Annotated in this window: 44 protein-coding genes and 1 pseudogene (1 of these 45 running past the window's edge); 20 read left to right on the forward strand and 25 right to left on the reverse strand. The window is 69.2% G+C overall.

Annotated features, from left to right (window positions below; all coding sequences use genetic code 11):
- Positions 1-2,172, reverse strand: the start of a protein-coding gene (locus tag E3O23_RS16040; RefSeq protein ID WP_134492753.1) for an NAD-glutamate dehydrogenase. Its footprint begins 2,685 nt before the window's first position; the window shows 2,172 of its 4,857 coding nt (coding positions 1-2,172); its start codon is at positions 2,170-2,172; its stop codon lies beyond the left edge, outside the window.
- A 243-nt stretch (positions 2,173-2,415) separates the two neighbouring features.
- Entirely contained in the window at positions 2,416-2,607 is a 192-nt protein-coding gene (locus tag E3O23_RS16045; RefSeq protein WP_134492755.1) for a hypothetical protein, read from the reverse strand.
- A gap of 100 nt (positions 2,608-2,707) precedes the next feature.
- Here E3O23_RS16045 and E3O23_RS16050 point away from each other — a divergent pair, with 100 nt between their 5' ends.
- The 5 genes from E3O23_RS16050 (at position 2,708) to E3O23_RS16070 (ending at position 8,212) form a co-directional block, all read left to right on the forward strand.
- A complete protein-coding gene (locus tag E3O23_RS16050) occupies positions 2,708-3,652 on the forward strand; it encodes a YDG/SRA domain-containing protein (protein WP_134492757.1) in 945 nt (314 codons plus the stop codon).
- A 136-nt stretch (positions 3,653-3,788) separates the two neighbouring features.
- Complete coding sequence (locus tag E3O23_RS16055) at positions 3,789-4,250, forward strand: DUF2510 domain-containing protein (RefSeq protein ID WP_134492759.1); 462 nt, start codon at positions 3,789-3,791, stop codon at positions 4,248-4,250.
- Positions 4,251-5,104: 854 nt separating this feature from the next.
- Positions 5,105-6,385, forward strand: a complete 1,281-nt coding sequence (locus E3O23_RS16060; RefSeq protein WP_166790551.1) for an ABC transporter substrate-binding protein — start codon at positions 5,105-5,107, stop codon at positions 6,383-6,385.
- A 37-nt stretch (positions 6,386-6,422) separates the two neighbouring features.
- A complete protein-coding gene (locus E3O23_RS16065; protein ID WP_134492763.1) occupies positions 6,423-7,376 on the forward strand; it encodes a carbohydrate ABC transporter permease in 954 nt (317 codons plus the stop codon).
- Positions 7,376-8,212: a carbohydrate ABC transporter permease gene (locus E3O23_RS16070; protein WP_092321101.1), complete on the forward strand. Its 837-nt coding sequence runs from the start codon at positions 7,376-7,378 to the stop codon at positions 8,210-8,212. Before E3O23_RS16065 ends, E3O23_RS16070 begins: the two co-directional genes overlap by 1 nt.
- 121 nt (positions 8,213-8,333) lie before the next feature.
- Here E3O23_RS16070 and E3O23_RS16075 read toward each other — a convergent pair whose 3' ends face one another.
- Positions 8,334-9,200, reverse strand: a complete 867-nt coding sequence (locus E3O23_RS16075; protein WP_134492765.1) for a DeoR/GlpR family DNA-binding transcription regulator — start codon at positions 9,198-9,200, stop codon at positions 8,334-8,336.
- Positions 9,201-9,336: 136 nt separating this feature from the next.
- Between E3O23_RS16075 and E3O23_RS16080 the strand changes: the two genes are divergently transcribed.
- From E3O23_RS16080 to E3O23_RS16105, 6 genes are all read left to right on the forward strand, one after another.
- Positions 9,337-10,209: a class II fructose-bisphosphate aldolase gene (locus tag E3O23_RS16080; protein WP_134492767.1), complete on the forward strand. Its 873-nt coding sequence runs from the start codon at positions 9,337-9,339 to the stop codon at positions 10,207-10,209.
- Positions 10,210-10,238: 29 nt separating this feature from the next.
- Positions 10,239-11,606, forward strand: a complete 1,368-nt coding sequence (locus E3O23_RS16085; protein ID WP_134492769.1) for a D-tagatose-bisphosphate aldolase, class II, non-catalytic subunit — start codon at positions 10,239-10,241, stop codon at positions 11,604-11,606.
- Entirely contained in the window at positions 11,599-12,789 is a 1,191-nt protein-coding gene (locus E3O23_RS16090) for an SIS domain-containing protein (RefSeq protein WP_134492771.1), read from the forward strand. The genes E3O23_RS16085 and E3O23_RS16090 overlap by 8 nt, the downstream gene beginning before the upstream one ends.
- A complete protein-coding gene (locus tag E3O23_RS16095; protein ID WP_198415201.1) occupies positions 12,786-13,751 on the forward strand; it encodes an N-acetylglucosamine kinase in 966 nt (321 codons plus the stop codon). Before E3O23_RS16090 ends, E3O23_RS16095 begins: the two co-directional genes overlap by 4 nt.
- A gap of 64 nt (positions 13,752-13,815) precedes the next feature.
- Positions 13,816-14,793, forward strand: a complete 978-nt coding sequence (locus E3O23_RS16100) for an NAD(P)H-quinone oxidoreductase (RefSeq protein WP_134492773.1) — start codon at positions 13,816-13,818, stop codon at positions 14,791-14,793.
- Positions 14,794-14,922: 129 nt separating this feature from the next.
- Entirely contained in the window at positions 14,923-16,386 is a 1,464-nt protein-coding gene (locus E3O23_RS16105) for an HNH endonuclease signature motif containing protein (protein ID WP_134492775.1), read from the forward strand.
- Positions 16,387-16,560: 174 nt separating this feature from the next.
- On the opposite strand, the gene E3O23_RS16110 is transcribed toward E3O23_RS16105, so the two are convergent.
- The gene (locus E3O23_RS16110; RefSeq protein ID WP_134492777.1) at positions 16,561-16,941 is read right to left on the reverse strand and encodes a DUF7670 domain-containing protein; all 381 of its coding nucleotides are present in this window, start codon (positions 16,939-16,941) and stop codon (positions 16,561-16,563) included.
- Positions 16,942-17,098: 157 nt separating this feature from the next.
- Here E3O23_RS16110 and E3O23_RS16115 point away from each other — a divergent pair, with 157 nt between their 5' ends.
- Entirely contained in the window at positions 17,099-17,764 is a 666-nt protein-coding gene (locus E3O23_RS16115; RefSeq protein ID WP_134492779.1) for a nucleoside/nucleotide kinase family protein, read from the forward strand.
- Between the two features lie 28 nt (positions 17,765-17,792).
- On the opposite strand, the gene E3O23_RS18215 is transcribed toward E3O23_RS16115, so the two are convergent.
- Positions 17,793-17,957 carry a hypothetical protein gene (locus E3O23_RS18215; protein ID WP_166790552.1) on the reverse strand — a complete coding sequence of 55 codons (165 nt, stop codon included), beginning with the start codon at positions 17,955-17,957 and terminating at the stop codon, positions 17,793-17,795.
- A 59-nt stretch (positions 17,958-18,016) separates the two neighbouring features.
- Between E3O23_RS18215 and E3O23_RS18220 the strand changes: the two genes are divergently transcribed.
- Entirely contained in the window at positions 18,017-18,175 is a 159-nt protein-coding gene (locus E3O23_RS18220) for a hypothetical protein (protein WP_166790553.1), read from the forward strand.
- Here E3O23_RS18220 and E3O23_RS16120 read toward each other — a convergent pair.
- The 5 genes from E3O23_RS16120 to E3O23_RS16140 form a co-directional block, all read right to left on the reverse strand.
- Complete coding sequence (locus E3O23_RS16120; RefSeq protein WP_134492781.1) at positions 18,172-20,139, reverse strand: hypothetical protein; 1,968 nt, start codon at positions 20,137-20,139, stop codon at positions 18,172-18,174. The two genes, E3O23_RS18220 and E3O23_RS16120, sit on opposite strands and share 4 nt — an antisense overlap.
- A 219-nt stretch (positions 20,140-20,358) precedes the next feature.
- Positions 20,359-21,657, reverse strand: coding sequence for a glycosyltransferase (locus tag E3O23_RS16125; protein ID WP_134492783.1), 1,299 nt, complete (start codon positions 21,655-21,657; stop codon positions 20,359-20,361).
- A 190-nt stretch (positions 21,658-21,847) separates the two neighbouring features.
- Positions 21,848-22,228: a hypothetical protein gene (locus E3O23_RS16130; RefSeq protein WP_134492785.1), complete on the reverse strand. Its 381-nt coding sequence runs from the start codon at positions 22,226-22,228 to the stop codon at positions 21,848-21,850.
- A 132-nt stretch (positions 22,229-22,360) separates the two neighbouring features.
- Positions 22,361-22,873, reverse strand: coding sequence for a mycothiol transferase (locus E3O23_RS16135; protein ID WP_134492787.1), 513 nt, complete (start codon positions 22,871-22,873; stop codon positions 22,361-22,363).
- 135 nt (positions 22,874-23,008) lie between these two features.
- The gene (locus tag E3O23_RS16140) at positions 23,009-24,562 is read right to left on the reverse strand and encodes a plasmid pRiA4b ORF-3 family protein (RefSeq protein ID WP_166790554.1); all 1,554 of its coding nucleotides are present in this window, start codon (positions 24,560-24,562) and stop codon (positions 23,009-23,011) included.
- A gap of 271 nt (positions 24,563-24,833) precedes the next feature.
- On the opposite strand from E3O23_RS16140, the gene E3O23_RS16145 reads away from it, so the two are divergent.
- Positions 24,834-25,238, forward strand: a complete 405-nt coding sequence (locus E3O23_RS16145) for a hypothetical protein (protein ID WP_174776660.1) — start codon at positions 24,834-24,836, stop codon at positions 25,236-25,238.
- Positions 25,239-25,564: 326 nt separating this feature from the next.
- Here E3O23_RS16145 and E3O23_RS16155 read toward each other — a convergent pair whose 3' ends face one another.
- On the reverse strand, positions 25,565-26,299 hold the full coding sequence (locus tag E3O23_RS16155) for an endonuclease/exonuclease/phosphatase family protein (RefSeq protein WP_134492832.1): 735 nt from the start codon (positions 26,297-26,299) through the stop codon (positions 25,565-25,567).
- A gap of 238 nt (positions 26,300-26,537) precedes the next feature.
- Between E3O23_RS16155 and E3O23_RS16160 the strand changes: the two genes are divergently transcribed.
- Positions 26,538-27,095, forward strand: coding sequence for a DUF2510 domain-containing protein (locus E3O23_RS16160; protein WP_134492793.1), 558 nt, complete (start codon positions 26,538-26,540; stop codon positions 27,093-27,095).
- A 26-nt stretch (positions 27,096-27,121) separates the two neighbouring features.
- The gene (locus tag E3O23_RS16165; RefSeq protein ID WP_134492795.1) at positions 27,122-27,718 is read left to right on the forward strand and encodes a hypothetical protein; all 597 of its coding nucleotides are present in this window, start codon (positions 27,122-27,124) and stop codon (positions 27,716-27,718) included.
- Between the two features lie 149 nt (positions 27,719-27,867).
- Here E3O23_RS16165 and E3O23_RS16170 read toward each other — a convergent pair whose 3' ends face one another.
- From E3O23_RS16170 to E3O23_RS16195, 7 genes and pseudogenes are all read right to left on the reverse strand, one after another.
- Complete coding sequence (locus E3O23_RS16170; RefSeq protein WP_134492797.1) at positions 27,868-28,824, reverse strand: nuclease-related domain-containing protein; 957 nt, start codon at positions 28,822-28,824, stop codon at positions 27,868-27,870.
- Positions 28,825-28,969: 145 nt separating this feature from the next.
- Positions 28,970-29,647 carry an FAD-binding oxidoreductase gene (locus tag E3O23_RS18625; protein WP_241983514.1) on the reverse strand — a complete coding sequence of 226 codons (678 nt, stop codon included), beginning with the start codon at positions 29,645-29,647 and terminating at the stop codon, positions 28,970-28,972.
- Between the two features lie 157 nt (positions 29,648-29,804).
- Positions 29,805-30,260: pseudogene (locus E3O23_RS18630) on the reverse strand (FAD-binding oxidoreductase); the annotation flags it as partial.
- Between the two features lie 267 nt (positions 30,261-30,527).
- Positions 30,528-31,154 (reverse strand): nuclease-related domain-containing protein, encoded by a 627-nt coding sequence (locus E3O23_RS18225; protein WP_166790555.1) that lies wholly within the window; start codon positions 31,152-31,154, stop codon positions 30,528-30,530.
- A 277-nt stretch (positions 31,155-31,431) separates the two neighbouring features.
- On the reverse strand, positions 31,432-33,102 hold the full coding sequence (locus E3O23_RS16185) for a tripartite tricarboxylate transporter permease (RefSeq protein ID WP_134492801.1): 1,671 nt from the start codon (positions 33,100-33,102) through the stop codon (positions 31,432-31,434).
- A complete protein-coding gene (locus E3O23_RS16190) occupies positions 33,102-33,617 on the reverse strand; it encodes a tripartite tricarboxylate transporter TctB family protein (RefSeq protein ID WP_241983515.1) in 516 nt (171 codons plus the stop codon). Before E3O23_RS16190 ends, E3O23_RS16185 begins: the two co-directional genes overlap by 1 nt.
- A complete protein-coding gene (locus E3O23_RS16195) occupies positions 33,614-34,660 on the reverse strand; it encodes a Bug family tripartite tricarboxylate transporter substrate binding protein (RefSeq protein WP_134492802.1) in 1,047 nt (348 codons plus the stop codon). Before E3O23_RS16195 ends, E3O23_RS16190 begins: the two co-directional genes overlap by 4 nt.
- A 215-nt stretch (positions 34,661-34,875) precedes the next feature.
- Between E3O23_RS16195 and E3O23_RS16200 the strand changes: the two genes are divergently transcribed.
- On the forward strand, positions 34,876-36,687 hold the full coding sequence (locus E3O23_RS16200; RefSeq protein ID WP_134492804.1) for a sensor histidine kinase: 1,812 nt from the start codon (positions 34,876-34,878) through the stop codon (positions 36,685-36,687).
- Positions 36,680-37,366, forward strand: a complete 687-nt coding sequence (locus tag E3O23_RS16205; protein WP_134492806.1) for a response regulator — start codon at positions 36,680-36,682, stop codon at positions 37,364-37,366. Before E3O23_RS16200 ends, E3O23_RS16205 begins: the two co-directional genes overlap by 8 nt.
- 105 nt (positions 37,367-37,471) lie before the next feature.
- Here the strand turns inward: E3O23_RS16205 and E3O23_RS16210 are convergent, their stop codons facing one another.
- From E3O23_RS16210 to E3O23_RS16225, 4 genes are all read right to left on the reverse strand, one after another.
- Entirely contained in the window at positions 37,472-38,857 is a 1,386-nt protein-coding gene (locus E3O23_RS16210) for an MFS transporter (RefSeq protein WP_198415202.1), read from the reverse strand.
- A 206-nt stretch (positions 38,858-39,063) separates the two neighbouring features.
- Positions 39,064-40,224, reverse strand: a complete 1,161-nt coding sequence (locus tag E3O23_RS16215) for an acyl-CoA dehydrogenase family protein (RefSeq protein WP_174776661.1) — start codon at positions 40,222-40,224, stop codon at positions 39,064-39,066.
- An 83-nt stretch (positions 40,225-40,307) separates the two neighbouring features.
- Positions 40,308-41,924 carry an aldehyde dehydrogenase family protein gene (locus E3O23_RS16220; protein WP_198415203.1) on the reverse strand — a complete coding sequence of 539 codons (1,617 nt, stop codon included), beginning with the start codon at positions 41,922-41,924 and terminating at the stop codon, positions 40,308-40,310.
- On the reverse strand, positions 41,921-43,372 hold the full coding sequence (locus E3O23_RS16225; RefSeq protein WP_134492810.1) for an aminotransferase class III-fold pyridoxal phosphate-dependent enzyme: 1,452 nt from the start codon (positions 43,370-43,372) through the stop codon (positions 41,921-41,923). The genes E3O23_RS16220 and E3O23_RS16225 overlap by 4 nt, the downstream gene beginning before the upstream one ends.
- Before the next feature lie 112 nt (positions 43,373-43,484).
- Here E3O23_RS16225 and E3O23_RS16230 point away from each other — a divergent pair, with 112 nt between their 5' ends.
- Complete coding sequence (locus E3O23_RS16230; protein WP_134492812.1) at positions 43,485-45,065, forward strand: PucR family transcriptional regulator; 1,581 nt, start codon at positions 43,485-43,487, stop codon at positions 45,063-45,065.
- Between the two features lie 90 nt (positions 45,066-45,155).
- On the opposite strand, the gene E3O23_RS16235 is transcribed toward E3O23_RS16230, so the two are convergent.
- Positions 45,156-46,319: a CaiB/BaiF CoA transferase family protein gene (locus tag E3O23_RS16235; RefSeq protein WP_134492840.1), complete on the reverse strand. Its 1,164-nt coding sequence runs from the start codon at positions 46,317-46,319 to the stop codon at positions 45,156-45,158.
- Between the two features lie 452 nt (positions 46,320-46,771).
- Here E3O23_RS16235 and adhP point away from each other — a divergent pair, with 452 nt between their 5' ends.
- Positions 46,772-47,782, forward strand: coding sequence for an alcohol dehydrogenase AdhP (gene adhP / locus E3O23_RS16240; protein WP_134492842.1), 1,011 nt, complete (start codon positions 46,772-46,774; stop codon positions 47,780-47,782).
- Between the two features lie 493 nt (positions 47,783-48,275).
- Here adhP and rraA read toward each other — a convergent pair whose 3' ends face one another.
- Together rraA and E3O23_RS16250 are read right to left on the reverse strand one after the other, a co-directional pair.
- Positions 48,276-48,743: a ribonuclease E activity regulator RraA gene (gene rraA / locus E3O23_RS16245; protein WP_134492814.1), complete on the reverse strand. Its 468-nt coding sequence runs from the start codon at positions 48,741-48,743 to the stop codon at positions 48,276-48,278.
- A 154-nt stretch (positions 48,744-48,897) separates the two neighbouring features.
- Complete coding sequence (locus E3O23_RS16250) at positions 48,898-49,251, reverse strand: iron chaperone (RefSeq protein ID WP_134492816.1); 354 nt, start codon at positions 49,249-49,251, stop codon at positions 48,898-48,900.
- Positions 49,252-49,375: the final 124 nt, after the last annotated feature.

Consider the following 49,375-nt stretch of genomic DNA (forward strand, 5'->3'; position numbering starts at 1 on the left):
TTCGCCCGCGGCCAGCTCGGGGTCGAACCGCGCCTCGAAGAGCGCGATCAGGCCGCCGGCGACGGCCGGGTTGGCGAGCAGGGTGTCGGCGACGAACTCGTAGGAGTTCGTGTTTCCCATCTGGCGCATGTACTTGGCGTAGCTGCGGAGGATGACGACCCGGTGCCAGGCCATGCCCTCGCGGAGCACCAGTCGGTCGAGGCCGTCGGACTCGACGGCGCCGCGCACGGCGGCGCCGAACGAGTCGGCCAGGAGCCGGTCGGTGGCGACCGGGTCGACGCCGGCCGGGTAGTTCAGGCCCAGGTCGTAGAGGAAGAAGTCGCGCCCGTCGGAGGTGGAGATCTCGAACGGGACCTCGTCGAGCACCTCGAGGCCGAGGTTCTGGAAGTACGGCAGGATCTGGCTGAGGCTCTGCGACTCCATCATGTAGAGCTTGACCCGGGCGTCCTCGGTACGCTCCCCGGTGTCGGCCGGGAGGTAGACGTGCAGTCCTGGGGCCGTGGGGCCCTCGCCGGATGCCTCGGCCACGCTGGCCGCGGCGGCGCACGCCTCGAACCTGCCGATGTCCTCGAGCGCGTCCTCGATCTCGTAGTCGACCCGGTAGCTGTCGGGGAACGCCTCGGCCCAGAGAGCGGACAGGGGCTCCGCCTCGTCGAGCGAGCGGTGTTCGCGGAGTTCCTCGGTGATGCCCTCCGACCAGGAACGCACGGCCATGACCAGGCGGCGCTCGAGCGCGACGGCGTCGACGCCGGCGACCTGGGCATCCTTCGGCAGGCGGATGCGGAAGAACAGGCGGGCCAGGGCCGATTCGGTCATCCGGGCCTCGAAGTCGAGCGACTCCGCGTGGAAGGTCTCGCGAAGTTCCTTCTCGATCCGCAGGCGCACGGCCGTGGTGTACCGGTCGCGGGGCAGGAAGACCATCGCGGACATGAAGCGGCCGTAGATGTCCGGGCGGAGGAAGAGGCGGGTGCGGCGGCGTTCCTGCAGGCGCTGGATGGCGAGGGCCGTGGTGACCAGGGCGTCGACATCCATCTGGAACAGTTCGTCGCGCGGGTAGGTCTCGAGGATGCCGAGGAGGTCCTTGTCGCTGTGCGAGCCGACCGGGAAGCCGATCTTCGCCATCACGGCGTCGACCTTCTCGCGGAGAATCGGGACCGCGCGCACGGAGCTCGTGTACGCGCTGGCGGCGAAGAGGCCGATGAAGCGCTGCTCGCCGTTGACGTTGCCGTTCTCGTCGAAGCTCTTGATGCCGATGTAGTCGAAGTAGGCGGGGCGGTGCACGCTGGAGCGCGAGTTCGCCTTTGTGATCACCAGGGCGCGTCGCTCGCGGGCCATCAGGCGGCCGGCTTCGGTGAGGTGCTGGATCTGGTGGCCGTCTTCGGAAGAGCGCAGCAGGCCGAGGCCGCTGCCGTCGCGGATGGTGAGGACGTCCTCGCCGTTCACCGTGCCCAGGTCGTACTCCCGGTAGCCGAGGAAAGTGAAGTTGTCGCGGTCGAGCCAGCGCAGCAGTTCCTGGGTCTGCTTGAGGTCCTGGATGCCCTCGGCGTGGGCGACCTTGCCGAGCGCGTCGGCGATCAGCACGGACTTGGCGCGCATCGGCTGCCAGTCCTCCACCGCGGCCCGCACGTCGCTGAGCACCCGGGTCAGCCCGGCGACGAGCTTGCCCTGCTGCTCGTCGGTGGCGCGGTCGATCTCGATCGCGATCCAGGACTCGAGGTGCGGGGCGTCGTCTTCGTTGCCCAGCAGGTGGGAGATGTCGGGCATCGCGGAGGTGTCGCCGCTGGAGATGCCGACGCTGGACGGCATCCGGTTGACCTCGATGAGGTCGTTGGTGACCCGGTTGCGCGTGACGGCCAGGAGCGGGTGGACGACCAGGTGGATGGCCGAGTGCTGGCGCACGAGTTCGGCGTTGACCGAGTCGACGAGGAAGGGCATGTCATCGGTGACGATGTAGACGACGCTGCGGCCGGACTCGTTGCGGATCTCGACGTTCGCGGTCTTCGGCCGCCGGTTGCGGGCCACCTGCCAGTGGTAGCCGGCCCGGGCGCGCAGCACGTTCACGTCGTAGGCCTGGGCGTCTTCACCCGCCAGGTGCTCGTAGTAGTCGGCGATGAAGGCCTCGAGCTCGGTACCTGTCGGGGACTGCCCCGTACGGGTCGATTCTGACGACATGAAAAGAAACGCCTCCATTAAATGCTCTGATCTTCGCTGATCGGGCCTGCCTATCCGGCGGTAAACGAGGAGGCCCCTTGCTCAACCCATCGTAGTTTCGTTGAGCAGGATGCGCACATCGAACCACCGCAGGGTCTGCGATCTCGCCGCGGTCGGATGCCGGTCGATGTTTCGCAGCCCTGAGGCCTTCCGCACCCCCAGCAGCGATGGACGGTCGCAGGGCTGGGACTTGTTGCCGCCCGTCTAGTCGAGATCGAGCGGATGCGTCCCGTACTCGGTCATCCAGACCGGTCCAGTCCTGTTCCTTGACTTCCTCGCCGCGACTGCTGCTGCTGCTGCTTTACGACGGCCAGAGCGGATCTTCCAAGCGAGGTAGAACGCCGCAACGACCGCGAAGACTCCAAGGAACAGCAGGAACGTGAGATCAGTCGGCATACGTTGACCGTACCGGTGCGGGTCGCCCGGCCGCCAGCCGTCAGTTCGGGGAGCCCGGCTGCCCCTCGAAGTGGCGCCAGACACGCCATACCCTCCGCCATTGCTGCTCGATAGTCTGGCGGCGGGGGACTACATGGGCAAATTCTTTGGAACGCCTGACGGTGTCAGAGTAGGTCAGCTCTTTGTCGATCGTCGAGAGCTGAGCGACGCATTCGTTCATCGCCCGCGTCAGGCAGGAATTCACGGCACGAAAGCTGACGGCGCGGACTCAATCGTCTTGTCGGGCGGATATGACGACCAGGATAGTGGCGATTACATCATCTACACCGGCCATGGCGGTCGAGCGCCTAATAGTTCGCGACATATCAAGGATCAATCTCCGGACGCTCCCGGCAATGCCGGCCTCATCACGAGCCTCGCCCAAGCGCTGCCTGTGCGAGTAATTCGGGGAAAGCACAAAGAGTCTCCCTTCGCTCCGCCTGCCGGATATCTCTACTCCGGCTTGTACCTCGTTACCCAGTGGTGGATGGATGAGGGGCGGGATGGCTTCCAAATCGTACAGTTCCGTCTCGAGCGGATCGATGAACAGACTCCGCTTGAACCCCAGAGCCTCAACATCCCGGACCCTGAGTTCGCAGACACGATTGTGTCAAGGCGCATTCGGGATTCGCAGCTTGCCCGAGAGGTCAAGCACCTGTACGACTTTCAATGCCAGATTTGTGACATTACGGTGCCCACTGGCAGCGGGAGTCCCTATGCAGAGGGGGCTCACGTTCGTGCACTTGGCCGACCACATCTTGGTCGCGACGACCTCAGCAATATTCTCTGTCTCTGCCCCAACCATCACACGCAGTTCGACTTTGGCGGAATGGTGATTTCCGACCAAATGGTGGCCATGGAGACTCGAACGATGACGCCCGTCGCCGCGCTGACGTTCCGGAAGCGACATTTCATTGACGTGGCGAATGCTCGTTATCACCGATTGCAATGGGCTCGCGCGTCAGAAGTATCGACTGGCGGAGACCCATTGCTCGCGAGCGCGTAACTACCCGAGAGCCATCCGCTCTTGAGTAGTCAGCTGCCCATCACTACGGGCCGTTGACACAGACGGGCCTCGAGCTCATCACCGAATCCCGATCCGCGGTTTTCCATTTCTCTCCACAAACGAAGGATGCTTCCCAATGACTCAGCCCGGCCCCGGATGGTACACAGACCCGCAGGACGAGCAGCAAGTCCGTTGGTGGGACGGCGATGCGTGGTCTGACCAACGGCAGGGTCGAGTGCAACAGCCGGTACCAGTCGGCGCACCTACTCCAGCCCCGGCCTATGTTCCAATGGCCGGCTACGGAGCCACGCGCGTAGTTGAGGCTCCTCCGACGAAGAAGGACAAAGACCGGCAGGTACGAAAGAACAATTCGCTGGCATACACAGGATGTGTTCTCGCGATCCTTTCGTTCCTCTTCAACCCGTTCGCCATCTTGAGCGTGCTTGGGATCGTCTTCGGGGCGATCGGATTGGCGAAGTCACACGAGCTTGAGGGTGCGGGCCACAAGATCACTGGGCGAGGCACGGCGATTGCTGCCATAGTGCTGGGGCTTATCGGAATCGCCTTCGCCGGGTACCGCATGTCGCAACTCGGCTAGATCGATAGCATCCGACCGCGACGGGGTCGGGCGGCGCGACGCCGCCGGCGTCCACCTGCGCACTCGCCGCTTCAGCCTCGTTCTGGAACGGCATCCGCAGGTGCGCGTCGAAGGACTGGGCGGTCAGCAGGGTGGAACGGTTGAGGCATCTGCTCGTCGGCCGCGGCGTTGAGGCCCGCGTAAGGGCCCGCCGGCACGACCGAGCAGGAGAGGGTGTGCGCGGCTGTCCCGCCGAAGTCGGTGCGGACCAGCTCGGGTTCGATCAGGCTGACCTTAATTCCGAGCGGCCCGACCTCGAAGCGGGGCGCGTCGGTGAGTGGCGGTCGGCTCGTCTTCCCGGTCGGCGGCTACTGCATCACTAGCAGGTACGCGGTCGAGGCGGTCGCCTCGGGGGACTGTCGCGCCACGGGGTCAGCGCGAGACCGAGCTTGGCCTGGAGCACGCCGGTCAAGCGTTCGGCGGGGTCGACGGATGCGCCGGCAGCGTCACGCGCCTCGGCCAAGCGCGCGTCGAGCATCCGTTCGGTGAGGCGGCGGAAGGCGCCCTCTTTGTTGCGCGGGTCTCGACAAGCTCGACCACCGACTGGGAGGGCGGGTCTCGACAGGCTCGACCACCGGCCGGGCGAGCGGTCCGACTCCGCTCAACCGTTCATTTTGACCGACCCATGGTTGAAGTGAGCAGTTTTTATGCACATTTCTTGCGTAAGTGCGCAGTGTGTGGCACAGTCATTTCACTTGACAGCATCGTCATGGGTCGGTTACCAGCGGTGAGCGCCTTTCCGCGCTTTCCAGGATCGGAAGGTTGAAATGGCTTCATTGCGCAAACACACACGAACGGGCGCAGTCCTGGCGAGTGTGGCTATCCTGGGCCTCGGCCTCTCCGGCTGCTCGCCAGCCGCGGACACGTCCTCCTCCCAGACCAAGGGCGTGACGATCACCGTCGCCCTGTTCACCGCCCCGCCGCCCAAGGCCGCCCTTGCCGAGTTCACCAAGGACACGGGCATCAAGGTCAAATGGTCGACCATCGACTGGGACAGCCTCCAGACCAAGATCGCTGCCTCATCGGCCGCCAAGACGTACTTCGCCGACGCGACGGACGTGGACTGGTCTCGGGTCGGGCAGCTGGGCACGCTGAAGTGGTTCGAGCCCCTCGAGGACTACCTGGACACGGACTCCTACAAGAAGGACATGCCGCAGCTGGACTCCTTCGTGTCGGACGGGCACGTTGTCGGCATCCCCTTCGACGCCTCTTTCCTCACCACGACGGTGAACACGGAGCTGTTCCAGAAGGCCGGGATCACGACGATGCCGACCACCATCGCGGAATACACCGCGGACCTGGAAAAGCTGAAGTCGAGCGGCGTAGCTGAGCACCCCCTGAACATCCCCTTCGCCGCGGCGGAAGGGCTCTCCACCTACTGGTACCAGACCACGGCCGCCTTCGGTGGGACTGTTCTCGACGGCGACGGCAAGCCTCAGTTCTCTGACCCCGATTCCGCCGGCTACAAGGCGGCCGAGTGGATGGTCAACGGCGTCAAGTCCGGGCTCGTTCCCCCGGGAAACATCAACGTGAGCGACACGCAGGGCCAGCAGACGCTCATGGCCAAGGGAGGCGTCGCATCCACGTTCGCCGACTACTCCGGAAACGTCGGCAGCCTCTACGACATCCCCGACACGTCCAGCGTCGTCGGCAAGGTCGCCTACCTGCCGACCCCCGGCGTCGACGGTGTCGGGCCGAACGTCAGCAACCCGGATGGCATCGGGATTCCCGTCACCGCCAAGTACAAGGAGGCGGCCGCCAAGTTCATCGAGTGGTTCACCTCCCAGAAGGCCCAGTACGGATTCGCGGGCGGCGAAGGCCCCGAGAACGTATTCCCCGGCTACTTCCTGCCCTCTCGCCTGAGCGCCATCGAGCAACTCACCGCGGATGGCAAGCTGGCCGGCGGAGACGTGCTGACCTCGATTCTCAAGGACAGCGCCCGGCCGGTCTTCCCCGAGGGTGCACCCGCCTGGTACCCCGAGTTCTCCCGAGCGGTCAACACCAACCTGCATGCTGCCGCAGCGGGCTCCATGAGCGTCAAGGATGCGATGAAGGCGATCTCCGACACCGCTGACAAGCTCTCAAGCGGCTCGTGACCCGAACCCGACGCGCAACCCGACCTGAAACGCAACGGTGAACACTGATACCCGGATCAAGAACGTCCCAGTCGTAGGCCCTGGGGGACGCGCGAAGCTCGCGTCCCCCAGGGCCAAACGGCGCGGCCGATTCGACATCCTGCCCTACGCCCTCGTCACCCCGCTCGCACTCTTCATCATCAGCCTCGCCCTGATCCCCGCGGTCTTCACGATCGTGGCCTCGTTCTTCAAGGACCAGGCGCTGAATCCGCCCGTGCGGTTCAACGGCTTTGAGAACTTCGTCAACCTGTTCAACGACGCCGGCGTGCTGTCGAGCATGGGCAACACGGTGATCTACGTGCTCGTCGGCGTCATCCTGTCGACGGTCCTCGCGGTGTTCTTCGCGGTCATCCTTCGCAAGAAGTTTCTCGGTCGCTCCCTGCTCATCGCCGTGCTGATTCTGCCCTGGGCCCTCCCGGGCGTCGTCAACGGGATCATCTGGAGCAACATCTGGGACAGCAATACCGGCCTGGTCAACAGCCTGCTGACGTCCATGCACCTGATCGACACCTACCAGGTCTTCCTCGGCCAGAACAAATTCATGACAATCCTGGCCATCGAGATGGTGCAGGTCTGGCAGATCACCCCGCTCTCCACCCTGCTCGTCCTGGCTTCGATGCAGAACATCCCCGATGAACTCTATGAAGCCGCGAGCCTGGACGGCGGTTCGCCGTGGAAGGTGTTCTGGTCGGTCACCCTGCCGCTCACCGCGCCCGGTATCACCATCGCGATGGTGCAGGCGGTGATCGCGACCCTCAACATCTTCGACCAGCCCTACATTCTCAACGGCGCTGCCAGCACCGGAGCATCCCTCACCATGCAGACCTACTTCATCAGCTTCCAAAACCTTGACTTCGGGCAGGGATACGCGCTGTCGCTCATCATCACGATCGTCACGCTGGTGCTGTCGCTCGGAATTCTCAAGCTCGTCTACCGCCCTGTGGAGTACTGATGAATCGCCGTCCGCACTGGTTCCGATGGTTCGGAGTCGCCTTCATCGTGATCTGGTCGCTCGTGCCCGTGTACTGGGCGCTGAACACCAGCCTTCAAACGGACGCCCAGGTGAGCTCGAAGCCCTCGAACTACGTTCCGCCTACTCCGACGTTGTCCAACTACCTAGCGCTGCTCACTGGCGAGGGTGAGACCGCAGCGGCGATTCGCCAGTCCTCCATCAACATCCTGATCGAGTGCACCCTGGCGACAGTGATCACCGTCGTGCTGGCGACGCTCGCAGCGTACGCATTCGCGCGGATGAAGTTCCGGGGCGGGAAGATCCTCTTCTACGCCGTGCTCGCCACGATGGCATTCCCGGCGTACACGACCCTGATCCCGATCTACCGCATCCTGAGCACATTCGGCCTCGTCAACACGTATACGGGCATCGTGCTCGTGTACGTCTCGGGGTTCCTCCCGCTCGCGACCTGGATTCTCTACAACTACATGTCGAGTCTTCCGTTGGCCATTGAGGAAGCCGGCACCATGGATGGCGCCAGCCGGATGAAGATCCTGTGGCACATCGTGATTCCCCTGGCGCTGCCCGGAATCATCTCCACCGCGATCATCACGTTCCTGTTCGCGTGGGGTCAGTTCCTGTTCCCGCTCGTGCTGTCGAGCGACCTGTCGACGCAGCCTTTGACTGTCGTCATCGCTGCGCTGCAGGGCAGGCACGTCGTGCCCTTCTCGCTGCTCAGCGCCGCCGGAATCATCGCCATCGCCGTTCCCGCGGCCATCGCCCTGATCCTGAACAAGTACATCGTCAGCGGGCTGCTCGCCGGAAGCGTGAAGTAGCCGTGCGTGTGGGACCGATGCGCTCGTAGTGCGCCGCTACGCGGGCGATGCGCCACGCGCGCAGCGGCGCACCGCCCGCGCAGCTCAAATTTCCCCGCAATCCGGCTTTGGGAGAAACGTCCTAAGCGTCCGGGGAGGCGGCCTTCGCCTGCCTGGCACGGGACGGCCGCGTCCCGGTGAGGTCGACGACGTGCACCTGGACGCCCGCGTCGGCGATGCGCTGGAGCTCGGCCGGGTCCGCATTCGAGTCGGTGACCAGGTCGCTGATCTGCGAGAGGTCCGCCATTTTCGCGAGGGTCACCCGTCCGACCTTCGAACCGTCGGCGACCACGATCACCCGCTGGGCGCTGGCGACCATCGCGTTGTTCGTGCGCGCCTCGGTGTCGTCGTGGGTCGTGACCCCGCCGCTTGCCGTGATGCCGTCGGTGCCCAGGATGGCCGTGCCCACGTTGATCGCCTTGAAGGTGTTCTCGGACAGCGAGCCGACCGCCTCGAACGAACTCAACCGCACCACTCCGCCGGTGATGATCACCTTGAGCTGCGGCCGCGCCGCGCACTCCAGGGCGGTGGTGAGCGAGTTGGTCACGATCGTCAACTCGGTGCGGTTGCCGAGGGCCCTGGCCACCTCCGCCGTGGTTGTGCCGCCGCTGATCGCCACCGCGTACGGCCCGGAGGGGATCATTTCGACCGCGCGCCGGGCGATACGTTGCTTGGCTTCCCGAAACTGGGTGTCGCGAAGCCGGACCGGAATCTCGCTGTGCGAGTCCAGGGCGCGGGCGCCTCCGTGGGTTCGCACGAGCAGGCCCTGCTCGTCGAGGTCGGCCAGATCTCGGCGGAGAGTAGCGGCCGACACCCCGAGGTCCTCGGCGAGGGAGGCCAGGGACACCGTGTTCTGGTCATGCAGCGCGGACAGGACCGATCGCATCCGGTCGGAGCGCTTGGCCGATACTGCGCGCGGATGGGATTCGAAGTAGCCGTCTGGGGACATGATTCGCTTTCTTGTATCAAGTGCGCATTGTTTGTGCCCACTTTAGCGTCAAAACGCTCGTCATATTGCGTGATCCACGCAGTATGTCGCAGTATTTACTCATGACTAAGGTGACGCTCGTGGCGACGGACGCGCTGTGACGCTCGCCACCACCCGGGACCTTGTCGCCGGGGCCGTGACCGACAAGCGGGCAGTCCTCGCCTTCAACGTGATCACGCTGGAGCACGCCGAAGGCATCGTTGCCGGCGTCGAACGGGCGAACGCGCAGGCTCTCCTGCAGGTGAGCGAGAATGCCGTCCGCTTTCACGGCGGAGCGCCGGCGCCGATCCTGGCCGCCTGCGCCAGGCTCGCCGCGGCATCCACCGCCCCCATCGCCATCCACCTCGACCACTTCCAGGACCTCGAGCTGACCGAGCGCACCCTGGAGCAGGCCGCCGGACTCGGGGTGAGCTCGATCATGGTCGACGCCTCCAATCTCGAATACACCCAGAACGTGCAGCGCACGCTCGAGCTCGCACGGCACGCCCATGACCTGGGCCTCTGGGTCGAAGCCGAACTCGGCGAGATCGGCGGGAAAGACGGCGCCCACGCGCCCGGCGTGCGCACCGACCCCGGCGACGCCCGCGACTTCGTCCGGCAGACAGCGGTGGACGGACTCGCCGTCGCGGTCGGCAGCTCGCACGCGATGACCTCCCAGGATGCCTCGCTCGACCTGGACCTGATCGGCACCCTGGCCGCCCAGCTTCCGGTCCCCCTCGTGCTGCACGGCTCCTCCGGCGTGGCCGATGCGACGCTCACGAACGCGATCCGGGCCGGCATCCGCAAGGTGAACGTGGGAACGGCGTTGAACGTCGCATTCACCCGGGAGATCCGTCGATTCCTGCAGTCGAATCCCGAGACCACCGATCCCCGAAAATACCTCGCGGAAGGGCGCGAGGCCGTTGCCCGCGCCGTCGCCCATCTCTGCGTCGTTGTCGACCCGGAGCGTCAGAACGGGCCGACGCAGTGATGCGTCCGGAACCGAAAACAAGGAGCACGATGCCAAATCACCTGTGGAACACGATCCGTCAGCATAAGAGCGGCGACGCGGTCGGCATCTACTCGGTCTGCTCGGCACACCCGACGGTCCTGGAGGCCGCCATCCGCCAGGCGGCGAGCGACGACACGTACGCCCTGATCGAGGCCACGTCCAACCAGGTCGACCAGTTCGGCGGCTACACGGGCCTGCGTCCGCCCGACTTCCGCGAACTCGTGTACGCGATCGCGGACCGCCTGGACTTCCCCCGGGACCGGCTCGTTCTCGGCGGGGATCACCTCGGACCGAACCGCTGGCAGAAGCTGCCGGCCGAGGAAGCCATGAAGAACGCGGAGACCCTGGTCGCGGCGTACGTCGAGGCGGGCTACACAAAGATTCACCTCGACTGCAGCATGTCGTGCGCGGGCGACCCCGTGCCCGTCGGCGACGACCTGGTGGCGACGCGCACGGCACGGCTCCTGCGGGTCGCGGAGGATGCCGCCCAGCGCGCCGGCATCCCGGGCCAGGTCCTCTACGTCATCGGTACGGAGGTGCCGGTGCCGGGCGGCGCCCACGAGACGCTCGATGAACTGACGGCGACATCGCCGGAGGCCGCGCGCGAGACGCTCGACCGGCACCGCACCGCGTTCGCCGAACTCGATCTTCAGGACGTCTGGCCAAGGATCATCGCGATGGTCGTGCAGCCCGGGGTGGAATTCGACCACCTGCAGGTCATCGCCTACCGCCGAGAAGCGACGGTCGACCTCCGAACCGTGCTGGGCGACGAGCCCGGCCTGGTGTTCGAGGCGCACTCCACGGACTACCAGCTCACCGGCCGGCTCACGGAGCTCGTCGAGGACCACTGGGCGATCCTCAAGGTGGGTCCCGGCCTGACGTTCGCGATGCGCGAGGCGCTCTTCGCCCTGGCCAAGGTCGAGGACGAGCTGGTGCCCGCCGCGGACCGCTCCGACCTGATCAACGTCATCGAACGCCGAATGCTCGCCAACCCGGGCTACTGGGAGGGCTACTACGAGGGCAGCGCCGACGAACAGCGCATCGCCCGGCGTTTCAGCTACAGCGACCGGCTGCGCTACTACTGGCCAGACCCCGAGATCGAGGCCGCGGAGAACCGCCTGTACGAGAACCTGGGCAACCTGCAGATCCCGCTGCCCCTGATCAGCCAGTTCCTGCCCGAGCAGTACGCCCGCGTTCGCGCCGGCATCCTGGCACCGGATCCTCGGGAGCTCGTTGTCGACAAGGTCCGCGACGCACTGCGCCCCTATTCGGCGGCCTGCTTCCCCGTTCTTCCCGAACCGTCCACCACCGCAGCTACTGCACCCACCGCATCCGCTGTCTCCACCGCATCCACCGAGGGAAATCTCAATGACTAGTCCGCTCACCTCACCCGGCGTCCTCACCCCCGGCCCCGGCTCTGAAGCCACGGTCCGCGAGATCATCCAGCAGCCCGCGGTATGGGGCGAGGCGGCATCCGCCATCGCCGCACTGCGCCAGGAGCTGGATGCCTTCCTCGCGCCGCTGCTGGCCCGCCCCGACCTGCGCATCCTGCTGACCGGTGCCGGAACATCCGCCTTCGTCGGGGAGATCGCCGCTCCGGCCCTCTCCCGCCTTCTCGACCGCCGCGTCGAGGCCCTCGCGACCACCGACATCGTCTCGAACCCGCGGGACTATCTCACGGAGGATCTGCCCACGCTGCTCATCTCGTTTGCCCGATCGGGCAACAGCCCGGAGAGCATCGCCGCCACCCGCCTGGCCGACGAGTGCCTCACCGACGTCAGCCACCTGGTGCTGACCTGCGACCGGGTCGGCGGCCTCTACCGGGAGCACGAGGGTCGCGAGAAGTCGATGACCGTGCTGATGCCCGAACGTTCCAACGACGAGGGGTTCGCGATGACCTCGAGCTTCACGTCGATGCTCCTGTCGTGCCTGCTCATCCTGGGGGGCGAGAATGACTCCGCGGTCAGCGCCCTCGCCGCCGCCGCGACCAGCGTCATCCAGTCCCGGCAGCAGGCCATCCGCCAGCTCGCCGCCAACGGATACGACCGGATCGTGTACCTGGGCAGCGGTCCGCTGACCGGGCTGGCGCGCGAATCCGCGCTGAAGCTCCTGGAGCTCACCGCCGGCCGGGTCGTCACCTACTTCGACTCCGCCCTGGGCTTCCGCCACGGCCCGAAGGCCGTGCTCGACGACCGCACGCTCGTGCTCGTCTACGTGTCATCGGACCCGTACACCCGCCAGTACGACCTGGACATCATCGCCGAGCTCCGCTCGACGCAGAACCCGGACAGCGTCATCGCGATCGCCGCCGAGCCGCTGCCGTCGACGCACGGTGAATCGTGGGTTCTCGAGGGGCTGACCGGCCTGAACGACGCATACCTTGCCGTAGGCTACGTCGTCGTGGCACAGATCCTCGGTTTGTCGTTCGCCCTGCAGCTCGGCACGACAGCAGACAACCCCTTCCCCGGAGGCGACGTCAACCGCGTTGTCCAGGGCGTCAGCATCCACCCGTTGGCGCCGGTCGCGGGCGAAGCCGCGGTGACGAGCACCCGGCCGTGACTCTGTTCCTGGGCGTCGACGGCGGCGGTTCGAAAACCGCCTTCGTGCTCCTCGACGACTCGGGACGGATTCTGGCCGAGGCAGTGACCCGGAGCTGCTACTACTTCACCGAGGGAATCGAGCTCGTCGAACGGGTCCTCGCTGACGGTGTCGGCCAGGTGTGCCGCTCTGCGGGCGTCGAGGCAGCGGACATCCGTCAAGCCTTCTTCGGCCTGCCCGGCTACGGCGAGGCGAGCGACGACGTGGAAACCCTGGACGCGCTCCCCCGGAACGTTCTCGGCCACGACCGGTACTCCTGCGGCAACGACATGGTCTGCGGCTGGGCCGGGTCACTGGGCGGCATCGACGGCATCAACGTCATCAGCGGCACCGGCTCCATGACCTACGGAGAGCGTGACGGCCTGGGCTATCGAGTCGGCGGCTGGGGCGAACTGTTCGGCGACGAAGGTTCGGCGTACTGGATCGCCACCCGCGGCCTGAACGCGTTCACCCGGATGAGTGATGGCCGCCTCCCCCGCGGCCCGCTGTACGACGCCATCAAGTCGCGCGTCGGCGTGCACAGCGACCTCGACCTGATCCATGTCGTGGTCGACCGCTGGCAGGGTCAGCGGAGCGCCATCGCCGACCTGTCCAAGACGGTCGTCGAAGCCGAGTCGCAGGGTGACGCCGTTGCCGCCGGCATCCTGACCGAGGCGTGCGCCGAGCTGGCCACGATTGTCGAAACGACGCGGGTCGAGCTCGGCTTCGGCGAGGGCGAGCCCGTCCCCGTGTCGTACTCGGGCGGGATGTTCAACGCGGAGTTCATTCGCCGGGGCTTCGAAGACGCCCTGGTCGCCCGGAGCCCGTACTACGACCTGCGCCCGCCCCTGTTCAGCCCCGTCGCCGGTGCGGCGCTCTACGCGGCAAAGAAAGCCGGCAGCCCCCTGTCGGAGAAGGCGCTCGCCGTTCTTCGTTCCCGGTGAGGGTTGCCGGGTGACTACGGGGTTGACCGTCGGGCGCGGAGCGGGCCGCTCCTAGGATGAGCGCATGCGCGCAATCCTCGTGAACGCCCCCGGCGGGCCCGAAGCCCTCTCCCTCAGCACCGTGGACGACCTGCCCGTCGGGACCAGGGACATCCGGATTCTGGTGGCCGCGGCGGGCGTCAACCGTGCGGACGTATCGCAGCGCGAGGGCCGGTACCCGTCGCCGGCCGGGGCGCCGCAGTGGCCGGGGCTCGAGGTGTCGGGCGTGGTGACCGAGGTCGGGGCCGAGGTGCGCCTGTTCGCGGTCGGCGACCGGGTGTGCGCGCTGCTCGCCGGCGGCGGCTACGCCACCGAGGCCGTGGTGCACGAGGACCTCGCGCTGCCCGTTCCGGACTCGCTCGACCTCGTCGAGGCGGCCGGGCTGCCCGAGGCGCTGGCGACGGTGTGGTCGAACGTGTTCATGAGCGCGGGCCTCGTCGCGGGCGAGACGCTGCTCGTGCACGGCGGCGCCAGCGGCATCGGCACGACGGCGATCCAGCTCGGCGTGCTGTCCGGCGCTCGGGTCGCGGTGACGGCCGGATCGGCTGCGAAACTCGAGGTGTGCCGGAGCCTGGGCGCGGAGATCCTGATCAACTACCGCGAGCAGGACTTCCCCGCGGAGATCGGGGCGGCCACCGGCGGGCACGGGGCCGACGTGATCCTCGACATCATCGGCGGCTCGTACGCCGCGCGAAATGTGGCGGCGCTGGCGATGGGCGGACGCATCATGGTGATCGCCAACCAGAGCGGCGAGAACGCGAGCTTCAACCCGTTCCACCTCATGCAGAAGCGCGGGCGGTACTGGGGCACGACGCTCCGCGCCCGCCCGTTCGAGGAGAAGGCCGCGATCATCCGCGGCATCCGAACGGATGTCTGGCCCTGGGTCGAATCCGGAGCCTTCCGCCCCGTGATCGACAGCCGGTTCCCGTTCTCGTCGGCGGCGGATGCGCACCGCCTGCTGGAGTCGTCGGCGCACGTGGGGAAGATCCTGCTGGTGCCCTGAGCTGGGTGGTGCGAGCGTTGGCGGATGCCATTCCTCCACAGGCGCGCCCTGTCGGAGTTATCCACAGAAAATACGGCTGACCTGGCCTTTGTCGGCAGGAATGTCGGTGGTTCCGCGGAGACTTGACGCATGAACACCCCCACCGAAACGCTTCAGGCGACCGCCGGATCGGCCCCCGTCGACGCCAAGGCTGCGCTCGCGTCATTCGCGGCGATCAGCGCCCGGATCGGCGCCGCGCTCGGGTGTTCGGCCGTCCGGGGCCTCGGTGACGACGGGCTGCTGATGGTGACCGCGGCGATCGAGGAAGCCGGCCGCCGGGTCGACGCCCTCCGGGTCGCCGCGGCCGCCGAGATCGCCGACCGCTCCCGCCCGGAACTTGGCAGCGACCGGCTGTCGGCGAAGAAGGGCTGCCGCACCCCCTCCGAGCTGGTGCAGCGGATGACCCTGGTCTCCGGGCCGACCGCGAACCGGCGCATGCGGTTCGGCGCGCAGCTCCGCACCGACTACTCCATCGCCGGCCAGGCCCTGCCACCCAGGTTCCCGGCAACCGCGGCCGGACTGGCCACCGGCACGCTCGGCCTCGACACCGCCGAAGCGATCCTCGGCTCCCTCGCCCCGACGCTGCGCCGCGCTGACCTTCAGAATGTGCAGCTGGCCGAAACCGAACTCGTCGCCGCGGCGACCGGGCAGAGCATCGACACCGCCGTGCCGGCCACCGCTGATGAAATCCGGCTGCAGGCCTCCGTCTGGAAGCCGGTGCTCGATCCCGACGGCGCCCGCCCCGACGACGAGCGCGCCTTCCAGGAACGCGGACTCCGCCTCGGCCGTGAACACGGCGGAACGATCCCGGTCTCCGGACGGCTGCTGCCCGAGATCGGCGGCCAACTGCAACGCCTCTTCGACGCCTACCTCTCCCCGAAGACCGCCCCGGTCGCGTTCCTCACCCCCGAGCAGCTCGAACAGTCGGTGCTGGAGCGCGACGACCGCACCTACGACCAGCAACGGCACGACGTGCTCGCCGTCATCCTCGACGTCGCGGCGCGCAGCGCCGAGGCCCCCAGCATCGGCGGCGCCGCCCCCACCGTCCTCGTCACCGTCCGCCAGCAAGACCTGCTCCAGGAACAGGGAGTGGGCTGGATCGACGGGGTCGAGGCGCCACTGTCGATGCGGGCAGTGCGGCAGAAGGTCTGCACCGGCGGCATCCAGCCCGTCGTCTTCGGCGACGAAAACGCGATCTGTTCGCTCGGTGTTCCCGACCGGTGCTTCAACCGGGAGCAGCGCCGGGCGATCTCCGCCCGGGACGGCGGCTGCATCATCCCGGGCTGCCAGATCCCGGCCAGCTGGAGCGAAATCCACCACGTCATCCCCGACGCCTGGGGCGGCGACACCCACACCGACAACGGGGTCCTGCTCTGCTGGTTCCACCACCGCACGATCGAGACCTCGGGCTGGAAGATCCGCATGCTCCGCGGCGTCCCACAGATCAAGGCACCACCCTGGCTCGACCCCGGCGGCGGCAAATGGCGCTACACCACCACATCCCGAACCCGCATCGCCGACGCCCTCGACCTACGACTCGACCAGCCGGACTGAGAGCCGGCCGGACTAGTGCCAGTCGGACCGGGTGCCAGTCGGACGAGAACGAGGATGCCGAGGCACCACGCGAGCGCGAACCAAGTGGCGCTGACGACGGTTTCCTCTGCAAACCACGGCACAGTCCACGGACTTTGCCGACAGGCCGGCGAAGACGGCGAGCCGGTGGCTGGATTAGGTAACCGGGCGGGGTGCGGGGGTGACGCCGCGTCGCCGCAGCCACCAGTCGACGAGGAACAGCAGGCCGATGACGAACGGGGGTCCGGTGACCAACGGGGCGTACGCCCATTCGGGGTAGTAGCTGACGACCGTCAGGACTGAATACGCGAGGAACCCGATGGCTCCTGCTAACGGCCAGCGCCAGCCGAGCGCGACGGAGGCGATCAGCAGCAGGGTGGGCAGAACGTGCGTCGTGATCGCCCATCGTTCGAGCCAATCGCCCCCGCCTCCGCGGGCCTGAACTTCATCCCACCAGCCATAGGCCTGGAGCAAAACGAACAGGATGCCCAGGATCAGAGCGACCCAGCCCGCCACCGTAGCTGTTCGTGAACTCATCACTGGTTCCTTTCGTCAGTGGTGTTGAAGCGGATAGTAGCCTCGTTAGCGAACCCGCGGAACGCACGTGCCGCGGACGGCTGATGCCCGCCGGTTCCCAACCGGTTCCCAACGATTCCCAACCATTCCGAACCGTTTTCCAACCACGAGGAGCCCCATGGACACGCCTCGTCGCCGAGGACTCCCCCACACGATCGAGGCGGATGCGGCGGGACTTGCCGAACGTCTCCGTGAGCTGGGCGAGGGCGCGGACGGGCGCATCCTGTTGGGCATCTGCGGGCCTCCGGGTGCAGGCAAGTCCTTCCTGGCGGCCGAGCTGGCCCGGATCCTTGGCCGCGACACGGCCGTGGTCGTGCCGATGGATGGCTTCCACCTCGCGACCGAGATCATCCGGGGCACGCCGCTGGCCGAGAGGCGCGGCGCCATCGACACCTTCGACCCGGGCTCGTACCTGGCGCTGCTACGCCGGCTGCGCGCCCGGGACGAGGAGGTCGTCTACGCGCCGTCGTTCCGCCGCGGCCTCGAGGAGCCGATCGGGTCATCCGTCGCCATCCCCCGGCGCATTCCGGTGATCATCACCGAGGGCAACTACCTGCTCGTGGACACCCCCGAGTGGCGGGCGATCCGCGGCCAGCTGGACGCGGTCTGGTACCTCGACACCCCAGCGCCGGTGCGTATGCCTCGCCTGATCGGGCGGCACGTGGAGTTCGGACGAGCCGAAACGGATGCCGCGGCCTTCGCCCTCGGCAGCGACCAGACCAACGCGGACCTGATCGCGTCGACGCGCGAGGATGCCGACCTGATCGTGACGCTGACGGGCTGACGGGCTGAAAGTTCGCCCGAGCTTTAGGTCAGGGCTGGGCGTCCTGAGGGTTGGGCCCGTTCGGGGTCTCGCTGTCGGTGTACTCGCCTTCGACCTCCGCGTCGGTGAGATCCGGCTCGTCGGCTGGCGTTGTCGCGTCCGTTTCGGGTTCCTTGTCGGTGTACTCACCGTCGGAACCGGGGTTGATTTTCATCTGGGGGCTACCTTCCGAGAGGGTCTCAACAACGGTAACTCCCCGACTGTTCGACCGCAATGAAAAGTTCGCCAGCCATCGCGGTCACAGCGAACCGCACCCGATCGGGATCATGTCCGGCGTACTGGGCGTACTGGGCGTACTGGGCGTACTGGGCGTACTGGGCGTACTGGGCGTACTGGGCGTACTGGGCGTACTGGGCGTACTGGGCGCCCTAGGGTTCCATGTCGTCGTGGGTCACGACGCGGGCGAGCTCGATGCCGCCGATGCCGCTGCCGCTGCCGCTGCCGGGCAGCATCCAGTAGTGCAGGCGCCGGGCCGCGGGCGTGTTCTGCTCGATGGCGACGCGCATGCAGCGGGCACCGTCCGGGCGCACGACGGCGGCGGCGGTAGCGCCGTTTCCCGTGCGCAACGCGTGCAACTGCCGACCGGGAACACTCGCCACCCTGCCGGTGAGTACGTCGACGCACGCCTTGAACGCCTTCGCCAGCTGCCCGTCGTCGAGGTCGGCAAGCGAGTCGGCGAAGGCGTCCGACAGGGCGTAGTCGACCGGAAGCGGCCACTTGGCGCGCTCGGTGGCGCCGATGCGTTCCACCCAGGCGAGGTAGAGCTCGTGGCGAACCCAGCCGTCGGCATCCGCCCACTGCCCGCGGCGACGCTCGAACTCGCTGGCGACCGAGGCGGGCGTGGAGGTGCGGCGGGACTCCCGCAGCGTGCGCCGCTGGGTGCGCTGTTCGTCGCGAAGCTCGGCCTCGGTGCGGCGGAGCGTGCCGAGTTCGACGAGCGATTCCCGGTGCTGGAGCTGGGCCGTCCGCGCCTGCTCGCGCAACTGGGCGTGCTGGGAGTCCGACGCCCCCGCATCGATGAGCTGCGCCTCGAGCCGACGGATGCGCGCCCTCGCCTCGACGAGGGACAGCTGGGTGGACTGCAGGGAGACGCTGGCCGGGACCGCGGGTGCGGCCGGGGCGTCGACGACGGCCTGCCGAGGCATCGGGGCGGGTGGAGTGAAGACGCGAACGACGCCCGGCCCGGGTCGGGGGTGGACGGCTGCGGGGTTGACTGCTGCGGGGTTGGCGCGGCGATCACCGGCGCGACGGGAGCGGCTCTCGACAGGCTCGACCTCCGAGAGCGTGGTCTCGACAGGCTCGAGCTCCGGGAGCGTGGTCTCGACACGCTCGACCTCCGAGGGCTGGACCTCCGGGGCCAGGGCGAGCTCGACCAGCGGGACGGGTTCGATCACCGGCACGAGCGGGCGGTTCTCGCGCAGCCAGGGTGGGCCGTTGCGCACCAGCGCGAGGGGCGGCAGCACGGGCTCGTCGTCGTCGACGTCGGTCAGGCGCAGGTGCAACGCGCCGCTCTGGTGGTGCACCACGCGCACCGCCACCACGTCGCCCTCGGTGAGGAGGGTGTCGACCTGGTCGAGCGGGTTCGGGGAGATGTCCGGCCGCGTGACCCCGATCGCGGCGTGCGGGTGGAGGGCCAACGCCGCCCGGTTCGCGTTGACGTGCTGCACCAGCGCGAGGGTGATGCTGTTGTGCGGGAACCTCGCGGCAAGCGCCGTGACGGGCGGCGTGCCGACCTCGACATTGAGGCGCCGGGTCGCGCGGTCGAGCAGGCCGTCGACGCGCTGTCCGCGTTCGAGGGTCCAGTCCAGCGGTACGGGCGGGAAGGTGAGCTCCTGCCAGATGGTGGCCAGGCCGCCGCCGGCCAGCTCCACCAGCGCGCGGGACCCCCCTGGGATGAAGCCCTTGACGGTTCCGGTGACGGACACCGCGGATGCCGGGGCGCGCGCGAACAGGCCCGCCTGGTGGGCGTGGGCGAGGGCATCCGTGACCAGCTGCTCGGTGGCCCGCGGCGGGTTGGCGTAGGGGAAGCGGAGCTTCGACCTGGTGAAGTCGGCGAGCGCGTCGGGACCGACGGGGTAGGAACGGCCGGCGCCGCCGTAGGCCTGCAGGAGGTCGGGCAGCAGGTCGCTCAGCTCGTGGGTGAGGGCGCCGGTCTCGATCAGGAAGATGCGGGTGACGTCGCCGACGTCTTCGGCGAGCTGGTCGACGAGGATGTCGGGCTCGCGGGATCCGAAGCGGGAGGTGACGACGACCCAGGGGCGCTCGCGGGCGGCATCGCGCAGGCCGGCGGCCAGCTGCTGCACGGCGGCGCTGGACTCCACGCGCGTGTACGTCATTGCCGTCCCCTTTCGGCCAGGGTGGTGCGCCTTGGGTAGAGGCTACGGCGAGGGTCCGACATCGGGGGTGGTTTCGGGCTGTTGGGGGGCGTGGGTCTGCCCGGAAGTTGAGTTGCGGACAAAGTACCTTCCGGCGCGAGATGAAGGTACTTTGTCCGCAGTTCAACTTCAGCGGGGGTCCCGACAGGCTCGAACCAGCGGGGGCGCGATCCCTACAGATCAGCGGGACGAGCCTCGGCGTGCGGCGATGACCCGCTCGATCGCGGCGGCGAGCGCGTCGATGCCCTCAGACGCGCGAATCTGTTCGGCCGCTCGCGCGCTGGCTTCGCGGTAGCGCGGCTGCGTCAGGACGTCCCGGACGGCGCTCCTGATGGCATCCGGTTTCGGATGCCCGGTCTTCAGGTTGATCCCGACGCCCGACCAGGCGACCCTTGTCGCCACTTCCGGCTTGTCCTCCGTGTCGCCGGCGATGACGATCGGCACGCCGTGCTCGAGCGCGTAGTGCACCCCGCCGTAGCCGCCATTGGTGACCATGACCGCCGCCAGCGGGAACAGCCGGTCGTAGGGCAGGAACTCGGCGGCGCGAGCATTCGCGGGCAACTCGCCCAGCTCGGAGACCGGGCGGCCGCCGGTGGCGACGACGACCAGCACGTCCTCGTCGGCGAGGGCAGCCAGGGTCGGCCGCGCCAGTTCGGCGAAGTCCGTGTTCGCGATGGTTCCCTGCGTCACGTGCACGACGGGCCGCGAGCCGGTCAGGTCGGACCACCAGCCCGGCAGCTCCGACGTCGACGGGACCGCCCGGGCGGCCGGGCCGACGAAGCGGACCTCCACCGGGGCATCCGGTCGCGGGTACTCGAATGCCTCGACCGAGAACTGCACGACGGCATCCGTCTGGCTGAACCAGTTCATGGCGAAGGAGCCCGAAGGGCGACCGTGGATGTCGCTGAAGACGGCGTCGTAGTCGCGCTGCAGGGGCCCGAAGATGACGCGCTCCGTGAACGCCCGCAGCAGGGCATTGCGCGCGAGGCCGGCCGGGCCGCCCATCGGCGCGATGCCCAGCCCGAAGGGGGCGACGTGCCGCGACGACAGCCCGAGCGGCAGCACTCCCGCGCCGATAAGTGCCGACCGAGCGGATGCCGGATGGCCGGCGTACAGGGACGCTCCGATGAAGGCGGGGTCGGCCAGCACGGCATCGGCTGGGTCCTCGAGTTGGGCGATGAGGGCCCGGTACTGGTACCGGGCGGGCGCGAGGAAGACCCTGTTGATGTCGCGGCGGATCGCCTTGACGCCGGTGAGCCGCTCCTCTCCCTCCGCCCGGACGGCCAGCAGCCGATCGTCGTAGTCGGCCTCGGCGGGCAGGGGAACGAACGTGGCGCCGGTCGCGCGGATGGTGTCCTCGAAGCGGGATCCGGTCAGGAACCGGACCTGGAAGTCGCGTTCGACCAGGCCCGCGGCGACCGCCGCCAAGGGCGACACATGGCCGTGAATCGGGACGCTGGCGATCAGGATGCTGGGCACGCCTCACCTCACAACTCGGGATGGAATGAGGAAATTATCCGCCGCGGCATCCACGCCTGGCAAGAGTCGTTCGCGGGTCGGCGCGGGCGTGTTGAGATGCGGACAAAGTACCTTCCCGCGGGCTGGGAAGGTACTTTGTCCGCAAGTCAGTTCGGGGCGGGGGGCTCGACAGGCCCGACCGGCGAGGTGGCTAGCTGGTGGCGATGATCACGGCGAGCACGCCGAGGACCAGGCTGAGCGGGGCCATCGTGTAGCGCTCGGGCTTGCTCTTCGAGAGCAGGTTCATCACCACTCCCAGCAGCAGGTAGCCGGCGATCACCCACATCAGGATGGCGATGAAGGCGTCGCTGGAAATGACGTCGATGATGCCTGTCCGTTCGAGGGCGACGAAGGCGAAGGCGGCATAGAGGACGATCGACACGACACTCCCCCAGCGCAGCCGAGCCGGCAGCACCCGGTTCTGGCCGCCCCACGCGAGGTGACCCAGCGGCAGGCCCGCGATGAGCAGGAGCTGGAAGAGTGCCAGTGCGGCCAGCAGGGCGCAGAAGAGGTACACGGCGGTGGTCGTCATGGCTCGAATCCTAGTGGCCGGGCGAGGTCCGCCCCGCGCTGTGACTCCGAGTTGCGCGGCTCAGGTTGCGCGGCTCAGGTGGCGCGGCTCAGGTTGCGCGGCTCAGAGTTCCGCCGCTCCGAGTTCCGCCGCTCAGAGTTCCGCGCGCAGCGCGAGCCCGCGCACATACGCGGCCTGCCCCGCGTGCTGCAGGTCGTCCGCGATGATGCTGACCAGGCGCACGGCCAGAGTGACCGGCGGATTCCACGCGCGGTCGACGACGCGAACGAAGTCCGTTTCGACCAGGGTCGGCAGGTACGCGATCGTGCGTGAATGCACCGCGTCGAAGTACCCGCCCAGCAGCTCGGCGCTCGAGCGCACCGCCGCGACTTCGTCGGCCGTGTGCCCGTATCCGGTGGCGCTCGGCCCGAACGGCAACGCGAACCTCACCGACCATCCGTCGGCGGTCCAGACCTGCTCCTCGCCGATGAGGGGCGCGACCTGCGCATCCTGGATGCGAGCCAGGTGCCAGACCAGCCACGCGATCGTGTTCGCCTCCGGGTCGGGCCGGTACCCGAGCAACCCCGGACCGGCATCCTTCAGTACCGAGTGCACGACGCCCGACACCCGGTCGAACGCGTCAATCAGCAGGTCTGACGACAACATCCCCAACTCCCCTCGCCCAGGAATCGGGCCTGGCTGCGACCTTCCGCGGCGACACTCGGTTCGCGCCCATTCTGCCCGGGAAAACGGATGCCCGGAAGGTGTTTCCTGGCGAGCGCGTACGTACAGCGTGAGGGCTCAGCGCCCGGGCGTGAGGGCGGCGCGGGCGAGGGTCTGCGCGCCGATCGAGTCGAGGCGGCTGGGCGCGGACATCTGGAGCCGGAACGGTCGCGGATCCTGCAACGAGGCCGAACCCGCCCATTCGAGCGCCTCCCGGGTGTGCCGCGGCTTGTAGACCGCCGACCCGTTCCCGTAGCGGCCGTCCCCTTCGAGCTGCATGCCGGCCACGGCGGTGGCCAGATCCAGTGACTTGCCGAGGGTGATGAAAGTCCCCACTTCCCCGGCCGCGACCAGCAGCAGGAGAAGAAGCGCGGCATCCCTGGCCTGCCCGTCGCGCTCCACCGGAAGCCGAGCGGCGATGTGGTGCCACAGCGCGAGGGGCGACTCGCGCACGGCCAGCCCGAGTTTCGTCGGAAGCAGCATGCCGCGGTACTTCCGCACCAGGCCGAGGTCCGTGACCGTCTCCCGCAGGTCGAGCAGCGGCCGCGTGTTGGCCTCGCGATTCGACTTGCCGTACGTCTTCTGCTCCGGATCGAGCTCCGCCATCAGCGCGATCACGGCCGCAGGCTGGAGGTATCCCGCCTTGGTGAGCGGGAGGCCGTCCCCGACGTGCCGCAGAAAGGTGCGGATCACGAGTGTCGCCGACTCCGCCGCGGCCTCATCGACCTCGACCGGCTCCATCAGGCGAGCGCCCCCCACGAAGCCGGCGAGGTATCGCTGAGCCTCTTCGTGGACTCCGGCGATCAGGTCCGCAATCGGCGAGCCGGCCCCTCCGCGGCGGTCGCGCAGCCAGGCCAGGGCCGCGTCCGCCCTGGCCACGCGGTCGAGACCCCGGTTGATCGCGTCGAGGTCGATGTCGTCCGTGATGCTGAACAGATCGAAATAGGAGATCTCTTCGATCAGGTCCGAATACTCGGGGTCGCGCGGGTTCAACGCCACCGCGAGGATTCGCTCGTAGTTGTGGATGCCGCCGATGTTCTCCGGCGGCCCCAGGCGCTGTCCCGCAAGGCAGCGGACGGTCGCATCCGTCGGCTCGTCGACAGCCGGCTCTGCCGCCTCGAGGGTGAGCGTGTGCTCCCAGTCGTCGCCGAAATCATAGGTGTAGCGCAGGGTGTCGCCCGTGCTCGCGAGGAAGTGGTCGAACCGCAGCTCGCTCTCGAGCACGCCCTCGTCGCCCTCTTCCACGTCGAACGGGGTGAGGATGCCTACCGTCTCCTCACCGTGCGGGTCGCCGGTGAGCGTGAACTGGTGCAGGTGGCTGTTGGTCCAGCCGAACGCGCTCTGGAGCACGTCGTGCAGCCGGTCGAGGGTCAGGTGGGATGGCAGGCTCAACCGCCGCCAGATCGGCGGTTCCGAGCCGACAAGGTCCACGCGCACACGGAAGCGCGTGGGCGTTGCGGGCGGGGTCAGCAGGGGCAGCGGCTTCTTCGGTCGGTCGCGACGGGCGCGCGCGGCATCCTGCATCGCTTGAAGCCTCGAGTCGGCGTCGGCGTCGCCATCGGCGCCGGAGTCGGCGCCGGCCGCGGCCGCGGCGGCCAGGAAGCGTCGCCTCGCGTCCTCGAGGTCGGTCACATTGCCGGGCTCGGATGTCGGTGGCTGGGATGTCGGTGGCCCGGATATCGGTGGCCCGGATATCGGTGGCTGGGGAGTCGGTTGCTCAGTCATCCCGACACAGTGTATGGCGGCTGCGGCCCCAGCGGCCCCCGCCCGCGGGTTCGCTTGCGGAGAACGTACCTTCGTTTGCGAAATGAAGGGTGTTTGTCCGCAACTGAGCAGCCCGGTTGCCGTGCGTGCGGGCAGGACTAGGCTGCCCTGCAAACCCCAATCGAAAGGAGTATTTGTCATGGAATCGATCAGCTGGTTCGTTCCGATCCTGCCGGGGAAGCTGGATGCCTGGAAGGCCTTCACCGAGGAGACGAAAGGGCCCCGCAAGGAGCAACACGCGCAGTCGCGCAAGCGCCTGCGCATCAGTCGGGAGTTCGTCTCACTCGTGCAGACTCCGCAGGGAGACTTCGCCAGCGTGTTCCTCGAGGCGAAAGACCTCACGAAGGCGTTCACGGACATGGCCGCGTCGAGCGATCCGTTCGACGTGTGGTTCATGGAGGGCACCATGGACGTCCACGGAATGACCCGGGAGGTCTGGGAGAACCCCATGCCGGTGACTGCGTACTTCGACTATCGCGACGAGGGGATGGAAAGCGCCGCCCGTCGCGAGCCGGCCGGAAAGATGAGCACAGACACCGACTGAGCAGCGACACCGACTGACCTGCTCGCCGGCCCGCAGCCGGCAGCCCCCCAGCCCCAGCCCCCAGTCCCAGTCCCAGCCCCGGCCGCCCAGACAGGGTTGAGTTGCGGGAAAAGTACCTTCGTTTTCGAAATGAAGGGTGTTTGTCCGCAACTCAGCGGGCGGGGCTGGCTGGGCTGGGGGAACTGGCTGGGCTGGGGGAACTGGCGGGGCTGGGGGGGGGCTGGCTGGGCTGGGGGGGGCTGGCTGGGCTGGGGGAACTGGCTGGGCTGGGGGAACTGGCTGGGCTGGGGGAACTGGCTGGCTGGGGTGCTGGGGCGGGGCGGGGGCTAGATGCTGAAGTCGCCGGCCTCGCCCGGCGTGGGCGGAGCATCCGCCAGGGTCACGGTACTTTCGTGGGTGTACGTGGAGGTCACGAGGATCGGCATGTGGTCGGATGTCCCGCTGGGCAGGGTCTCCACATTGTCGATGGTCAGGCCAATGGATGTCGCCAGGTCGAAGTGTCCGCGGAAGAACTTGTAGCGCGTGTACGTCTTGCTGTCGCTCAGCGTGAGGTCGTAGCCCGACTTCTTCACGTGCGCGCTGAGGTGATCCTTGAACAGCGGGTAGTTGTAGTCGCCCACCATGAGGGTCGGCAGTCCCGGTCCGAGGGTGTGCAGCTCCTCGTGGGCCGACCGGATCTGGTTGCGCCGCAACGAGTTCAACGCGGTCAGCGGGGCCGCGTGGAAGGATGCGACCACCAACTCCCGCTGGGCCTCATCGTCGATCAGGCGGGTGCCGATCAGGCGCTCGTGCGCCGGCGTGAGCACGCGGTCGTGCAGCGACTTCTTCAGCGCGAAGGTCTGCGTCTCGACGGCGGTGAAACGGTCCTTGCGGTAGTAGATGGCCAGGCCGAGGCGGTTGCGCGTGGTCGAGTCGGCCAGATGCAGCAGCCCGATCTCGTCGGGGATGTCGAGGGTGTCGCACTCCTGCAGGCAGAGCAGGTCGGGCTCGTAACGCTCGACCAGCGCGATGAGTTCACCGATCGCGCTGTGCTTGCGCAGGTTGTAGCTGATGACCTTCACGAAGACCTGTTTCACGTTTGAGGGGCAGGAACAGCCTACGGTCCGTCGCGGCGAACGGTGAATCGAAATCTGCGCCATCACGGCAAAATCGGGTGAACGGTCATCCCACGCACATCCAACTCACACGCAGATCTAATCCATACGCAGGTCGCCAGGGGTACCCGATGTGGGGGCTGCGCGCGGCGCGGCCAGCTTCTAGGCTCGATAGGGCACCGCCGCCCAAACGAAGGACACACCTGTGACTATTCCGAACCCAGGATGGTATCCAGACCCCGAAAACGGCATGCAGGACCGCTGGTGGAACGGTGTCAGCTGGTCGGAGCAGCGCAAGGTGCGCGTGGCAGACGGGGCCGGCCTGGCCGGTTCGGGCGCCAACATCCCGGCCGTCTCGCACATCACGAACGCCACCGACGTCGGCGATCTGCCTGCTGCCGCGGCCGCGAAGGCACAGTCGTGGGCAACCGGATCGACGGCCTACCCTCCGTCCGCCGGATACCGGATTCCGGATGACCATTCGCCGAGCACGGGCACGGCCACCGGCACGGGCGCGGCGCGACGGAGCGCTGACCCGGCGATGCGGGGCCTGGTCCTGTCCCTGGGCTCGCTCGTCTTCAATCCCTACGGGATCCTGGGCATCCTCGGCGTGGTGTTCTCCGCCGTCGGCCTCGCCAGGTCAGGGCATCCGCTCAGCTCGGGCGTTGGCGTCGCCCGAAATGCGGTCGCGATCGCCGGGCTCGTCATCGGCGGACTGGTCACGGTCGTCCACGCCTTCCGTTTCCTGTCCGGGCTGGGGTAGCCGATGTCCGTCGACGAAGGTCGCCTGTGACCGCCCCGGTTCGCGGCGCCGGCCGCGGCCGCCCCCGGGCCGGCACATGGGTGCTCGGGGGCGCGTCCCTGTACCTGGCGCTTGCCGGGCTCGTCACCGGGGGCCTGCCCGGGCTGCTCCTCGTGGTCGGCGTGATCGGGCTGGCCACGGCCAGCCACGCACTGCTCACCGGCCGGCGCACCTGGGCGCTGATTCCCTCCCGCACCGTCGCCGCCGGATGCCTCGCCGCCTGCCTGGTGCTGACCTCCTTCGGCGCCGCGCTCTCAAACCCGGTCAACGAGCCGGATCTCGCGGCCGGCAGCGCCTCCAACGCCACGGCCCGGATTGCTGGATCGGCCGCGGACACCGACGGTGACGTCGCCGGGGACTCCGCCGCGGACTCCGCCGCGGACTCCGCCGGCGCGACAGAGGCGCCCGCGGCTCCCCCGGCCGAAATCACCATGGCCCAGGCGCGCGTAACGCCGCCGATCATCGCCGAGCGAAAGGTCATCGGCACGTCCACCGATACGTTCGCCATGACGCTCCTGGAGGCGCTCCCGGTGAAGAACACCTGCCGGATGGCTCTGCCGTCGACCTGCCGGATCCCGGACTGACCGACCGTCGCGGAACTACCGCCGCTAGCCGACGTCGCTGAGCGACCGCCGCCGATCACCGCCGATCGCTGACCGCTGACCGCCGACCGCCGACCGCCGACCGCTGACCGTCAACCGTCAAAGACCGGAGCTGACCGGCGCCACCCCGCTCAGCGACCGGAGCCGAGGAGCAGCGTCGTGAGCGGCGGCGCCGCCAGGAACGCGCCGGCCGTCGTGGTGGCCAGCGCGAGGAGCACCCACAGCAGGCGGCGTCGGCGCGCGGCGCGAACATCCGCGTCGAGGGCGGCGAAGCGGGCGATCGGATCGTCGGCCGGCGCCGGGGCCGCCGACGCCCGGTAGGACGGAAGCTGCGATGGCGATGACGACGACGACGATGACGACGACGACGAGGTGGGGCCGGGGGCACCCGTTCGGCCCGAGGGCGGAGGCGACGAGCGCACGGGCGACACGAGTGGTCCCGGCACGGCTACCGGCGGCCGGCGCCAGGTCGCGGGGTTGTCGACAACCGCGGTGATCTCCATCCGCTCCGGCCAGGCGAGGGTCGGCGGCAGGCTGAGCAGCCAGCGGCGCAGGTGGCGGGCGTCGACGATCGTCACGGATGCGGGCTTCTCCCGGATGGTCAGCTGCTTCGGGCCGACGAACGCCACCACGGGGCGGGCCGGCGCGCTGCGCGGCATCCGTCGGCGCACGAGTTCCGTGACCCGCTCGGCCTCGAGCTCGGCGTCGCGGATGTAGCGGGTCTTCCGGCCGGACACCAGCAGGTTGCGCCCCGCCACCCACACGGTCTGGCCGCGGTGGTGCTTGGTGTTGATGGTGAAGATGCCGGGCGGCCCGACGAGGACATGGTCGATGTCCGAGCCCTTGACGCCCACCGGGAGCGCGTGGAACACGGCCCATTCCGGCGGCAGCGACTCCAGCAGGGACCCCACGGCCCGCTCCCCCTTGGCGCCGAGGTACCAGGGAACGCTGTCGGCGCCGAGCGGGGACAGTCCGAACAGTCGGCCGAGCGTCGACCGGCGCGGCACGTTGCCCTGCACGCGCAGCAGTTCCTCGATGACCGCCTGCGCCGCGAAACGGTCCCGCATCGTGTCCGCGTTTGTTGCCATGTTTCTCCCTCACTGCCGAAACTACCGGCGCCGGGCCCGGGGCGGGCATCCCCTAAATGGCCGCGGACCGCCCCAGTACGGGCGGGAGAACGGCGGTCTATCGGACGGCCTGTCTACAGGACGGACTGTCTACAGGACGGACTGTCTACTTGCGGGTTTCGTCGTAGTGGTACGTGCTGAGCGTCGGGCCGTGGGCCGGCTTGATGTTCTGGTTGATGTGGAACAGGTTGCCGGGGTCGTACTTCGCCTTCAGCTCCGCGAGCCTCGAGTAGTTGGCGCTGTAGTTGTCGGTGATCCGGCCGAGGTCGTCGGCATCCATGAAGTTGATGTAGCCGCCGGGCTCGGAGAAGGGGCGCAGGGCCGTCCAGAAGTCGCGCACCCACTTGATGTTGGACTCGTTGTCGGCCGGGTCGCTCCACATGCAGGCGATCACCGGCGAGAAGTTCGCATGCCGGTAGGGGAATGCCGTGTCCTCCGCGCCGATCCGCTGCACGGCGCCGTTGATGGGGTAGATGTGAACGGATGTCTGCACGCTCGGCACCATCCGGCCGAAGTCCAGGTAGGCGTTGATGGCTCCGTCGCCCAGCTCCGACAGAAAGTTCGCCTTCCAGTAGGCCTGCAGGCCCCTCGGCTGGAGCTCGTCGGAGGCCACGTTCAGCTCCGGGTAGGGCATCGGGCGCACCATCGAGCCGGCGACCGGTGCGACGTCGAGGAAGGCCCCGAACTCCTCCGGCGCGCTCCGGATGTACTCCCGGTAGAAATCGGCCACGTCCCGTGCATCGTCGACAGAGTAGAAGATGATCGCCCCGTGAACCGTGTCCACCGGGTGCAACTGGAACTCGAACGACGTGACGACGCCGAAGTTGCCGCTTGCCTCCGCGCAGTGCCCAGAACAGGTCGGGATTCTCGGTGGCGCTGGCCGTGAGGTTCCTGCCTTCGGCGGTGACGACATCCGCCGACAGGAGGTTGTCGCAGGTCAGGCCGTACTGGCGGCTGAGGTAGCCGATCCCGCCACCGAGGGTCAGGCCCGCGACCCCCGTGCTGCCGACGATGCCGCCGGGGGTGGCCAGGCCGTAGGCGTGGGTGGCGCGGTTGAACGCCGCCCAGGTGACGCCGGCCTCCGCTCGCGCCCGCCGCGTGACCGGATCAACATCCACGCGCGTGCAGGACGAGAAGTCGATGACGATCCCGTCGTCGCAGGTGCCGAACCCGGGGGCACTGTGGCCGCCGCCCCGCACGGCCAGGTCGAGCTCGTGGGCGCGCGCGAAGTTCACGCTGCTCACGACCTCGTCGGGTCCGCCGACGCGGACGACCGCGGCCGGGCGTCTGTCGATCATCCCGTTGAAGACGGCGCGCGCGGCCTCGTATTCCGCGTCATCGGGGGCGATGGCGTGCCCGTTCACCTGCGCACGCAGTTCGTCGATCACCGTGGACATGAGAGTCTCCTGCACTCCGTGGTGGCTCGCGTCGGGAACTCCTGGCCGTCGGGATCACGCCCCCGCCCGGCCGCCATGGACCCGGCCCCCATAGATCAGTCCAGCTAGATCAGTCCGGCCCCGTTGGCCTGCACGGCACGGGCCCCTAGATGAGAAAAATTACGCCTCGGCTCGGCGCCTGTCAACGCTCGCGGCAGCCGACGGTCGCGACAGTGAACGGTCGCGGCTTCGGCGGTCGCGGCAGTCCGGCGGTCGCGGCAGTCGGGCTCAGGCGCGTGCTGCGAGTCCGGGCGCGGAGTCGGGCAGGGAACGCCAGGTGCCCGGGCCGTCGACGATCGCGTCGAGTTCCATCAGTTCCGGCTCGGTCAGCACCGGCTGGAGCTGCATCAGCCACCGGCGCAGGTCGCCCGCGTCGACGACCTTGACCTGGTCCGGACGGTCGTGGATGATGAGCTGCTTCGGCTCGACCACGGCGATCACCGGCTGCACGGGGGCGACCAGGGGCATCCGTTCGCGGACCAGGGTCGTGACCCGGGCCGCTTCGAATTCGGCGGTGCGGATGCTCGGAACCGGCCGGCCGGACACCGTCATGCCGTGCTTGCCGACGCCGATGATCTTGCTGCCGAAGTGTTTCGTGGAGATCGTGAAGACGCCGCCGGGGCCCACGACGAGGTGGTCGATGGCCGAGCTCCGGGCGCCGATCGGGAGGGCGTGCAGCACGGTCCACTCGGGCGGGAGCGTGTCGAGGATCGAGCCGACGATCCGCTCGCCTTTGGCGCCGAGATAGCGGGCGACGCTGCGACTACTGAGGGTGGTGCGCCCGAGCGGAAGGAGCCTCTCGATGACCGACTGAGCGGCGAGACGCTGCCGCAGGTTGGGGATGTCGGTGGTCACAAATCTCCTCTTTGGCTGTGACGAATCTAGCCCCCGAGTGCCGTGCCGCGCAGCCCCCAAATGGGTGTGCTTTGCCCCGGATTCGTGCTCATCTGAGCAGCGAGAATCGCCGTTTCTGCCGAGAATCGCCGCCCCACCGGGGATTCTCAGCAGGAACGGCGATTCTGGGCGGGAGCGGGTTCCGCGCGGGTTCTGCGGGAGCCGGCCACGGATGCGCCGAGTTGCCCTGTTCCGGTCGAGTTTGCCCGACACCACCAGGCAAACTCGACCGCAACCGTCAAGCTCGGCGGGAGGACTCGGCGGCCGCGGGACCGGCGGGAGCGGCGGCATCCGGAGCAGCTGTATCCGGAGCGCCGGAATCGGGAGCACCGGCATCCGGAGCGGCATCGATCGCGCCGTCCAGCGGAGCGCCGCCGTCCCCGCCGGCCCCGCCGTCGCCGTCGGCCCCGCCACCGTCACCGCCGCGCATCCGGCGCCGCACGGCCTTCACCAGCGGCGGCAGGATCAGGAAGACCGCGATCACCGTGTAGAGCACGATGGGCAGCGGTTCGCTCAGCAGCGCGGCCGGGTCGCCGGAGCTGATCTGCAGCGAGCGGCGCAGCTGGCGTTCCATCTCCGGGCCGAGGATCGCGCCGACGATGATCGGCAGCACGGGGAATCCGTAGCGCCTGGCCATGTAGCCGAGCGCGCCGATCAGCAGGAGGATCGCGATGTTGAACGCCTGCATCCCGGCCGCGTACGCGCCGAGCGTGGCGAAGAACAGGATCCCCGCGTACAGGTACGGCCGCGGAATCCGCAGCAGCTTCGCCCAGAACGGCGCGAGTGGCAGGTTCAGCGCCAACAGCAGCGTATTGCCGATGAACAGGCTCGCGATCAGGGTCCAGACCAGCACCGGTTCGGTCTTGAACAGGAGAGGCCCCGGGTGGATGCCGTACTGGTTGAACGCGGCGATCATCACGGCGGCGGTCGCCGTGGTCGGCAGCCCGAGCGTCAGCAGCGGCACGAGCGTGCCCGCCGCGGAGGCGTTGTTCGCGGCCTCGGGCCCGGCGACACCCTCGATGGCGCCGTGTCCGAACTCCTCGGGGTGCTTCGACAGCTTCTTCTCGGTGACGTAGGAGAGGAAGGTGGGGATCTCCGCGCCGCCGGCCGGGATGGCGCCGAACGGGAAGCCGATCACCGTGCCGCGCAGCCACGGCTTCCAGCTGCGCTTCCAGTCCTCCTTGCCCATCCAGGGCATGCCGACCGGGATCGTGGCCTGTTTGCCCTGCCGGAGGTGCGCGGCGATCCAGAGCGCCTCGCCGACGGCGAACAGCGCAACGGCGATGACGACGACGTCGACGCCGCCGGAGAGCAGTGGCTGGCCGAACGTCAGCCGGGGCTGGCCGGTGGTGGGGTCCATCCCGACCAGGCCGATGGTCAGGCCGATGAACAGCGACGAGAGGCCGCGGATGCGGGACGAGCCGAGCACCGTGCTCACCGCGATGAAGGCGAACAGCATCATCGCGAAGTAGGACGGGGCGCCGAGGCTGATCGCGATCGACACGATGAACGGGGCGACGAGCACGAGGGCGCCGGTGGCGATGGTGCCGGCCACGAACGAGCCGATGGCCGCCGTCGCAAGCGCCTGGGCGCCGCGGCCGGCCTTGGCCATCTTGTTGCCCTCGAGCGCCGTGACCACCGAGGAGCTCTCCCCCGGCGTGTTCAGCAGGATCGACGTGGTCGACCCGCCGTACATCCCGCCGTAGTAGATGCCGGCGAACATGATCAGCGAACCGGTCACGTCGAGCGCGTAGGTCAGGGGAAGGAGCAGCGCGACGGTCATCGCCGGGCCGATTCCCGGCAGCACGCCCACGGCGGTGCCGAGCAGCACGCCGATCAGGGCGAACAAGAGGTTCTGGAGGGTCAGCGCATTGGCGAACCCCTCCATCAGGAGGGAGAGATTGTCCATCAGAGAATTCCTGTCAGGAGGCCGGCCGGCAGCATGATGCCGAGGCCAAGAACGAAGCCGTAGAAGGTGCCCAACGAGAGCAGGATGCCGATCACCAGCGCCCAGACGTAACGCCTGGAGCCGAGCAGCAGCGCCGACCCGTAGAAGAGGATGCTGCTGGCGATCACGTAGCCGAGCGGGTCGAGGACCAGGGCGTAGCCGAGGATGAGGCCGGCAAGGCCGAACACCGTGGGCCAGTGCGCGGGGATCGACAGGTCGATGTCCTCGCCGTCCTCCGGGTCGCCGTGCCCTCCGCGCAGGACGCTGATCGCCAGCGCGATCGCGCACAGGGCCAGGCCGATCGCGATGATGGTGGGAACGACCTGCGGCCCCATCACCCCGGCATTGACCGCCGTGTGACGGATGTTCGCGGTGTCGACGGCGACGATCACGGCAAGCGCCCCGAGCAGGGCGGCGACGCCCAGCTCGGAGCGGCCGTTCAGCAGTCCTGTTCCACCCCGGGAGCGGGTGGTCACACCAGTCCCAGGTCGGTGAGCACGGTGGCGACGCGCTCGTCCTGTTCGGTCAGGAAGGAGGCGAAGTCGTCTCCGGTGAGGAAGGCATCCGTCCAGCCGTTGTCCTCGAGGACCTGCGCCCACTCGTCACTGTCGTGCATCGCCGTGACGGCCGTCACGAGCCTGGCCGTCTCGGCCTTCGTGAGGCCAGGGGCGGCGAGCAGCCCGCGCCAGTTGGTGAAGACCAGGTCGACGTCCTGCTCCTTGAGGGTGGGGGCATCCGGGAGAACGGGGACGCGTTCCTCGCTGGTCACGGCGAGGACGCGGAGTTCGCCCGCCTTGACCTGCTCGAGGAATTCGCCGTAGCCGGAGGCCGCGAACTGCAGCTTGCCGCCGAGGATCGCCGGCAGCAGCTCTCCACCGCCGTCGTAGGCGACGTAGTTCACGTCGCTGGCCTTGATGCCGACCGCGTCGGCGAGCTGCATCGGCAGCAGGTGGTCGGGTCCGCCGGGCGAGGATCCGCCGCCGACCGGGAACGCGCCGGGGTTCTTCTTCCACGCGGCGATGAGGTCGTCGAGGGTCTTGTACGGGGAGTTGGTCGGCACGAAGATGGCGCCGGCCTCCTCGATCAGGCGGGCGATCGGAGTCGCATCCGCGACCTTGGCATCCGTCTCATTCGTGTAGGCGGCACCGACGACGCCGAGGCCCATGAGGAGCATGAAGTCCTTGTTGCCCTTTTCGGTGAGGGTGCGCGCGAGGCCCACCGTGCCGCCGGCGCCGGCCAGGTTGGTGACCTCGGTGCCGGTGGTGACGCCGATTTCGTCCATCACCTTGACCGCGGCGCGGCCGGTGACGTCGTAGCCGCTGCCCGGGGCGTTGGGGATCATCACCTGGATGTTCTTGAGCGGGCCGCTGGCCGTTGCCTCCGCGGTGCTCGCGGTGGTGCCGGTGACACCGCAGGCGCTGAGCGCCAGGATGAGTGTGGAGGCGACGACCGTGCTGCCGATGAAACGCGTCGGTGTGGGCTTGAGCAGGGCGGGCTTAAGCAGAGCTGGTTTGCGCATTGCAATCCTCTTCGATTGAAGGCCGGCATCGTCGCCGACCGTGACCATGATGCGCAGGGGCGCCGCGGCCCCTGCAACTTGTGGTGTTAGAGGACGTTGTGTAGCTTGTGGCCGAGTTTCCTTCCTCCCCCATTGTGAGGGATTATTTAGCAGGGCCGCGGTGTGGCCCGACGACCTGGGCCGACGATGGCTTCGGCCGGTCGACGGGAGGGCACGTGCAGTCGCAGTCGCAGTCCTCGGCGCCGTCGTCGGCGCGCCCCCGGCTCAGCCTCACCCGCCAGCTGCTCATCTTCCAGCTCACCCTGCTGGCCATCGTGCTCGTGGCCGTGACCGCGATCTCGCTCGAGCAGACCCGCAACATCTTCGCGAGCGGCCAGCAGCGACGGATGCTCACCGTCGCCGAGTACACCGCCGCGAACCCCCTGCTCCGGAGCCTGCTCGCCGACGACTCGGCACCCCGCAAACTCGCCTCCCCGGTGGAGTCGCTCCGCACGACCACCGGGGTGGACGAGCTGATCGTCACGGATGCCGCGGGCCGCGTGCTCGCCTCCCCGGCGGACCCGCGCATGCTCGGCACCACCCTCAGGCTGGACGCCGGGCGGAAGGGGTACGCCGGCGCCTGGGCCGGCGTCGCGCAGCTCGGCACCGTCGACCATGTCGTCGCCCGGGTGCCCGTGCTGTCCAACTCCGGCGAACTCATCGGCACGGTGATCGCCGGACGCCGGTTCCCGACCGTGACCGGCCTGCTCTCCGATGCCGCACCGAACCTGCTGACCTACCTGGGCGTCGCGGGCATCCTCGGCGCGGCGGGGTCGTGGTGGCTCGCCGCCCGGGTCAAACGCCAGACGCTCGGCCTGGAACCGGAACAGATCGGCCGTCTGGTCGAGCACCGGGAGGCGATGCTGCACGGCATCCGTGAAGGCGTCATCGCGGTCGACGCCGACGGCATCATCACCCTGGCCAACGACAGCGCACGCTCGCTGCTCGGGCTGCCCGACGACGCGGTCGGCCGCCGGGTCGACCGGGTCGGCCTCGGCGGCGAGGCCGAGCGCGCGTTGCGTTCGCACGGAGCGCATGACCGGGACACTCCCCTGGTCAATCGCGGCGTGCTGCTCGTGCTCAACCAGACCACGATTCATCCGCCCCGCTCCAAGCCCGAGGTGGTGACCACCCTGCGCGACCGCACCGAACTGGTGACGCTGCAGCACGACCTGGGCAGCAGCCGGCAGGCGACCGACACCCTCCGCGCCCAGACGCACGAGTTCGCCAACCGGCTGCACACGATCTCGATGCTCATGCAGCTCGGCGACACCGACGCGGCCGTCGACTACATCGACGCGGTGTCGCGGGATCGCTCCGAGCTGGACAGCACGGTGCTCACCCGGATCAGCGAGCCGGCGGTCGCGGCGCTGCTGATCGCGAAGACGTCGCTCGCCCGCGAGCGCGGCGCCGACCTCACGCTCACGGCCGACTCCGCGCTTCCCCGGGTCGACGAAGCCATGTCGATCGACCTGGTCACGGTGATCGGCAACCTCGTCGACAACGCGCTGGATGCCGTCACCGGCGGCGCAACCAGGCACGTGTCGGTCGATGTCCGGGTGGTGGGGGCTCGCGTGGCCGGGGCGGCGGGCGCTGCGGGTTCGGCGGATGTTGCGGGCGCGGCCGGGGCTGCGGATGCTGCGGGGTCGGCGGGCGCTGCGGCCGGGCCGGCCGCGGTGCGGGTCGTCGTGCGCGACACCGGGCCCGGGGTCGACTCCGCGCTGATCGACCGCGTCTTCGAGGCCGGAGTCACGTCGAAATCGGCATCGTCCAGTGCCGGCGACCACGGCTTCGGGCTGGCAATCGTGCAACTCGTCGCCACCCGCCGCGGCGGCACGGTCAGCTACCGGAACGACGCGGGCGCGGTCTTCGAGGCTGTGCTGCCGACGGTCGCGCACGCGTCGGCCGCGGCAGCGGCGATGGACGACGGCCCCGCCGACATGCCCGACCTCACCGATCCCACCGGCCGGGAGGCCAGCCATGTATGACGTGCTGATCGTGGACGACGACTTCATGGTCGCGCGCGCCCATGAGCGCATCGTCGAGCAGCTCCCCGGGTTCCGGGTCGTGGGTGTCGCGCACTCGGGCGCGCAGGCGCTGGAGCTGATCGGCAGCCTCCAGCCGCAACTGGTGCTGCTGGACATCTACCTGCCGGACACGACCGGGCTGGACGTCATCCGTCGCGCCAGGGAGCACGGGCACGACCTGGATTTCCTGGTGCTCAGCGCGGCCCGCGAGTCGGAGACGGTCAGCGCGGCGCTGCAGGGCGGCATCGTGAGTTACCTGCTCAAGCCGTTCAAGATCTCCGAGCTGCAGGCGCGGCTCGCCGGGTACGCGGAACGCCGGCGGGTGCTTGGCCGCCCAGGCGACCTGAGCCAGAGCGACCTGGACCAGGCCCTCGGCTCGGCGTCCGGCGTGGCCCCGCTGCCTGCGCTGCCCAAGGGGCTGAGCAAGGAGACGGCGGTGCTGATCGAGCGGGCGCTGAAGGAGGCCGACCCCGACCTGGCCGCGTCCGAGTGCGCCGAGGAGCTCGGCCTGTCGCGGGTGGTGGCCCGCAAGTACCTGGAGCACTTCGTGCTGCTCGGGCAGGCCGCCGTGGCCCTGCGCTACGGCCAGACCGGGCGTCCCCAGCGACGCTACTCCTGGCTCGGGCCGGTCTCCCGCTAGCCACCCGCCGGAACGCCGAAAGTCGCCGTTTCCACCGAGAGTCGCCGTTGCACCGGGGATTCTCGGCGGAAACGGCGACTCTCGGCGAGGATCCGCTCGACTGGACTACCCGACGGGGGTCTTCACCTTCGCGAGCTGCTCCGGGGTGATGACCGTGATCGAGGAGGTGTCCTCGAGCGAGCGGCCCTTCGTTTCGACGGCCCAGGCGTAGGTGACGACGAAGCCGATGAGGGTGAGGACCGCGCCCACGAGCATGACCCCGCTGACGCCGAACTGGGCCAGGCCGATCGGCATGAGGAACGTTCCGGTGGCCGCGCCGATCCGGCTGATCGCCACGACAATGCCGACGGCGGTGGCGCGGATCTCGGTCGGGAACAGCTCGTTCGGGTAGATCCACTCCATCAGGCTGGGTCCGCCGGAGACGAAGGCGTAGAAGCAGAACGCGAGGATGACGAACCAGACCGGGCCGTTCGGCAGCAGCCAGAGCGCGAGCAGCGGCAGGGACATCAGCGCGAACGGGATGACCGTCATCGGCCGGCGGCCGAGGGTCTCGACGGGCTTGAGCGCCGCGGCGTTGCCCAGCACGAAGAGGAGGCTGATGACGGCCGTGCCGATGATGTCCAGGCTTCCGCCCTCCAGTCCGAAGGACAGCAGGATCATCGGTCCGAAGATGTAGATCGCGTACTGCGGGGTGATCTGGGCGAAGTACAGCACGCCGCACATGATCACGCGCTTGCGGTACTTGCGGCTCAGCACCAGGCGCAGGGCATCCCAGGTCGGCAGGGTGCGGTCCTCGGTGCTGGCCGTGCTGAGCGACATGTCGCGGTGGCCGTAGACCTGCTCGATGACATCCTGGGCCTCCGCGATGCGCCCCTTCTGGATGAGCCAGCGCGGCGATTCCGGGATGCCCCGGCGGATGACCACCACGATGACCCCGAGGATCGCGCCGCTCAGCAGCATCCAGCGCCACAGCTCATAGCCGCCGGACGCCTCGACCATCACCCAGCCGACGAGGAACGCGGTCATCGCGCCCAGGCCCCAGGCGAGGGCGGAGAGCCCGATCATGAAGCCGCGCTTCTTCACCGGGGTGAACTCGGTGAGCAGCGACGTGGCGATCGGATAGTCCGCGCCGATCGCCAGGCCGATGATGAAGCGCAGCACGATGAGCTGCCACGGCCCCTGCACGAACGCGGTGAGGAAGCAGGCGCCCACGAGCACCATGAGGTCGATCGCGTACATCTTCTCGCGGCCGATCCGGTCGGTGAGCGTCCCGAAGATGATCGCGCCGAAGAACATCCCGATCAGGGACGCCGCCCCGATCAGGCCGACCTGCACCGGGCTGACCGGATAGTCGGCGACGAACCCGACGAGGGCGACTCCGATGAGGCTGAGGATGTAGCCGTCCAGGAACGGTCCTCCGCAACACGCTATGAGGAGCTTTCGGTGAAACTTCGAGGTGGGAGCCTCGTCCATGACGGCAAGCGAACTCATTCGATCTCCTTTGATGATGAGTGGGGCGTTTCAGTGCGGACAGTGCAGGAAAAGTGGGCAACGGATGCGGGCGTCAGCGCCGGTTGCGCGGCCGTCGTTCGGCTGCGCTGGTCGTGCGCCGCTGCGCGAGCGGCGCGCCTCCCGCGCAGCGGCGCAGCACAAGCGCGCCTCCGCGCACGACCAGCACAACCAGCGGGGATGCCGCGTCAGCGGAACGCGGGAATACCCGTGATGTGGTTGCCGATGATCAGCGCGTGCACCTCGTCGGTGCCCTCGTAGGTGCGCACGCTCTCCAGGTTGTTCGCGTGGCGCAGCGGCGAGTAGTCGAGCGTGATGCCGTTGCCGCCGAGCACGGTCCGGGCCTCGCGGCAGATGGCGATCGCCTCGCGCGTGTTGTTGAGCTTGCCGATGGAGATCTGGTGCGGCTGGAGAGTGCCGGCGTCCTTGAGCCGGCCGAGGTGCAGGGCGAGGAGGGTGCCCTTGTTGATCTCCAGCGCCATGTCGACGAGCTTCGACTGGGTCAGCTGGTAGCCCGACAGCGGCTTGCCGAACTGCATCCGTTCGCCGGCGTAGGCGAGGGCGGTGAGGTAGCTGTCCCGCGCGGCGCCCATGACGCCCCAGATGATGCCGTAGCGCGCCTCGTTCAGGCAGGCGAACGGACCGCTCAGGCCCCTGGCCTTCGGCAGCATGGCCGAGGCGGGCAGGCGCACGTTGTCGAGGTCGATCTCGCACTGGATGGACGCCCGCATGGAGAGCTTGGGTCCGATCACCGTGGCGGTGAAGCCGGCCGTGTCGGTGGGGACGACAAAGCCTCGCACCCCGTCGTCGGTCATCGCCCAGATCACGGCGACCTGGGCCACGGTGGCCAGCCCGATCCAGCGCTTCGTGCCGGTGATCACCCAGTCGTCGCCGTCGCGGCGCGCGTAGGTGGTCATGCTGCTCGGGTCGGAGCCCGAGGAGGGCTCGGTCAGGCCGAAGCAGCCGATCGCCTCGCCGGACGCCATCTTCGGCAGCCACTCGTTCTTCTGCTCCTCCGAGCCGTGCTTGTGGATGGCGCTCATCGCGAGGGAGCCCTGCACGCTGACGAAGGTGCGCAGGCCGGAGTCGCCGGCCTCGAGTTCCAGCGCGGCGAGGCCGTACTCGACGGAGCTGCGACCGGGGCAGCCGTAGCCCGTGAGGTGCATGCCGAGCAGGCCCAGCTTCGCCATCTCCGGCACGATCTCGAGCGGGAAGACGCCATTCTCGTACCAGAGCGCGATGTTCGGCCGGATGGCCGAGTCGACGAAGGCGCGCACGGAGGAGCGGAGCGCGACCTCCTCGCCGCTGAGGAGGGACTCGATGTCGATGAGGTCTGAGGTGTCGATCATGGGGTTCTCTTTCATCAGGGTGGAGGACGTCATTCGCTCGGCCGGAGGAGTTTGCTCGGCCGGAATGGTTCGCGTGGCCGGAGTCATTCGCTGGGCACTGTCAGTTTGCCGTTGATTCGCCGCGGGATGCGCCAGGGGTTGTCCGGCTGCAGGGCCGCCGGCAGGTGCGCGGGTTCGGCGTTCTGCACGGCGACCGGCCGCACGAACCGGCCGAGGGCCCCCGCGCCGACGCTCGTCGCGTCGGAGCGGGAGGTGGCCGGCCACGGGCCGCCGTGCTGCATCGACCAGGAGGTCGCCACCCCGGTGGGCCAGGCGTTGAGGGCGACGCGCCCCACCCGGCCGAGCAGCCGGCGCACGACCTCGGCCGACTCCGGGTCGCCCGGGCCACCTGTGAAGACGGATGCGACGAGGCTCGGCTGCAGCCGGACGAGGGCGTCCAGGGCGTCCCCGGCCTCCTCGTATTCGCAGACGAGCGCGACGGGACCGAAGCACTCCTCGAGCAGGCGGGAGCCGGGGTGGAGGTCGTCCAGCCGCACGCGGATCGCCCGCGGGGCGACCGCGTAGCCGTCGCGGGGGTGGGCGGCGGCGTCGGGAGCGACGTCGGCGGCAGCTCCGGCAGCTCCGTCGGCGGCAGGTCCGGCAACGACGTCGGCGGCCGTTTCGGCGGCGACGACGGGAGCGTCGGCGACGGCTTCGGCGGGGGCCGAGGCGCCCGCCGCTGCGGCGAGCTGCGCGACACCGGCACGGTAGCCGGCGGCGATCCCGGCCGTGAGCAGGGGGGCGGCCTCGACCTGGGCCAGCTCGGCGAGTACGGCGTCGAAGATGCCGGCGCCGGCCGGGGCGAAGAGCAGCCCGGGTTTGGTGCAGAACTGCCCGGCCCCGAGCGTGAACGACTGGGCGAACCCGGCGGCGATCTCTTGGGGCGTCGCCGCGGCATCCGTTGTCACGAAGACCGGGTTGACGGTGCCCATCTCGGCGAAGACCGGCACGCCGCGTGCGGCGGCGCGGTCGACGAGCGCCATTCCGCCGCCCTGGCTGCCGGTGAAGGCGACCGCGGTGACCTCGGGGGCGTCGATGAGCTGCAGTCCGGCGTCGAAGCCGACGACGAGTGCGTAGCTGCCCTCCGGGGCGCCGGCCTCGGCGAGCGCGTCGGTGACGAGCCCGGCCAGGCGCACGCTGAGCCGGGGGTGGGCGGGGTGGGCCTTGACGATGACCGGGCAGCCGGCGGCGAGGGCCGAGGCCGCGTCGTGGCCGATCACGCCGAAGCCGAAGGGGAAGTTGCTCGCTCCGAACACCGCGACCGGGCCGACCGGGATGTTCCAGCGGGACAGGGTGGACTCGCCGCCGATGCCCTCGGTGCCGGCCTGTAGGTAGCTGCCCTCGGCCGCGACCGCGCCGTAGAAACGGGTGCTGGCCGCGCACTTGGCCAGTTCGCCGCGCAGGCGATCGGCGCCGAGCCCGGTTTCCTCGCCGGCGATCCGGACGAGTTCCGGCTCGTGGGCGGCGAGGGCATCCGCGATGGCGGTGAGCCAGCCGAGGCGTGTTGTCGGGCTGGTGTCGGCGACGATCACGGCCGCCGCGCTCGCCAGCCTGAGGATGCCCGCTACGCGTTCCGGGGAGGTGTGCGGCACGCTCCCGCGCTGCTCGCCCGTGCGCGGGTCGTAGCTCGGGTCGGCGTTCATCGTGATCGGGACGCTCACTCGCAAACCGCCGTCTCAAATCGGCGGAGATTCTGCTCGAAATCGGGCGTTGTGTGCCCGGTTGGGCCCTCAACGGGAGAATCTCCGTCGAATTCGCCGGCAGTCGACTCGGCCTGCACCGCTGCGATGGCCCGCACCAGCACGGCGAGCCCGTCCTCGAGCAGGTCCTGGCCGATCACGAGCGGCGGAAGCAGACGGATGACGTTCCCATAGGTCCCGCAGACGAGCACCAGCACGCCCTCGGCGTGGCAGCGCGCGGCGACGGCCGCGGCGAGCAACGGCCGCGGCGAGGCGGTGCCGGCGGCGGCGAATTCGATGGCGAGCATCGCGCCGCGGCCGCGGAAGTCGACGATCGGCGAGTCCTCGGCCACGAGCGGTTCGAGCACCCGGCGCACGGTGTCCTCGATGCGGAGCGCCCCGGCGAGCAGGTCACCGTTCTCGAAGGCCTCGAAGACGCCGAGGGCTGCGGCGCAGGCGAGCGGATTGCCGGCGTAGGTGCCGCCGAGTCCGCCGCTGTGCACGGCGTTCATCAGCTCGGCCCGGCCGGTCACGGCCGTGAGCGGCAGTCCCCCGCCGAGCGCCTTGCCGGTGACGACGAGGTCGCCGGCCACTCCCTCGTACTCGCTGGCGAACATCCGGCCGGTGCGGCCCATGCCGGCCTGGATCTCGTCGAGGACGAAGACGATGCCGTGGCGTTCGGCGATGCCGCGGAGCCCGGCGAGGAAGCCGGGCGCGGGGACGATGAAACCGCCCTCGCCCTGGATCGGTTCGATCACCATGGCGGCGAAGGTCTCCGGCCCCTGCGCGGCGAGGACGGCCTCGACCCCGGCGAGCGCTTCGGCGGTCGCGTTCTCGGCTCCTCCCGGCCAGCGCAGCGGCGCGGCCATCGGCGCCCGGTGCACCTCGCCCGGGAAGGGACCGAAGCTGGTCTTGTACGGGTTGACCTTGGCCGTCATGGCCATGGTGAGGAGGGACCGGCCGTGGTACGCGTCGTCGAAGACGAGGATCTTCTCCCGGCCGGTGGCGGCCCGGGCGATCTTGATGGCGTTCTCCACGGCCTCGGCGCCGGTGGAGAACAGCGCGGTGCGCTTCTCGAAGTCGCCGGGGGTGTGCGTGTTCAGCCATTCGCAGACAGCGGTGAACGAGTCGTACTCGGTCACCATGAAGCAGGTGTGGGTGAATCGTGCCAGCTGGTCGCTGACCCGGGCCTGCACGAGCGGGTTGCTCGCCCCGACGCTGGTCACGGCGATGCCGGAGGCGAAGTCGATGATCCGGTTGCCGTCGACATCCTGCAGGATTCCGCCCTCGGCCCGGTCGATGAACACGGGCAGGGCCACCCCGAATCCGCTCGAGACCTGGCGCGTGCGCTCGGCGTGCAGGGTGGCGGAGCGGGGGCCCGGGATCGCGGTGCGGAGCAGGCGAGTCTGGGGAAGCGGCAATGATTCCATGGCTTCAATGTAGAGGAGGCCGTGCCCCGCGACATCGGATGGACTATCCAAAAGCGCACCCGCCCGGAGATAGACTGTCCAGTCATTACTGTCGGCGCTCGATCTGAACGGAATGACCATGGTGCGGATCAGCCTCGCGCAGCTCTGTGAACGGCTCGGGCGGGACCTCCGGCCGCACGACGGCGCGCGAGTGGCCCGCCGCGACCTCACCGGCGTGCACATTTCCGAGCTCGACGACCCGACCCCGTACCTCGGCGGCGGAGAGTTGCTGCTGACCACCGGCATCCCGCTCTCCGGCGGGGCGGACCGGACCGGGCGCTACGTCCAGCGCCTGCTCGACAAAGGGGTGGCGGCGCTCGGCCTGGGGCTCGGCGCGGGGATCGACGAGGTGCCGGACGAACTGGATGCCGTCTGCCGGGAGGCCGGACTGGCGCTGCTGATCGTTCCCGACGGCATCCCGTTCATGCACGTGTCGCGGGCCTACTGGGACCTCGTCGGCAGGGCGGAGCAGGCCGATCTCACCGCGAGCCTGAGCCGGCAGACCTCCCTCGCCCGGGCGGCCACTCGCCCGGAGGCGGTGGCGTCGGTGGTGAAGGCGCTGGCCGAGGCACTCGGCGGCTGGGCCGTGTATGTTCCGGCGGACGGCACCGCCGAGACGATCTGGCCTCCGGCCGAGGCCCGGGTGCTCCCGCAGCTGCGCGAGGAAACCGCGCGGCTGGGCCTGGCCGGAACGCACGCCTCGGCGACCTTCCCGTTGCAGGGAACGGATGTCGTCGAATACTCGATCGTCGCCGACGAGAAGACGGCCGGATTCCTCGCGGTCGGGGCCGGGCGACCGTTGCGCGCGGCGGACCGGCAACTCATGCTGACCGGCTGCATGCTGCTCTCGGTCACCGCCGGGCAGCAGTGGGGGCTGCGCCGGGCCAACGCGATCCTGGGCGGCACCGTGGCCAGCCTGATCCTGCACGGGTACGTCGATGCCGCGCGCCTCGCGGCCGAGGAACTGGGCCTGCCCGTGCCGGCGGAGCGCGTGCGGCTCCTGGCCGTGCGCGGAGACCAGGTGGAGCTCCTCGGCGACGCGGAGCTGGCCGACCGGGTTGCCGCGCTCGGACCGGCCGGGAGAGCGTTGCGGCGGAGCATCCGTCGCTCGGGCCTGCAAAGCGTGCTGGACGGCCTGACCTGGCTGATCCTGGACGAGGCGCAGGGGGAAGCGAACGGGGAGGCGCGGGGGGAAGCGAACGGGGAGACGGACGGGGAGTTGCACGGCGAGCCCGCTCCCCTGCCGCTGGCCGGCCCGGGCGGGACGACCGTCGCGACGACCGCCGCGACGACCGGTGCGCTGTCGGTCGCGCTGAGCGGCCCGTTGCTCCTGGGCCAGGTCGCCGGCAGCATCACCGAGGTGGGCCGCGCCTGCCGACGCGCCGCCTCCGGGCAGCTGGTGTCGGCGGACGGCCTGCTCGACCAGCAGGCGGATGGCTGGGTGGACGCCCTGCGGAGCTACACCCGGGCCGACCTCGTGGAGACGGTGCGCTGCTACCTGCGGCACCGGGGCCAGTGGGAGCCAACCGCCCGGGAGCTGGGCGTGCACCGCAACTCGCTCCGGCACCGGATCGGGATCGCGTCCAGACTCGTCGAGGCCGACCTCGACGATCCCGATGTCGCGGCGAACCTGTGGCTCGCCCTGCGCGGCTGACCTTCCCTCCCCACCCCTCCCCTCCCGCGAAACCGCAGTTGTGCGCGCTAAACAGGCGTTTTAACGCGCACAACTGCGGTTTCGCGGCGATTAGGTGAGCCAGGCACGGATCGCGTCGCCGTGCTCGCCGAGCGCGGGCGGCGCGGCCGTCCGCGGCGCGAGCGGCGGGGTCCAGCTGACCGGGTGACGGATCTGGCGTCCGACGGTCGTGCCGGAGGCATCCTGAACGTCGATGGTCGGCGCGAGGCCGAGCGTCTCGGCGAGCTCGATCCCCTCGTCGATGGTGGCCACGCGCCCGGCCGGCACGCCGGCTTCGGTGAGCCGGAGTTCCCAGGAGAGCGCGGTGGCCCGGGCCAGGCGCCCGTGCAGGATCTTGATGAGTTCGACGCGGTTGTGCACGCGGGCGGTGTTGGTCGCGAACCGTTCGTCGGCGGCCAGCCGCTCCACCCCCAGCACTGTCGCGAGCCGCGCGAACTGGCCGTCATTGCCGCAGGCGACGGCCAGCGGCCCGTCCGCGCAATCGAGCAGCTGGTACGGCACGATCGACGGATGCGCGTTGCCCATCCGTTTCGGGATGACGCCGGCCCCGAGGTAGGCCTGCCCCTGGTTCGCCAGGGCGCCCTGCAGGCTGGAGAGCAGGTTGAGTTCCAGGCGCGCCCCCCGGCCGGTCGCCGCGCGGGCGGTCAGTGCGGCGAGGATGCCGATCGTCGCGTCCTTGGCGGTGAGCACGTCGACGAGGGCGACCCCCACCTTCATCGGCGCGCCGTCTTCCTCGCCGGTGATGCTCATCAGGCCGCCGAGGGCCTGGACGAGGAAGTCGTAGCCGAGCAGGTCCGCTCCCCCGGCGCTGCCGAACCCGGTGATCGAGGCGTAGACCAGCCCGGGGTTCTCCTGCTGGAGCGAGTCGTAGCCCAGCCCGAGCTTGTCCATCCCGCCGGGCTTGAAGTTCTCGACGAGCACGTCGGCCCTGAGCGCGAGCGCCCGGGCCAGCTCGAGGTCGGCGGCATCCGTGAGGTCGAGGCAGATCGACTCCTTGTTGCGGTTGATCCCCTCGAAGTACGTGGCGCCGGTGGCGGAGTACGGCGGGCCCCAGCCGCGCGTGTCGTCGCCGCTGCCAGGCCGTTCGACCTTGATCACGCGCGCGCCCAGGTCGGCCAGCGTCACCGTGGCGAGCGGGCCGGCGAGGATGCGCGAGAAATCGGCCACGAGGATGCCCTCGAGCGGGCGGGAAAGGTCGCTCGCATTGTCGTCCATCTGCTTCTGCACTGAAGTTCCGTTCATCGGTGGCGCGGCAGGCCGTCCCGGTCGAGGGCGGCCTGTGTACGAATCTAGCGGCCCGGCCGCGCGGGCTCGCTGGATGGATCATCCACGGATTGGGCAGCGTGCCCTCCTGCGCGCCGCTGCCTGCGGCGCCCTGCACCCTGCGCCCCGCGCCCCTGCGCCCCTGCGCCCCTGCGCCGAGATTGCCTGTTCGGGTCGAGATTGCCCGGTGCGCCGGGCAATCTCGACCGGAGGTGTCAAGTCGGCGGATCCGCCCGGCCGCGCGGGGCATCCGGATGCCCGCAACCCCGCGCAACGCGGGCGCAACGTTGCGCCGCCTAGCCTCGGGGCCACGGACGAAGACGTTCGATCTAGGGAGTTTTGCCATGACATTGATTGAAACGACCATGCACGAAGAACTCGGCACCGACGGGACCGCGACGACGATGCGCGCCGCCGTCGTCTCGGCTTTCGGCCAGGACCTCACCGTCGACGAGGTGCCGGTGCCCACGCCGGGCCCGGGCCAGGTGCTCGTCAAGCTCATCTCGAGCGGCGTCTGCCACACCGACCTGCACGCCGCCGAGGGCGACTGGCCGGTCAAGCCGAGCCTGCCGCTCATCCCCGGCCATGAGGGCGTCGGCACCGTCGTCGCCCTGGGCGAGGGCGTCACCAACATCACCGTCGGCGAGCACGTCGGCAACGCCTGGCTCTGGTCCGCCTGCGGCAGCTGCCAGTACTGCCGCACCGGCTGGGAGACGCTGTGCGAGCAGCAGCAGAACGGCGGCTACAGCGTCGACGGCTCCTTCGGCCAGTACATGCTCGTCGACTCGCGGTTCGCCGTGAAGATCCCCGCGGATTCCGACCTGGTCGAGATCGCCCCGGTGCTCTGCGCCGGCGTCACCGTCTACAAGGGCCTGAAGATGACCGAGGCCAAGCCCGGCCAGTGGGTCGTCATCTCCGGCATCGGCGGCCTCGGCCACATCGCCGTGCAGTACGCCAAGGCGATGGGCCTCCGCGTCGTCGCGGTGGACGTGGCCGACGACAAGCTCGCCCTGGCAACCAAACACGGCGCCGAGCTGACCGTCAACGCAATGGATGAGGACCCGGTCGAGGTCATCCAGCGGGTGACCGGCGGAGCCCACGGCGTGCTCGTGACCGCGGTGCACCCGAAGGCGTTCGGCCAGGCGATCGGGATGGCCCGGCGCGGCGGAACCATCGTCTTCAACGGCCTGCCGCCGGGAGACTTCCCCGCGCCGATCTTCGAGATCGTGCTCAAGGGACTCACCGTGCGCGGCTCGATCGTCGGCACCCGCCAGGACATGGAGGAGGCGCTGGAGTTCTACGCCCGCGGCGAGATCCACCCGACGGTGTCCACCCGCACGCTCGAGGAGATCAACACGGTCTTCGACGAGATGAAGCACGGCAAGATCGACGGCCGGGTGGTCATCCGGTACTGACCGGGTGATGGCCGGGTACAGGCCCGGTATTGAACGGGTACAGGCCCGGCACTGGCCCGCGCGTCACACGCGCGAGCGGCGTTGCCCGGCGGCGAGTCGCCCCGGGCAGCGCCTCCCAGGCCCCGCGGCCACGGCTGCCGGCCGCCGCCAGCGCCCACCGTGCGTAGAACCACCGTGCGTAGAACCACCGTGCGTAGAACCACCGTGCGTATGAGCCACCGTGCGTATGAGGGTGTGCGTGTGTGGCTAACTCAGGAGAATCCGGCGGCCACTCCCCCCGTGCCCCGAATTTCCGCGGAGGGACGAGCCGGTAGTCCGGATTCTCCTGAGTTAGCCACATACCCGCGGGTCGACTGCGGCCCGGACTTCTGCGGCGGCCGCTTCGGCGCCGAAAGTCGCCGTTTGCGCCCAGAATCGCCGTTCCAGCGGCGATTCTCGGCAGGAACGGCGATTCTCGGCAGGAACGGCGAGTCTCGGCGGGGAACGGCGGCGGCTAGCGTTCGGCGAGGATGCCGTCTTCGTCGCAGTAGACCATGCGCCCGGGGCGGAAGCGCACCCCGGCGAACTCGACCACGACATCCGCGCTGCCCTTGCCGGTCTTCGAACTCTTGCGCGGGTTGCTGCCGAGGGCCTTGACCCCCAGGGCGAGCCCGCCGATCGCGACCCGGTCCCGGATGGCGCCGTTGATGATGACGCCCGCCCACCCGTTGGCCACCGCGGACTCGGCGATCATGTCGCCCATCAGCGCCGTCTGCAGCGATCCGCCGCCGTCCACGACGAGCACGGCGCCCGCGCCGGGGCGGGCCAGGACGGCCTTGACCAGGGCGTTGTCCTCGAAGCAGCTGACGGTGCGGATCGGCCCGCTGAAGCGCGCGTTGCCGCCGATCGACTGGAACTGCACCGCCACGGACTGCAGGTCTTCGCCACGCTCGTCGTACAGGTCGGCGGTCTGCAGTGTCATGGTGTCCCCCGGGGAGCTTGTGCGGTGTCCTCCCAGAGTAGCGACCCGCAGCAGAGCCGAAGCCGCGGCACGTCACACAGTGCGCAACGCGGGCACGCGACAGCACGGCACGTCAGCAACAGCACGTCAGCCCCGGCGCGTCAGCCGCGGCGCCTCAGCCGCCGAGGTTGTCGGCGAGGCGGTTGGCGACGATGGTGCGCACGAGCGACTCCGGCAGCGGATGCGCCGGCGTGAACCTGATCGTCCCGCCGGATGCCTCGAAACCGGTGAGGTCGTCGCGCAGGGACGCGACCAGCCCGGGGCTCAGCGTGTAGAAGCTGCACCCGCTGGACTGCGCGCCGAAGCCGACGAGCATCCCGTGGTCGAAGAATGTCGGAACCCGGTAGCTGATCCGCTCCGTGGCCTCGGGGTCGAAGCGCTGGATCGTCTCACGGAGCCCCTGCAGCGCCCCGCGGAACTCCGCCGGTACCCCGGCCAGATAGTCGTCGACGTCGTCCGACCCGCTCATGCGGCCCAAGATACACCGGCGCCGCCCGCGCGGATGCCCCGTCCGGCGAGACCCGCCCGAGCGGATGCCCCGTCCGGCGGGACCCGGTCGCGCGCGCGCGGCCCGGCGCCCGGCCCGGCGCCGG

Source organism: Cryobacterium tagatosivorans (assembly GCF_004402215.1).
GTDB lineage: Bacteria > Actinomycetota > Actinomycetes > Actinomycetales > Microbacteriaceae > Cryobacterium > Cryobacterium tagatosivorans.

Excerpts from the sequence above, each read along its gene's own strand:
- E3O23_RS16045 (WP_134492755.1), bottom strand. The coding sequence starts at position 2,607 with ATGCCGACTGATCTCACGTTCCTGCTGTTCCTTGGAGTCTTCGCGGTC.
- E3O23_RS16055 (WP_134492759.1), top strand. The coding sequence starts at position 3,789 with ATGACTCAGCCCGGCCCCGGATGGTACACAGACCCGCAGGACGAGCAG.
- E3O23_RS16070 (WP_092321101.1), top strand. The coding sequence starts at position 7,376 with ATGAATCGCCGTCCGCACTGGTTCCGATGGTTCGGAGTCGCCTTCATC.
- E3O23_RS16075 (WP_134492765.1), bottom strand. The coding sequence starts at position 9,200 with ATGTCCCCAGACGGCTACTTCGAATCCCATCCGCGCGCAGTATCGGCC.
- E3O23_RS16085 (WP_134492769.1), top strand. The coding sequence starts at position 10,239 with ATGCCAAATCACCTGTGGAACACGATCCGTCAGCATAAGAGCGGCGAC.
- E3O23_RS16090 (WP_134492771.1), top strand. The coding sequence starts at position 11,599 with ATGACTAGTCCGCTCACCTCACCCGGCGTCCTCACCCCCGGCCCCGGC.
- E3O23_RS16100 (WP_134492773.1), top strand. The coding sequence starts at position 13,816 with ATGCGCGCAATCCTCGTGAACGCCCCCGGCGGGCCCGAAGCCCTCTCC.
- E3O23_RS16105 (WP_134492775.1), top strand. The coding sequence starts at position 14,923 with ATGAACACCCCCACCGAAACGCTTCAGGCGACCGCCGGATCGGCCCCC.
- E3O23_RS16110 (WP_134492777.1), bottom strand. The coding sequence starts at position 16,941 with ATGAGTTCACGAACAGCTACGGTGGCGGGCTGGGTCGCTCTGATCCTG.
- E3O23_RS16115 (WP_134492779.1), top strand. The coding sequence starts at position 17,099 with ATGGACACGCCTCGTCGCCGAGGACTCCCCCACACGATCGAGGCGGAT.
- E3O23_RS18215 (WP_166790552.1), bottom strand. The coding sequence starts at position 17,957 with ATGAAAATCAACCCCGGTTCCGACGGTGAGTACACCGACAAGGAACCC.
- E3O23_RS18220 (WP_166790553.1), top strand. The coding sequence starts at position 18,017 with ATGAAAAGTTCGCCAGCCATCGCGGTCACAGCGAACCGCACCCGATCG.
- E3O23_RS16120 (WP_134492781.1), bottom strand. The coding sequence starts at position 20,139 with ATGACGTACACGCGCGTGGAGTCCAGCGCCGCCGTGCAGCAGCTGGCC.
- E3O23_RS16130 (WP_134492785.1), bottom strand. The coding sequence starts at position 22,228 with ATGACGACCACCGCCGTGTACCTCTTCTGCGCCCTGCTGGCCGCACTG.
- E3O23_RS16135 (WP_134492787.1), bottom strand. The coding sequence starts at position 22,873 with ATGTTGTCGTCAGACCTGCTGATTGACGCGTTCGACCGGGTGTCGGGC.
- E3O23_RS16145 (WP_174776660.1), top strand. The coding sequence starts at position 24,834 with ATGGAATCGATCAGCTGGTTCGTTCCGATCCTGCCGGGGAAGCTGGAT.
- E3O23_RS16170 (WP_134492797.1), bottom strand. The coding sequence starts at position 28,824 with ATGGCAACAAACGCGGACACGATGCGGGACCGTTTCGCGGCGCAGGCG.
- E3O23_RS16185 (WP_134492801.1), bottom strand. The coding sequence starts at position 33,102 with ATGGACAATCTCTCCCTCCTGATGGAGGGGTTCGCCAATGCGCTGACC.
- E3O23_RS16195 (WP_134492802.1), bottom strand. The coding sequence starts at position 34,660 with ATGCGCAAACCAGCTCTGCTTAAGCCCGCCCTGCTCAAGCCCACACCG.
- E3O23_RS16205 (WP_134492806.1), top strand. The coding sequence starts at position 36,680 with ATGTATGACGTGCTGATCGTGGACGACGACTTCATGGTCGCGCGCGCC.
- E3O23_RS16210 (WP_198415202.1), bottom strand. The coding sequence starts at position 38,857 with ATGAGTTCGCTTGCCGTCATGGACGAGGCTCCCACCTCGAAGTTTCAC.
- E3O23_RS16215 (WP_174776661.1), bottom strand. The coding sequence starts at position 40,224 with ATGATCGACACCTCAGACCTCATCGACATCGAGTCCCTCCTCAGCGGC.
- E3O23_RS16225 (WP_134492810.1), bottom strand. The coding sequence starts at position 43,372 with ATGGAATCATTGCCGCTTCCCCAGACTCGCCTGCTCCGCACCGCGATC.
- E3O23_RS16230 (WP_134492812.1), top strand. The coding sequence starts at position 43,485 with ATGACCATGGTGCGGATCAGCCTCGCGCAGCTCTGTGAACGGCTCGGG.
- E3O23_RS16235 (WP_134492840.1), bottom strand. The coding sequence starts at position 46,319 with ATGGACGACAATGCGAGCGACCTTTCCCGCCCGCTCGAGGGCATCCTC.
- adhP (WP_134492842.1), top strand. The coding sequence starts at position 46,772 with ATGCGCGCCGCCGTCGTCTCGGCTTTCGGCCAGGACCTCACCGTCGAC.
- rraA (WP_134492814.1), bottom strand. The coding sequence starts at position 48,743 with ATGACACTGCAGACCGCCGACCTGTACGACGAGCGTGGCGAAGACCTG.
- E3O23_RS16250 (WP_134492816.1), bottom strand. The coding sequence starts at position 49,251 with ATGAGCGGGTCGGACGACGTCGACGACTATCTGGCCGGGGTACCGGCG.